This window comes from Flavobacterium sp. P1_E4 (assembly GCF_056405915.1).
Genome location: NZ_JBFUBE010000001.1, coordinates 1 through 57,671 on the forward strand (window position 1 = coordinate 1; position 57,671 = coordinate 57,671).

The window sequence follows — 57,671 nt, forward strand, 5'->3', positions numbered from 1 at the left end:
AGCTTGGTGAGGTCAATAAATTCTACAAAAGCATCTATAAAACGAACTTGATTATCGGGACTTATAGCGTCTTCTAAACTAGAAAAACGCATCTGATGACGGGAAATTCCTGTGATATGCTGCATTCTTAAAAATACGAAAATTCCTGTTTTGACACAACTTTTTTGTTATATTTGGTGATATACAAACGGAGGTTTTTTCACAGACTGACGTTAGTGATCATTGCAAAAAAAACTAGATGGAAACAAACTTTCAAAAAAGAATGCTCATTGATTCAGGAATGATATTATTTCTGATTCTGTTTCCTCATTTTATACCACTTCCATTCTATTCTTATTCAATAATCTGTTTTATAGCCATTCTAATTTTTCTAAAACGTAGAGAGAAAAGTTTGCGCGATATCGGGCTTCAAAAAAACGGAATCAATTTCAAGACTATTTTAATCGGAATTTTGACGGCTTTGATCTGGGTTGCCTTTATGAGATGGGTATTTGTACCAGTTATATCTAATCTATTTATTGTTCCTGATTATACAGAATATGATTTTATAAGGAACAATATTTCAAACCTAGTAATCACAATTGTTGCCTCATGGATTGTTGGAGGTTATTATGAAGAAATAGTTTTTCGAGGTTTCATAAATTCAACGTTTGAAAAATATTGCAAGTCGTTTTGGATTAGTGCATCCATAACAAGCGTATTATTTGGAATTTATCACTGGCAACAAGGTATATTTGGCATTATTGCAGCAATTCTTGGTGGTCTCTATTGGAGTTTTATCTATTGGTATTTTGATAAGAATTTGTGGCCCTCAGTTCTCTCCCACGCAATATTTGATACAATCGTTTTAACTTTAATATATTTAGACTTATTTGGAAAATAGCAACCAACTACTAACAGCTAATACAACGGATTTGGGCAATTCGCTTAATGGAAAGTTTATTTTGCTTTTGCATGATTTACTTCGTCTATTCGCTATCGCTCGGGTGGCAATTCCGAAAATAGGGCTTATGATGAAACGCTGTCAACAATAAATTATCAATTTAAAATTAATTAAAATGTCAACAATAATATTATTAGCTATTAAAAAATTGAAGTTCACTTCAGTTTTATTAATAACTTGGGGATGTTTAGCAATAAACCAGTTGCATGCTCAAGATGTTTCAGTAAAATACAATGAACATAATTTGAATTTTACATACAATGGCAATGAAATTTTCGGCAAACTAATTACTCCTGTTTTCTACAAAGATAAATTACCTGTTATCGTTTTTGTTCATGGTTCTGGCCCAGAAGATTATAGTTCATCGGATAATTATAGGTATTTATGGGAGGAGTTTACAAAAATCGGCTTTGCTTGTTACTCTTGGAATCGTCCAGGTGTTGGAGAATCTCAAGGAAAATGGTATGAATTATCCGTACAGGATAGAGCCAACGAGGTAATTAATGCAGTTAACAAACTCAAAACCTTGGATATAATTGACAATTCAAGAATAGGTTTTTGGGGTATAAGTCAAGCAGGTTGGGTAATTCCAGAAGTTGCTAAAAAATTCGAACCCGCTTTTGTAATAACTGTTTCTTTACCAGTAACAACAGCATTTAAACAAGAATTATACAGGGTAAAATCGGAAATGAAGGCAGCGGGTTTCACCCGAAAAGATATACACAAAGCGATTTCATATAACAAAAAGCTTTTAAAATTGATAAAAGATGAGAAACCCTATGAATGTTTTTTAGCATTACAAAAAGAAACCGAGGGCGAAAAATGGGCTGATAATGTGATCAGAGGCGAAGAATTGGTGTATAATTATTTAAGCATTGTTTTAAAAAAAGATAATGCACCTGATCTTACTAATCTTACTTGTCCAATATTAGCAATTTGGGGAGAAAACGATTTGGTAGTACCTCCAAAAAAGAGTTTTGAGACATATGAAAAACAATTGCAACTCATAAAAAACGGTAATTCTTTATTAAGAATTATTCCTAAAGCAGACCACACACTCACTTATAATCTAACTGGACAACGTTCTGAAACCATAAAGCGAAGAGAGCAATATAAAAATACTCCTAAAGAAATATTTGCAATAGGTTATATTTCGTTAATGACAAATTGGTTAAAAGATTTGAAAAAAATCCAAAAATGAATTTGATTTTCAAGGAATAATTCAAACCCCAATGGCACGGATATGTCTCTGCAACGATAGTGCGGTTTTCTAAACCGTGCCTACAAAGAGAAGTCACAAAACAAGTATTTAAGATAAAACTAAGAAAGCCATTTCATAACGATGTGGCTTTTGTTTTTTTACATCATTATTACTGATGTGTTGGTGATTGCGAAATCCCCTGCATTTTTCCCCCCTATTATCCCCAAACTTGTCATTTCGACGGAGGAGAAATCTCCGCAAGTAGCTCCGCAATCAAACTAAAAAAAAATTACTTTGTCGAATAGTATTGCGGAAATTTCTCCTCCGTCGAAATGACAATATTGTTTGCAAATGTGTATTGAAAAAAGAAATACCTGTTAGAAAAACTAAATATAAACTGCTTGAGGGATTACTTCACTATATATTTATTTTCATAGGAGTTCAGTGAATTTCATTTGAAGCAAGCTACCAAAGTAGCTCGGATAGCCCGACCCAGTAAAGAAAAAAGCCCAACTCATCGCATCTGTGAGTTGGGCTTTTTTCTTTACTGGGACACGCCCATATTATCCTTCTAATTTAGAAAATGGGCTTCTGCAATTTATTATGCTGTAGTACTTTCAGGTTTGTCATCCATCCAGGCGGCAAATAATTTGTAACCGATAGAGAATATGATTGGTCCCACAAATAAACCTACAAATCCAGACATCATGAATCCGCCGATTACGCCAAGGAAAATAACTAACATAGGTACTAGAGCTCCTTTTCCTAATAACAATGGTTTTAGGACGTTGTCTGATAGGCCGCTTAGGACAAAAAACACTGACCATAAAGCCGCTGCGGTGGTATTATCCAATGAAAACAGATAGGCAATTACCCCAAGGTTGATGATGATGGGACCGACTTGGATAATGGAAAGCATCAAACAAATAACCGTTAACACACCCGCAAAAGGGATACCTGCGCCAAAGAGTCCCACAGCCTGAATCAGAGTTTGGATAACGGCAACGCCTAATATTCCTTTGACCACTTGATATACTGTTGATACCGAAATATCCAAGAATTCGTCACCTGAATCACCTGAAATCCTCTTGATGAAATTGGTAGCCAAAGCTTGGGCACTCGCTGAAACCATTAACACTCCCGCAATAATTACGGAGAGGATTACCTGCAACAAAGCAACGGTGGAACTGAGGACGCTGCCCAGTAATTTTTTGGACAATTCTACAATTTGCTCTTTGTATTCAAGCACTCCTGCTTTTAAATCTACGGATAATGAATATAGAAAGTCATAGGCTTTGTCCCCTATCAGAGGCCAATCTTTGATGTTTTGGCCTGGTGTAGCCACTTTCAAAGTACCGTTTTCAACTCCCGTTTTTATTTCGGTAATGTTTGAGGTAACCGTGTTTACGAATAATACTGTTGGCGAAATAATAATAATCAACAATATTGCAACGATTATGAATGATGCAAGACTTTTGCGCCCTTTCAATTTCTTTTGCAAGAAATTGTATCCCGGATATAGTACTATTGCCAATATTATTGCCCAAAGAATCGGCATCATAAATGGCAATAAAAGTTTAATACAAAATCCTAAAATTAGGAAAACTAGTCCTAGCTGTAAAATGACTTCAAAAATCTGTTTGCTTTTGAATGGGTTTGAATTTTCCATAAGAATTGATTTAAAGATTAGTTAAAAATTGTGAATATGATTATTGTTTTTGTTTCTTTTTGGCACTGTTTTCATTGGCATCCGAAACAAGACGACCAATAAGAATTACAGGGTACAAGACCCCTATAATGGCTTCGATTTGCACCATTGCTCTTGCAAAGGGATGCAAAGGAAAGATATCTCCATAACCGGTTGTGGTAATTGTTATATAACTGAAATACAAGAAATTTGCCTGTAAAGTATTGCTTTCAAAAGGCGGTAACGTGATTTGAAAAGCACCGGGAATATGTTCGTAGATAAACTGATAAACCACAGACCAAAAATTGGCTAAAATCATATACACCACTATGGAACCTATCACTCTATATCCAGTGATTGGCCCTGGTTCTAAAACTTTTTTCAAAACCAAAAAAATCAACAATCCAAAAGTGGAGATGGTAAAAATGATGTCGGCCAATAAAACAAAAGGAGTCGGTCGAAAAACCGAAATCCATCCGAATAAGACAAAAAAGAATGGAATGATCGTCAACAAGACTGTTTGCTTTTTGGATTTGGATAACGAAAAAATCCCCGCAATCAGAAACAACATCCAAAATACATTGATAATAACCATAAAGGAAGAATAGCTCCCAAATATTGGAATCAGGATAAAATGCATGATACAAAGCAAGATAAACATACCGCTAAGTCCACTTTCTTTATCCCACAAATGATTCAAAAAAAGAAATTTTTTATTTTTTGCCATTGCTTTTAAAATTATGAGTTATAAATTATGAGTTATGCTTTCACTTTTGACTTAAAACGGAATAGGTTCTACCTCAACGCTACCAATTGGCCGTCGTCCTAATCGAAACAAAAGGAGAACCAGAATCGGGAAGAAACACAACGCAGCCATTACCAGATAAATATCTTTGTAAGCCAACATCATCGCTGACTGTGACGTTTGATTGGACAGGCTTTTTTCGGCTTTTTTTTGAGCTTCCCATGCCGATAATCCTTGAAGCATATAGTAATTTTTATTCTTATTTAATTGTGCTTTGGCCATCGGATTTAATTCCGTTAATTGTTGGCTAAGACCTGTTTTATGCTGCACATTCATATTGGAAATAAAAGTTCCTAAAATGGCCCCGCCCAATAATGAGGCAAAAACTGCACGCGAAATCACACCGCTCATCATTCTGGAATCACCCAAAGGTTTAGGCACATTTTCGGATATATATAGCGATGCTGCTGGATACAAAAAGCCAATGGCGAGCCCTTTGAATATAAAAGGTCCGAAAAAATCGGAGGTATCAATTTCTGGATAAAATCTAAAATAAAGAAGGGTATGATACATTCCGTAACAGGCAAACCCCGTAATCCAAAGCGTAGCCAAATAAATTCTTTTGAACAAAAGATAAGTAGATAACGGAATGGCTATAAAAAGCCCTATCAGAATGGCTAAATGGGTTCTTGCCACATAAATACTGTCGAAGCCTAAAATATTTGTCATAAAACCAGTTACAACACTTCCTGTGCCGTTCATCATTCCGGTATAAAAAAAGAGCAAAGAACCTAAAACTACGTTTCGGTACTTATACACATCGGTATTGATTATGGGATTGTCGGTAAATCGAACGTGGAGTAAATAAACACCAACGATAACTAGCAAAAAGGCAGTTGCCGTAGCCACTTTCGGATCAGTCAGCCAATTGCGGGTTTGGCCTTCGGCACAAAGAAAAAGAATAACCATAAGAAACAAGAGTATGATGAGCCAGCCTCTCCAATCAAATTGAAAAACTCCTTTCATGGGGGCCACATCTTTTCTATAAAAAATCCAAGCTAAAAGTATCGCCACCAAAAAATTGATATTTAAAAAGTAAATTCCAAAAGTCCAATTGTGAATACTCGTCATTTCCGTTCCAAAATATTGGTACAACTGCTTACTACCCTGAAGAATAAACTGAACGATACCATACAAAATGGGCATGTTAAAAGTCGGATTGTATTTTAGGATTATAGGAATTATGGTTGCAAAAATCCCAATGATTGATAAAATGGCCAACAAAGCCCGCCAAACGGTAAACCATTCAATAGTGGTTGCATACAACGTAGCGGTATTGCAGATTATGGACAAAAAACTAACGGACAAAATCATCGTTCGCATCGGAATCTGTTTTCCGATTTTCAATCCCAAGGGTAAAAAACCCAACATTGCAAAAAAAGGAATATAGGTTGAATAGGTAAAAACAGTTGTAGAAGCTCCAAAATGTCCCAATATCTGTGAATTATCATAGGAGGTTACATTCAATGCATTAAAAAAAGGAATCGTAAGGAGGTAAAGTCCTACAAGGGTAAACACACTTCCTTTTTTTATTGAACCCATTCTTTTTATTTTTTTATTTCCACAGTGACACTCATCCCTGGTTTTACGGCTTCCAATTCTTTTGCGGAAGCTTCAAAATCAATTTTTACAGGAATTCGTTGTGTGATTTTTACAAAATTTCCAGTCGAATTATCCGGTTCTACCATTGAGAACTTAGCACCAGTTGCAGGTGAAAAACCGACCACTTTTCCTTTAAATTCTTTGTCGTAAAGCGCATCAATAGTAATAGTCACTTCTTGTCCCGGTTTAATTTTTTCAATTTGGGTTTCTTTAAAATTGGCAGTCACCCAAACCTTTTGACTCAAAACTAGCGTTGCCACCACTTGATTGGCGTTAATAAGTTCGCCTACGGATATAGTTCTCTCTCCCACATAACCATCGGCAAGTGCAACGATACAGGTGTAAGACAACTGCAATTGAGCATTTTCTAAATCAGCTTTTTTTCGATCTACAGTAGCTCTTGCCGCTTCGAGATTGGTATAACTTTGTTTTGTTGACGAAGCACTAGCCAATAACTCTTCCTCACCTGCGTTCAGATAGGATTTAGTCGATTGAAGTTTGGAAACCACTTGATCGTATTGATTTCGTGTCACGGCTGAATCGGCATACATATTTTTGAATCGTTCGTAATCTTTTTGAGCTTTATCAAGATCGGCTTTGTCTCCAGATAATTTATCCTTGGAAGCTGCTTCTTTGGAAGTCGCAGTAACAATAGATTGTTCCAATGAATGAAGATTTCCTTCCGCAACAGCCAAATCAGCTTCTGCTTGTTTTATTTTTATTCTATATTCCTCATCATCAAGAATTACTAAAGTATCTCCTTTATGAACAAACTGATGAGAATCAAAACGAATTGATGCCACATGGCCCGTTGCCCTAGCTGTAATACTGTTGATATAGGATTCTACTTGGGCATTATTTGTTGTTTCATACCGATGAAAATCGAAAAACAGGCTTAATATCCAAAGCCCTCCTCCTATAATGAAAACAAAAGAAAGAATAGTCAATATCGTATTCCTCTTTTTTTCGCTTTTTACGGCATCTTCGTTGGTTGTTTTATCTTCGCTCATAAACAAAAAAATTAAAGTTTACCCATTGCATACTGCAGGGAATAGTATTGAATAATCGCATCTATATTGGCATTATTCAGAGAAATTTTCGCTTCATTCAACTGCAATTCGGCATCAACAATATCACTAATTACCGCAAAATCATTATCATAGCGGCTTTTTACGATTTTGTAATTACTCAGTGCCAAATCAACATCTTTCTTAAAAGTTACAATATTCCTCACGCTTTCCGTAAATCGGACATAAGCTGCCTTTACATCTTGATTGATTACATCCTTAGTAGCCGCAAGTGCAATATTGCTTTTATCTATTTGCAGTTTATCAGCATTAACTTTGTGTTTTATATTATAAAAACTGGAAATATCCCAATTGAGTGACAGACCTGCCGCCCAATAATTTAGAATATTATCGGTATAGTTAGGCCATTGCGCAGGATATTGCGTATTGAAAAGTAAATTGGCATTGATATACGGTTTAAAACCGCTCTTGGTTATATCCAAAGAAGATTCGGCAATCTTGACATTGATTTCCGATCTTTTGATTTCGTAACGGTTTGCGTAGGCTTCAGACAAGCTTTCTTCTAAGCTCACCTCTTTTTTAGGAATCAAAATACCATCCAATGCCGGTTTTAATTTGGTATTGGTAGGCAGTCCAGTCAATATATCCAAATAATTACTGATCAACTCGATTGAATTCGAACTGCGAAAAACTGCCACCTCAAAATTCGACTTTTGCAATTCGGTTCTTAACAAATCACTTTTAAGGTTTTGACCATTGGATACCCTAGATTCCAATTGCTTGATTCTCAAATCAGTATTAACAATATTTTGTTTGGTAACCTCGATTTGCTTGTATAACTTTTCGAGAGTAAAAAACTGTGTGGTTATAGTTTGCTTGATTTCTGTTTCAGTCATCTTGGCAACCGATTCCTGCATACTGACCATTAGTTTTTGCTTATCAATCTGATTGTTGATCACTCCTCCATAATACAAAGGCATGGACGCAAAAACATTGGCAGAAGCTTGTTGGTTATAAAAATCAACAGTGACATTCTTTTCATAAAACCCCTCAAAGACTTTGGGATTCCCAATATAATTATAGGCCATATTCATACCAAAAACAGGTGCTTTGGCTATTTTGGTTTGGTCTAAATTTTCATTGGCAATAGTAACATCCGAATTGGCAATTTTAAGCTGATTGTTATTCTGAATACCCAACTGTATGGCTTCATCTAATTTTATGATTCGGGCCCCTTCGTCATTTTGAGAAAATCCGACTTCATAAAAAAAACAAGCTATTACAAGAATAACAAATTCACATTTAAGGTTTTTAAAAAAAGGATAATCCATCAGCTAATTTTAATTTAAAAAATTCAACTTGCTAAAAAAAACATGATATACTTACCAAAAGCTAAAATCACACTAAAAACTCATAATCAGCAAGATAATCACACAAATATAAGTATTTTAACAACTTTATAACAATAAATACATTAATAATAATTATCTCTTAATAGTACATTTATAAAAATAAATTAACAATTATAGCATTATTAGAAATAGAATAAACTTCATCCTCTCAGACGACTAGAAAAAAACATATTGATAACCAATACTGACGGAATCATAATTTAACCCAATACTCTTAAAGGTTCCAGTATTAAACTGTAATTTTATCGACTGCATTTTGGCAAGAGGCATAGAAAATGTAGCACCAACTCTAGAACTATTAATAACACTTCCTGCAGGCAAATCATTAATAACAGTTTTCCCGCCGCTAAACCAATTAAGATTAATTCCAACCCACATTTGATTCTTGAAATAATAACTGGCATGGCCTTGAAAAGAAAGGACTGGTTTTTGCTGCAAATCTTTATCACCAAGAAAATCATTATTTTGGGTATAAAACCAAACTCCCGAATAAAGTTCAGCGTAAACATGTTCGAAGCGCTTGGACACACCAACTTCTGGCTTGAATCCCCAACGATTGGCTCCTATGTTAATTCTTTTATCGGCATAATAAACACCTGTTGGAACTGAAATGACCAAACTTGTCCCAAATATTGTTTTTTGCTGATATTTGGCAAAATCTTTTCTTTCTAATGCGGGAGAACCAAATAAATTAATCCCAAACCGTATACGCATATCACCAAAACCTGTTCTATTTCCAGTGACTCTTTCTCCACTTACTGTAGCCTTTCCATCCATAATTACATAAGGAATTGCTACTTGAATCCTGGCTAATTTATTTGCCAAGCCAAAAGTGTGCATATACCCTACTCCAAAATTATTACTTGAAATGACAAAATCTGCAATAGGTAAAGTTGGTTCTGAAACAACATCACCTTTCATGAAGCCATAAGAGCCCACTATAATATTACCGCCTTTAGGCAAATTTGCATAAACCCTTGGTTCAAGATCCTGTGCCATACACAAATTGCAAACAAAGAAAAGGACAATTAATAAAAAATTAATTTTCCTAACACAAAACACCCCTTGTTCAACCATATTATGAATTTAAAAAAAATAAAAAAAGTATCTAAAATAGCATTTGAAGCAATTTTAGCCATAACTCCAAATAATCAATAGTCATCCAAAAAATTGAGACTAAAAAAACCTCAAAAAAATTGAGGCCTTTGATTTTCCGTTATGTATTTTAGAATCGATAACCTATACTGATATTGTATCTAAACCCAACAGCGGTAACAGATTGCACACCTTTTTTTTCTATACCCTCATCTCCGGTAATTCCCTCAACTCCCGGAAACCTATCCTTTATTGCTTCGATTACTTTCTGATATACTTCATTATCTTCAATACCTGGTATACTTCCGTCTAATTTTGCATTAAATTTATATCTAGTGATTGAAGGTCCAAATAAAACACAATCGATAACAAATCTATCCCACAATACGAACTGATATCCTAACTCACCACCAATATTAGTTAAGTTAAATTTTGAAGAAAGATTAACCGTATTAACAACATTATTAGAATCAGTATAGTCTATGTCTCTATCCGTTGAAAATTGAAAAAAACTTACAAAAGGGGCCAAATAAACACCTCTCGGTGCTTTGTATTTGTTGATACTTCCCAAGTAAAATCGGTAATCTGCCCCAACGGAAAATCCATCCCTACTACTTTTTTTAGAAAAACTGGCATTATTACTTAAATCTACAGTAATTAATGGAAACTCCTGATATCCGGCAAAAATATTCAAACTTTGATTTTCTTTAATAATCCGCTCATAAGAGAACTGATATGAATTATCATAAAGTAATGTATTGGAAACATTAAACTTCACGGAATTCTTAAAATCTCTAGAACCTGATTGTGAGAAAACTTTGATTGAAGATATGAATAACACAAAAGTAAAAATGAGGACAATTCTAAATGGAGTAATTAAATTTTTCATGATTATTTTTTTAAATTACATAAAACTAGGAAAGCATATTAACAAATTTAACATTTTTTTTCAAAACAAAGAAAGAAAAATTAACACTTTTTATGACAAAAGAACTTATAATTAGTGATACTTAAAAATACTATTAAACTTACTATCAATAACATCCAAAAATCTATTTAAAGTTACAAAAAAAAAGAGGCCATCTATATTTTTAGACAGCCTCTTTTTTCTTAGTAAATAAAAACTTATTTCACTTTTGTCATTTCTATTTCACCTACAAAAGGGATAGCATTTTGCAAGCTACTTCTAATCTCAGTTTGCAAATAAATTTCAAGTTGGATGAATTTCGTAGCATTTATTGCTCCTATAGCTTTTTTGGCTTTTTCATAATAAGAACTATATAACTTATCATATGCTATATTATTTTTTAATACACCTTTAGCAATCACATCGGCTTTCTCATCTGTCAAAGCAGCATAATCTGTAGCATATTGATTAATTAAATAAACTTTTTCTTCTCCAAGTTTTTTTCTTTCTAATTCATAGGCGTCATAGATTTTTACAAAATCTGTAGCTTGAGTACCAGACAATGCCATATACTGTCTCACCAATTCTGACTTAGATTTACCATAAACCGATTGTACAACATCAATATCATCTTTCAAAGTGGATTGGGCAAATGTTGTAGCTGAGAACACTACTGCAAATAATAAAAATAATTTTTTCATGTTTGTGTTTTTAAATTTAGTTAATTTCTCTCAAATATAAGAATTTCTCATTAAAATATTATTAAATTTAAAAAGAAATTCATCATAAATAACTATTTACCAAAAACTAAAAACTTAAAAAGTTTCTCCTGCATTGAGATAAAATCCATTGGAATGATTTCCTATAGCATAATCCAAAACAAGATTAGTACGAGTAGCTTTATCAATTAAAAGTCTTAAGCCAAAGCCAAATGCAGGCTGAACATATTCAAAAAGCCCAATGCGATCATATTTATTACTTGCGGTTGTGAAATTTGTAAAAACTGTTCCACTAAGAAGCTGATTACATGTTATAGGAAACCTTAATTCGACTTGAAAATAGGCTAAATTATTTCCTCTAAACAGTCCTTGTGTATAACCTTCTCCACTTCGACTGCGTTGATCCCAGCCTATAGCTGGTAAATTTAAATACGGAACAGCGCCCTTGGTTACAAATTGTCCAAAAGCCCAAAAACCTAACACAAAATGTTCTCTTTTAGGATCCATTGGAACAAAATACCTAAACTCAGTAAACAAAACATTACTTGCATCTTGGTCATTAAATATATCTGCATTAAACCTAAAATCAACATTTGCAAACCACCCTTTTCTTGTATTAATCTGGTTATCTCTAGAATCGTAAATAAAATTAAAACTTAGTCCATTTACAAAATATTCATTTTCATTAAATCCATTTAGAACACTATAATTATAGTGGTTAGTCAACTTTCCATTTTCAACATCTAGGTTTTTATCCACGATTGTCGAATACCAATCTATTTCTACCCCTCCACCTATATAAAAATTCTTTTTAATTTCCCATGAAGCAGTTTGATGAAACTTAAAATAGTTATAATCCATAGGTTCTTTAATCGATTCAATATCAAAATCAGGGTCTTCCCTATTTGTTGGAACAATATTGGTACCTAGACCATAATTGGGTTGAGTAAAAACATACAGCCGGTAATCTCCTCTAAGATAGATTGTATTGTTTTTCAATAGAATATTATTTTTAGCATTAATCAATAACTGTTTTTGGGTAGTAAAAGTCACTCCCAGATTTGCAGAAGAATATTTATCTGAAATCCCTTTCCCTTTGAAAGTATATTGTGCTGTTGCACCATAGCTAAGCCCTGTTGCCGGCTGTATCCCAATTACAGGAATGACAAGCAAAAAACTATTTTTAATAGGTTTTACAACCAGCATTGAATCTTTCTTTTTAAACAATTCGAAAACCGTTTTTGGTGGACATGGTTTATCAATATCAGAATTAGTTTGAGCATTAACCAAACTTTGATTTCCAAATAAAACGATGAAAAATGTGATTAAAAATTTTATCATAACAGATATTTACTTTTCTTTAAAAAAAAGTATTTAAGTTTTGGTTGTCAGGAACCCACTTTTCATCTCATCGGAAGAAAATGTTTTTTTTAATGTGTCTTCCAACTAAACCAACTAATTAGTTTTATTGGAAACAAAAACAAACGTATAATAATGCAATTATATCAAATCCAAAATCACAATTAAGCAACCGTAAAACCGAAAGGATTATTTTGCTTTTAGTTTTTTAATATTTCCTCTATAGTTAATCGAATTACGATAATTTGAACCAATAGTTAAAGAAGCACCTCCTTCAAAATAAACCGTCAAAATAATAGAATAATTATCTGAATTGTCTTTAACTTCAGCTTTTATTACATAATTCTTCTTGCCTTTTGTCACGGAATAATCTTTTATAGGGCCTTTAAAATCCAAACCTCCACCACCTCCATAAGCCGCTCCAGCATAGGCTCTTCCAAAATAAGGCATTTCACTATGAATGGAATCGTTTTTGAATCGCAAATAATTTGCATTTGTAGTCAAATCTATGCTTCTACCTCCCTGTGGATAGGCCATATCACCCTCAAATTCGAACTCTTTAGAATTAACAAGAGTTTCTACTTCTTTTTGTTTTGCCTGTTTTTGTTCCTCTTTTATTTGCTGTTTCGTTTTTTCTTGTGCAAAACTTATCAGCATTGAAAAAGAAAGAAAAAAGGATAATACAAATCTTTTCATGAGTTCTTTATTTTTGTAATAAAACGAATAAATTCTAAAATTAATCTTGATGAGCAAATCGCATCATAACAATATTACCTAACAAAAAGTTTAAGGTTTTCCCATCATCAGTAATTGTGTACGACTCTATTTTATTTAGAGTGTCCATAAATACAGAATCCCCATTACCTTCACAAGCCATCATGGTCATGCCTATTTTGGCATCTTTAAAATTAATTTTAGCACCATCTATAAGCAAAGCCCCAAAATACTGATTGCAACTATTGTTTCCTGCAATTTTATTTTCTTTTAAATCAAACGCAATTGTAGGCTTTTTATTTGGAAACAAACCATCGAAAGCAATTTTAGGTCCTGTAATATATTTTAATTCCCAAGTTCCTCCAAGTGATGTAGTTTTTACGGCTGGTTTTGAAGTGGTGCATGATATAAAAATCACGCAAAAAAACACTAATAATGAGACTATTCTATTCATGAACAATGAATTAAAATTAAAATTATACTATGTAAAAATAAGAAAAATTAATAAGAAAAAGACGTTTTGATTCCAAATTTGCTTTTTAAAAAAGGTATCATTATTTTCGTAAAAAACAAAAAACATCATGACACTACTAGGAATAGGTTCCCGAATTGAACACCCAGAATATGGAAAAGGAGTAATAACTAATGTCTCTTCCAAAGAGTATTGGGTAACCTTTATAGAAAATGGACTAGAAACCATCTCTTTGAACGATGAATTCAAAATTATCGAAGCTACTGTAGACGAAGTGGATACCGTAAGCTTTTCGGAAGTCGAACAGAGTTTACGAGATCTTTTGAAAAAATGGTCCGACGTTTCCGAAATCGTACCAATTGGAGACAAATGGAAAGGTGGGAAAATTATTTTGGAACCAGGTCAGGCTGGATTAGCTTCCAAAGAAATTCCAATTGACACTTTCTTCCATAAAATAATAATGGTTCGTGATCGCTTACGGGTAATGGAACAAAAGATAAACAGCAGCAAAATTGAAGAAATAGAAAAAATAGAATTGCAGCAATACATCACTCGTATTTATGGCAGCTTGACTTCTTTCAATATATTATTTAAATCGCCAACCAACCATTTTGTTGGAGAAAAGTCAAAATAGATTTTAAGAAACAATTAATTTTAATACGCTTTTTTATACGTAATTTTATAATCCAATTATAATTTTTTAAAATCATGAAAAAAATAATCTTTTCTGCTGCCCTAATTATCGCCGTAATCATTGGCTGTAAGACCAATAGCAAATCTAGTGATGCCAAAAGCCTAAATCTTGTTTTTGAATCAAAAAGTAATAGTAAAGTTACTGGAACAGCAACTTTTACTGAGAAAAATGGTAAAGTAACTTTTGTTGCCAAAATTGCTGGATTACAACCTGGAATTCACGCCATTCACATTCATGAAAAATCAGATTGTTCTGCCGCTGACGGCAGTTCTGCCGGAGGACACTGGAATCCAACTTTTAAAAAACATGGAAAATGGGGTGAAGGAGAATATCATAAAGGAGACATAGGTAATTTTACTGCCGATGAAAAAGGAAACGGAACAATCACTATGAGTACTGACGAATGGTGTATTGGTTGTGGCGATGCTACAAAAGACATCATTGGCAAAGGACTTATAGTTCATCAAGGTGCTGATGATTTTGTAACTCAACCATCAGGAAATGCTGGCGCAAGAGTAGCTTGTTCAGCCATAATAAAATAAATAGAAATTTCTCTTGAAAGAAAAAGAACATCTCTATTTCAAAAATGCATCAGATTGGCGAGAATGGTTGCATAACAATCATCATTCGTCAACTGGTGTATATTTAATTTTCTATAAAGTAAACAGTCCTTTTGAGAGCATGCGTTGGGAAGAGGCTGTTCAAGTAGCCATTTGTTATGGCTGGATTGATTCAACCGTCAGAAATGTGGATGAACATAGTAGAAAGCAAATCTTTTCCCCTAGAAAAAGCAAAAGTGTTTGGAGTAAACTCAACAAAACCTATATAGAAAAACTCATTGCAGATAATCTGATGCACGAAAGTGGCTTGGCCAAAATTGAAATTGCAAAACAAAACGGTTCATGGACATCATTAGACGCAGTTGAAGATTTAATAATCCCTGAGGATTTAGCCCAAGCATTCGAACAAAATCAAATTGCCTTCCAGAACTACAAAAATTTTAGTCCTTCCTACCGAAAAAGCTATCTATATTGGCTTAACCAAGCTAAAAGAGCTGAAACCAGAAACAATAGAATTGCCATTATAATTGACCTTTGTCAACAAAATAAAAAATCAAGAGACTGATTAAACCATTACTTTTTTTATCCGTAAAAAACGTCTAAAAACGTATTTCTAAACCTTTAGTCCAAATACATAGGCTTAAAAATACTTTGGATTATCGAATCTTAATTTTCTTCAATTGAAAAAAGAAAATTTCACAAAAATTTCCAAAGAGCTTATTTTATAAATCTAAGAAGTACATATTGATACATAAAAAAACATAGCTTTGCATAATCAAAATTAAGCAATGATTAACCCTTCAGCATCTGGTTGGATAGATAAATTCTTTACAAAGCTAAAGCTATCAGAACACACTGTATCTGAAACAGAAGATAGTTTTTATCAAAAATTAAGGGATACTGGCTTTATATATGGTCACATCATTTCATTTGATACTCCTTTTGAAATAAAAACCAAAGGTTGGTTCAAAGAAGAAATTTCCAAAATAGCCTTACTAAATGCTTTATATGGTATTTATTCATTAACAAATAAAGAAAAAGATTCGTCACTATTTGTTGAACAGGCCAATGCTTTTTACAAACAAATGCATCCGGAAGGCTTTAGTTTATTTAAAAAAATACTGCCCAAAAGCAATACACTTCTAACGTTGGAAAACATAATTGACCAACGCGTACAAACGAATGAAAACATAATCAACAAAAATTTTTCTCATTTAGTTACCAATGCTCTTCTATTTATTGATGTTTTGGCTTTTCGCCAATACTTGATTCATGATGAAATTCCTGAAAAATATCTTAAGAAAATTGAAGAAACGGTTGTCAATATTGTAACTCTGGCTTTAAAAATAAAAACCAATAAATCGCAATACGATGATTTGTTGATCAAATTATTTGAAGCCTCAATTCGCTACAGTAAGTTTTCAAAGAAAGAGAATATAACTTTAGAGAATTTAGAGTTAAACTATTTCAATGCCGAATTGGAAAAAAAATACCTAATTGACATTGCAGGAATGGCACTATGGAGTGATGGAGTTATTGAAAATAACGAAGCCTACTTTTTGCATACATTGGCAGAAACCTTACTGGTCGAAGATGATTTTGTCGCAGAAAGCATTATCAGCACTGATGGATTTATTGCCAAACATAAAAAAGACATCCCCTATTTTAATTATTCAAATCCGGTAAAACATTTTTACGATCAAACCACGAAAAGTGTCATTACTTTGATTTCACGAAATAAATCTAGATTAATAAAAGAGATACTTGAAAGTAAAGAATTGATGCTGCTTTTGGCACATTCTACACATAGAGATTTGGACGAAAAAGAAAAGAAAAAGGTAAAAAAACAATTATTAGACATTTGTAAAACTGTGCCATCATTGACCATATTTCTACTTCCTGGGGGCAGTTTACTACTTCCTATTTTGATTAAATTTATTCCAACACTATTACCTTCTTCATTCAATGAAAATTTAGATAATGAGGATTAAACATAAAAAAGGCTGTCTATAGTTTTAGACAGCCTTCTTTTTATAAACACAGCTCATTATATTAGAGCCATATTAGTTTTTAAAATTCAATTGATACACTTCATCCAAATCCTTATCTGAGCTAAAATTAACCCCCAAATCAGTAACGAATCCAGAGTTTAATCCATAAACCCATCCGTGAATAGTTACATCCGTACCATTCTTCCAAGCAGATTGTATAATGGATGTTTTAGCCAAGTCAAATACTTGTTCTTTTACATTGATTTCTACAAAAGCATTAAAACGTTCATCCTCATTTAGTATAGAATTTAAATATTTATCATGTAAACGATATACGTCTTTTATGTGACGAATCCAATTATCAATGATTCCTATAGAATCGTTACCCATGGCTGCTTTTACTCCACCACAACCATAATGACCGCAAACAATAACATGTTTTACCTTCAATACATTTACCGCATAATCAAGTACACTCAACATATTCATATCCGAATGGATAACCATATTGGCAATGTTTCTATGAACAAAGACCTCACCTGGTTTGGCTCCAATGATTTCATTTGCAGGCACACGACTGTCTGAACAACCAATCCACAACAATGGTGGTGTTTGTCCCAAAGCTAAATCTTTAAAATATTCTGGGTCTAATTCTAATTGATCTTCTACCCATTTTTTATTATTGTCTATTATTTTTTTATAGAAATCACTCATTTTAGTTAGTTTTTTTATTTGTCTTTATTTTTCAAAATTAAATATAATACATTGCATAAAGGCTTAATACCTTAAAAATCACAAATTATTCTGGAAACTCTTCTTTTACAACCTTCTTTTCCACGACTTCTCTTTTTACAAAATCATAATGATGTTCTATGCTTACATGATTTTGAGTTTCTGCGCTATTCTCTAAAGCGTATTCTTTTTTGAATCCTTTTAGCTTCACCTTTATATTTTCATCGACAGCTCTTGTTGATTTAAATTCATGAATTAAATCCAAAATATCGTGAGCAATATAAACGGTATCATGAGCATTGATAATAACTTTACTATTCTCAGGTATATTCGCCAATGTTAATTTGATGGCCGCTTTATTTAAAAAAGAAACTTCTTGGGCCAAATCAATATGAATAACATCTCCATCAACGTACTCTTCTTTTCTAAAACTATATGCTCTTTTAAGATTACCTCTTAAAATAAATACGATACTAATTGCAATTCCTAAAGCAACTCCTTTTAACAAATCCGTAAATACAACACCTAAAAATGTAGCAATAAATGGCAAAAACTGGTATTTCCCATAATGCCAAAAATGTTTAAAAGTTGCTGGTTTTGCTAGTTTGTAACCAACTAAAATCAACACAGCGGCCAATGTTGCCAAAGGAATCTTATTCAAAAGAAAAGGAATTGCAAGCACAGATACCAATAATAATACTCCATGAATTATTGCTGACAATTTTGATTTAGCACCAGCCGCATTATTGGCTGAAGAACGAACTACGACTGATGTCATAGGTAATCCACCCAAAAGCGAACTCACTATATTACCTATCCCTTGGGCTTTTAATTCGACATTGGTATTGGTAAAACGCTTGTGGACATCCATTCTATCTGCAGCTTCAATGCACAATAATGTTTCAATAGAAGCAACAATGGCAATAGTCAAACCTACAACCCAAACTTTTGGATTAGTAATACCAGCGAAATTTGGAGTCACTATAATCGCTTTAAATTCTTCTATGCTCGTTGGAATAGGCAACGAAACCAGATGCTCTTTTCCGATAGCTAAAGAACTTCCTGAGGTAATGAAAAACTCATTCAACAAAACACCAACAACTACAGCTACCAATGCTCCTGGAACCAATTTTAATTTCTTCAAAGCAGGAACTTTGTCCCACATTATCAAAATGGCGATTGAAGTTAAAGCTATTATTATTGCCCCTAATTGGACATGATTCAAAACATCAAATAAAGCAGAAAAAGTATTATTATCACTTACCTGCGAGAAAGATTCATCTCCTTCAAAATCAGCATCATACCCAAAAGCATGAGGTAATTGCTTCATGATAATAATGACACCAATACCTGCTAACATTCCTTCAATTACATTAGTGGGAAAATAATTAGAAATACTTCCTGCCCTAAGAAAACCTAATGCTAATTGAATTAATCCTGCGATAAAAACTGCCGTTAAAAAGACATCGAATGCCCCCAAATCAGTGATTGCTGTTAATATAATTGCTGTTAGACCCGCAGCTGGTCCCGAAACACTTATTTGTGATTGACTCAAATACCCAACAACAATACCTCCAATTATTCCAGAAATAATTCCAGAAAATAAAGGCGCTCCAGAAGCCATTGCAATTCCTAAGCAAAGTGGTAACGCCACTAAAAAGACAACTAAACCAGAAGCAAAATCTGATTTAAAATGAGTAAAGAGATTAGTTTTTTTTGACATAATATAAAATTATTATAAAATTTAAATTCATTTTTTACTACAATACAATATTGCACGTGGTAGGAAGATAATCAATGTTTAAATATCGATATATCCGAAAAAAGAATACCATTATCATTAAAGCAAAATTAACTTTTGCAAAAAACTCAATCAATTGGTTTGGAAAATCAAAATAGATTTATCCAACAAACAAGAAAGCAACTAAGTAAAACACTCACTTTCAATATTTTGATTAAAATTAAAGTAATTAGACGATTATACCAACAATTAAACTACAAATTCAAAATTTGTTCTATTAATTACTGAAACCATCAATCGATAATGAAATTTGGTAAAAAACTAAACCAGATTTGGAGGAGGAATAAATATGGAAGCACTAATTAAATCATGCTTGGATAAATTTTCAAAAATTATTAGACGAGAGCCTTTTTCAACATCCAAAAATGACATTTCTAAAAAAGGGTTAAACGTATAATATTTTATATCATGCTTTATTTCTTCAATAGAAGAAGAAGAACGAGTATTACAATCTTCACATAGGCTCGTAGCATCTTTGTCTTTTTCCAAGAAAGCCACAATTGTAGGCCCTGCCAGAAATAAAACGAAAAACAATAATACGATACTTGCAAAAACTTTCATGTCGGCAAAAGTAAAGGATAGAAATTGAATTAAAAAATGAGTTATATAAAATTAATTTATTTTTAACACGAAAAAAAAGCCTAAGAGACACAACATATCAATTAGGCTTTCTTTAAAATTTATTTATTTTATATGCTCTCTTCTAACCAAGCGTTCATCATCCAAATGGTTTTTTCCTGCTCTACGATAAAATCACTCATCATAGAATTGGTTCCTTCATCATTAATTTCTGACGCTTTGTTTAAAATTTCTCTTTCTATTTTTAACAATTGAGAAAGAGAACTTACTATTAATTCAATACCAACCACATCGTTTGAAATATTCTTTCCAACTGGTAATTGATTGAATTTAATGTAATCTTCAAAAGTATGTAATGGTCTTCCGCCCAATGTTAAAACTCTTTCGGCAATTAAATCAATTTTTAACTGCGAGTCATTATACAATTCTTCAAATTTAAGATGTAAATCAAAGAAACGTCTTCCTCTAATATTCCAATGCAAACCCCTCAAGCTTTGATAGTAAATTTGATAATTTGACAAAAGTACGTTCAATTCAACTATTATAACCTCTGACTCTTCTACTGGTAATCCAATTGTATTTAGTTTCATGTTTTTTATTTTTATTTATTACTGCTCCAACTTTTATTTGAAACTATTTATTTAATGTTATGTAGCCTTAAAATTACAACAATGCAATGCATCTTTTATATTTTTCATCAAAATTATCTATTAATCTAAAAAAATAGCTATAAATTAAATTGATTGTTTTTATATTTGCATAAAAATATACTATTCAATGACAATCACACAACTCAAATATGTATTGGCTGTAGCCGAACACAAAAATTTCACTCTGGCCGCCGAAAAATGTTTTGTCACTCAACCAACTTTGAGTATGCAAATTCAAAAAATAGAAGACGAGCTGAGTATACAAATTTTTGATCGTACAAAAAAACCGATCCAACTAACTGATATTGGTCAAAAAATTGTTACCCAAGCCAAAAATATTGTTAATGAAGCCGATCGTATACAAGATATAGTAGAACAACAAAAAGGTTTTATTGGTGGTGAATTTAGACTCGGTATTATCCCAACAATTATGCCAACCTTACTTCCAATGTTTTTAAACAATTTCATTAAAAAATACCCAAAAGTAAAGCTGATCATTGAGGAATTGAATACCGATGAAATAATTACAAAACTAAAAAACGGTAATCTTGATGCAGCAATTGCCGCAACACCGCTAGAGGATGAAAAAATCAAAGAAATTGTTCTATACTTTGAACCTTTTGTAGCTTATATTCCTGAAAATAACGTCATTTTCCAGAAAGAGGAAATTGAAATAGATGACCTTAACATTAATGAAATACTGTTGCTACAAGATGGTCATTGTTTCAGGGATGGTATTCTGAATTTATGTAAAAACAGGAATGAAGCTGGGCTAAAATCTTTTCAAATTGAAAGTGGAAGTTTTGAGACATTAATTAAACTGGCAGATGAAGGATTGGGAACCACTTTACTTCCTTATTTGCACACCTTAGATTTAAAAGAATCAGACAAATCAAAACTTAGACATTTCAAGGAACCTAAACCAGCTCGAGAAGTGAGCTTAATTTATCCGAAAAGTGAATTAAAGATTCAAATCATAGATGCTTTAAGAAGTACTATTTCAGGAGTTGTAAAAGGCGCAATTGTCTTTCAAAATGTCCAAATCGTTAGTCCGCTTCTGAAAAAATAATTCAAATATAAAAAAAGGAACCAATTTGGTTCCTTTTCTATTCCTATGATTACCCTATATGTGAATCAAACATTTTTTTAATTCTGGTTTTTCATCCGTAAAGAACAACAACCAATTTTTTAAATGCTCTATTTCATAAGGCAATAAACTCCTTAAGGCTTTTTTCAACTCTTTTTCAAAAAGCTCTGGATCAAAACTTACTCTCTCGAGTACCATTTTTGTATAATCATAAATCATTCTAGACATAACAAAAAAGGTTTAAATATTTCGTTAGTAAACAGGTACAAAAGTATTCAAATAATTTAATCTCACAAAAAAAATTATCCACCAAAAACAAATACTATCGACAAATTACATGTTTTACATATAATTCGAAGCTAAATAACTACAATAAGTGATTTTATCCTTAGTTTCAAAACTTGCAAAAAACACAAAAGGAACCAATTTCTTGGTTCCTTATTATTTATGAATTTACAATTATTAAACACTGTTTCAGTTCTGGTTTTTCAATTGTGAAGCTAAATAACCACTCCCTTAATTGATCCAGTTCGAAAGGTAAAAGTGTTCTTATTGCTTTTTCTAATTCTTTACAAAAAAGTACAGGATCAAAACTCACTCTTTCTAACACAGATTTTGTGTAATCAAACATTACTTTAGACATAATAAATTAAGATTTTTTGGGGTTAGATCTTGATTTTAACGTGATGTAAATGTACATTTTTTTCTCATACAAATCTTTTTTTTAACATAGAAATGTAAAAATTATATCGTTTTCGTAACATAGCTTTATAAATCCATGTCCTAAGCAAAACTTATTTTCTGGCTCTAAACATTTCTCTTTTCCCAGGTGGACCCGCTAATTTCTCAACCGTAAACCCCACTTCAATCATACTCCTCTTGACAACGCCTCTAGCGGCATAAGTTACTAATACTGAGTTTGGTTTTAGTGCGTTGTACATTTTTTCAAATATTGATGTACTCCACAACTCTGGTTGAACACGATAACCGAAAGCATCAAAATAAATTAAATCAAATTTTTCAATGTCCTCAATATTCTCAAAAAACTGCTTCCTTTTTGTCAAAGAAAAGGTTTCTGACAAATCATTTTTTTCTTCCCAATTTACTGAATGTATTTTATCAAAAATAGCCTTTGACTCTAAAGCATTCAATTCCTCCAAATAATTCATAGATTGAATTTCATGTTCAGAAATAGGATAGGCTTCTACTCCAACATAATCTATAGTTTGACCAAGTTCTTGAGCTTCCAAATAGGTTATAAAAGTATTTAAGCCTGTACCAAAACCAATTTCAAGGATGGAAATACTTTGATTTGGAAATAGTGCCAATCCATTTTTTATAAAAACATGCTTAGCTTCCTGTATTGCACCATGTTTAGAATGGTAACATTCATTCCATTCTTTGATATGGATTGTTGTGGAACCATCCTGAGTACGTATTATTTCTCTTTCCAAAATGTATTTTTTGAGGTGATATAGCATTTTCAAACGCTATAATGTGTTCAAAATTAAATAAAAGAATTTCTTATCGCTACCTAAAAACCATATTTTTTATATAATCCATATAATTTCACTTCAATTTTCAAATAAAATTATACAATAAATAAATCACAGTTAAACACCATAATTAATGATATTTTGATAAGTATTTATCCGATTTTTATTTAATTTTGCAATCAATATTACTGGTAATAGAAAACATTTTTTACTGCAGCCATTTTATTAACTAAATAACTATTTTTTTTAAACATATTAAGCAACAATTATGAGTACCACTCAAGCCAACAAAATAGAAATAATAAAAGCAGCTACTTCAAAAATAAATGAAGTTGATTTTGATAATTTAAGCTTTGGAGCAGTATTTACAGATCATTTATTTGAATGTGATTACATCAATGGAGAATGGCAACAACCAGTTATTAAACCGTATGCGCCTTTCTTACTTGATCCATCTGCAAAAGTATTTCATTATGGACAAGCCATTTTTGAAGGAATGAAAGCTTACAAAGATGATAATAATGATGTATGGCTTTTTAGACCAGACGAAAACTACAAACGTTTCAATACATCAGCGGTAAGAATGGCTATGCCAGAAGTTCCCGAATTTGTTTTCATGGAAGGATTGAAACAATTATTAAAATTAGACCAAGCTTGGGTAAAAAAAGGAAATGGAAGTACTATGTACATCAGACCTTTTATGATTGCTACAGGAACTGGCGTAGTGGCAAATCCCTCTGAAGATTATAAATTCATGATATTACTATCACCTGCAAAATCATATTATTCAGGAGAAGTAAAAGTATTAATTGCAGAACATTACAGTAGAGCTGCCAATGGAGGTATTGGTGCTGCTAAAGCTGCTGGTAACTACGCTGCTCAATTCTACCCAACTACTTTGGCTAATAAGCAAGGATTCCAACAAGTAATCTGGACTGATGATGCTACACATACCAAACTTGAAGAAGCTGGTACAATGAACGTGTTTTTTAGAATAAATGACACTTTATTGACTGCGCCAGTAAGTGAGCGTATTCTAGATGGTATTACTAGAAAAAGTCTTATCGACATGGCCAAAAAAGAAGGAATATCAGTAGAGGTCCGTCCTGTATTGGTTTCTGAACTTGTGGAAGCTTCTAAAAATGGAACTTTAAAAGAGATTTTTGGTGCTGGTACTGCTGCAGTTGTTAACCCAATTGCTGGTTACTCTTATAAAGATGTTTATTATGAATTGCCGAAAATTGAAAATTCATTTGCTTCATTATTGAAAGAAAAACTAACAAGCCTTCAAAATAAACTATCGGAAGATACTTTTGGTTGGACAGTTAAGGTATAGATTTTAGACTGCAGAATCAAGATTGCAGATTGAAGTTATAAAAAGAGCGATTTTCAAATTGAAAATCGCTCTTTTATTTTATACTAAATAAGATCCCTTCTTGTTCATTTCGTCAACTAAATAAGTTTCGAAAAATCAGGTTTAAAATAATTTGGTCCTTTCATTACTTTCCCGTCTTCACGGTAAATAGGGTTTCCATCTTCACCTAATTTACTCATATTTGATCTTTGAATTTCATCAAATACAGCTTCAATTTTATGCTGCAGACCATGTTCAATAATGGTCCCACAAAGAATATACATCATATCCCCTAGGGCGTCAGCAATTTCAACTAAGTCATTATTTTGAACAGCTTCAAGATATTCTTCATTCTCTTCTTTCATCAAATTATAACGAAGTATGTTTTTGGCTTCGCCTAAACTAGCTATTGGCGTTTCACTATGTCCTATCCTAAATGCTGTATGAAATTCCTTAACAGCGTTGATTTGTTTTTCCATCCTTTATTATTATTTATTTGAAATGGAAAATTAACAACTATTTCTAAACTATTAGCTAAATTTGCCAAAAAATATTCAAACATGTTCAGCCAAGGTCAATTAATATTTGCACTCTGTTTTTTTATCGCTTTTGTTATAGCAATGGTATTTGCTTATCGGAAAGACGCCAACTTACACAAAGTTTTCTATAAAGGAAATTATAAAATATTAATTGGTTTCTTGATATTCATAGGACTCCTATTTGTAATCAAAATCTATTTCAAAAGATAAATTATACTAAAAAGAGGCTGCCTATACTTTTCTAGACAGCCTCTTCACTTAATTTAAAAGAAATAGAATTAACAATATCCCTTACCAATATTTTTAGTTATTCAATTTTTTCCAATTGCCCTACTTTTTCCCAATTAGGATCAATATTTAAGGCAACAGCAATATAAATATCATCTTTACCTGATTTTTTTAATACGACCCCATCGGTAATCTTAGTCATTTCCGAATTAATTTTATTTGGCGTTAAATTATAAATTGCTCCAGTAATTGGATCTACAACTAATCCAATTAATCCTCCAATTAGTATATTTCCAAAATACCAAGCATTAAAACTTTTTGTTAAATTAGTCTGATATGTTTGATATCCATCCAATTTAATCATTACACTATGCTCACTTTTTCGAGCAAGTTTCATTTCAAAAGGTGTTTTTCCTACTTCCACTTCATCAATAAAAACTGATGCTGAAGAAGGATTACTTGAAAATTTAACAGTTTGTTTTGAACCTGAAATAATAGTTGCACAACTAGAAAACAAAAGAATTAATACTAAAGAGCAAGTGATAATTGATTTTTTCATTTTATATATAATACTTAGAATTAATTAATTTGTATTTGATATTGAGATAACTTAGTAACATCTCCTTCGTAAAAATAAAATTCTACGGTCATTCTATAACAAGTACTCCATAAATCTGGAGTTGTTTTTTGGAATACCTTAACAATATTAGCTCCGTTTGCTCTTGCTAATTTTCTTGCACTAATTAAGTTTGTATCAAAACCACAATCAGTCGAAAATCCACTATCCCCAAATTTTGCTTCCCCAATTTTTTTTGCATTCTCAGGAACCACATTTTGAATATCTAAAAAAGCTACCTTGTCTTCAATTGACAAAGGTTTATTCTGACTTGTAAAACTTGATTTAACGCTAGCTCCACAACTAATTAACAAAAATGGCAGCATTATAGTGAATAGTCTTTTCATAATTCATTCCTTAGATTAAATAATATTTTTATTTGTTTATTGGCATCAATTTCAGAATATTCAATAATTTACAATAGCAGAAATTGAATAACACACTGATTAATAACACCTTATTTATATATATTTTTGTAATATTTATCTTTTAAATATAGAAATATATTTGGCAAAATCAAGACTATTTTTTTAAATAAAAACAAAAAAAGGATGTCTTCTTAGACATCCTTTCTTATATAGATTCATTATTTATATAAACCAAATACCAAATTCATAAACACCTGATTTTCAGTCTATACATTGAAAATATTAAAAACTGTTTTCTTTTAAAAAAAGCAATAAGTTCCAATAACTTTGGATTAGCATTAGCAACTTAATTTTCCAATGGCAAAAAACCATAAATTTTAGAATAATTCAACATTTGTTCAGCAAAAGTTTTAGGTTGTTCTATTGCTATCGACAGTATCTCTCCTTTAGCATTTAACTTGGGAACCAAAACTGGATTAACAAAACCACTATATGGAGCATCTGGAAATTGTTTGTTTCGTTCCAAAACTTCAGCGTGTAACTTTTGATCAACTTTCACACCATAATTTTCTACTAATGCTTTTCCAGCTTCATAATCACCTTCGGATTTAATGCGCTGAACTTCTTTCAATAATTGACCAAATAAATCATGTAATTTATCGTRATCGGTAATATTAAAATAGGTTTTTCCATCACGGTTAATCATTTCGATAACATTGTCTTTTTTACCTTTTTCATATACCCAAGCACTTACCCATTGACGATTTCTCATATGAGCTTCCTCAATATTAGCCCCCAATTCTAAACGAACCAATTGAGTCATCAAACCATTTCTGATATAACTGTCATAACACTCCATTCCTAATTCTTTCCAATTATCAACCAAACCAATTTCTTGAATTTTTGGGCTGTACAAATAGTATAAGCCCACTAAATCAGCTCTTCCTTCTTCTAATGTTGAAGAATAATTTTTCAAAGTTTCTTTTGGAGTTCCAACGCCAGGATTAATTTGACCTGATGCATGTCCTACCACTTCATGCAAAGAAGTATGCAATTTACTTCCCAATTCAGCATATTTTTCAGCTAATCTTATTTCCTCAGCATCATTGGCAAATTCTTGCAATCTACCCTTTCCTGCAGCTTTGGAGTAAGCATCAATAATATTTCCAAGTGAAACCGATTTAGAACCATAATCTGCGCGAATCCAGTCTGCATTTGGCAAATTCACCCCGATTGGTGTACTTGGTGATGAATCCCCAGATTCTCCAGCAACAACAACCGTTTTATAGGAAACCCCAACAACATTTTTCTTTTTGTGTTCAGATGCCAATGGGGAATTATCTTCAAACCACTGCGCATTTTTCGATACTACTTCCATTTTTTTGGACATATCAAAATCCTTAATTTGAACAATTCCTTCATAAGAACCTCTATAACCCAATGGATCATTATAAACTTCTATAAAACTGTTGATGTAATCAATATTTCCTTCTGTAGCTTGTAACCAAGCAATATTATAGTCATCCCAAGTTTTAAGGTCTCCAGTTTTATAATATTTGATTAAAAGCCCAATGGCATCACCTTGTTTTTTATTTTCAGCAACTTTTTGCGCTTTCCCCAACCAATAAATAATTTTATCGATTGCTGGTCCGTACATACCGCCACTTTTCCAAACTTTTTCAACTAATTGTCCATTCGCATTTCGAACTAATTTAGAATTCAAACCAAAAGAATAGGGTTTCTTTGGATCTGGACTTTTTTTCGTAGCATAAAAAGCTTCCACTTCTTTTTGAGTGATTCCTTTGTCATAGAAATTGATAGCTGATCCTTCCAATAATCCTTTTGAAGCATCAAGATTAACTCTTTTCGAATCAACATCATTGAATAAAATGGCAGCTATTTTTGGAGACAAATTAGTTTTGGTAGCTTTCAATAAACCATTAAAATATTCTATTGAAAAATCCGGTTTGATTTTTTCTGTTGAATAATGGTGATGAATACCATTTGAAAACCAAACTCTTTTTAAATAAATTTCAAAATTTTTCCAGTCGGCTGCGTCTTTATCCCCTTTATAATTTTGATAAATATTCTCCAATGCTTTTCGGATTGTCAAGTTGTATTTATAATGCTGATCCCACATTATGTCACGCCCCGAATTTCCTGCTTGTGTAAGATAATAAACCAATTCCTGCTCTTTCAGAGTAAGATTTTCCCATCCTGGGATTTGATAACGCAAAACTTTTATATCCGAAAATTGCTCAACAAAGAAATCCGAAGATCCTTGTTGATTAGATTTTGCTGTTCCATTTTTATCGTTTTGCGCATTACCTTCAATCGAAATCGCAAAAACCATAAAAAGACCTGCTATTTTAACTAATTTCATTTATATTTCTTTTAGATGTTAAACAAATAAATACCTAACAAATATACTGATTCTTTAAATAAATAATAAAAACAAAGCCCCTAATAAATCCTAATTTACATATTTATCAACTCCAAAATAATTATTCTCTAAAAAAACAAACCTCTACAATACAATTTACACCATAGAATTTCGTTCCGTTTTAATCACTATACTAACATAGGAAAATACAATTCATCCAAAAACACTTTAACATTTTATCTCTTGTTATTATAGTATAATTAATTAAATTTCTAACTTTACAACAGAAAAACAATCAGCCCCATTATGAGAATTATTAAATACCTTTTTCTTTTATTTCTATTAAGCCTTGTAGCACTTACTATATATATTGCAACACAAAAAGGAAATTTCACAGTAAAAAGTAGTAAAGTAATTAATTCTCCAAAAGCAACTGTTTTTGGCTATGTAAATGACTATAAAAACTGGCAAAAATTTAGCTCATGGATCGCTTCAGATAAGGATATGAAATTATCCTATTCACCAACAACTATAGGTAATGGAAGTTCATTAACGTGGGAAGGCGCTAACGACATAGGTAGCATACGAACTTTATACACAAAAGGAAACGACAGTATTGTTCAAAAAATGGAATACAATGGCACTTCTTCTGATGTGTTTTTGAGTTTCAAAGACACTGTAGGCGGGACCAAAATAACCTGGAAATCAGTTGGAAAAATGGATTTTATGTTAAAAGTAAATTCTTTTTTAACTGGAGGAACACAAAATACTTTATCCAATGTTTATGATAAATGCTTAGCAAATCTTGACAAGACTCTTGATTTTGAAAACACCACTTTTAGTGTAAAAATAAATGGTATAGTGCAAAAACTGGAAACTTATTATCTAAGAGAATCCTTCACAAGTAAAATATCCGACATCACGCGAAACGCAAATGTTGTATTTCCAAAAATCCTTACTTTTTGCAAGCAAAACAATTTACCCTTAAACGGAAAACCTTTCATTATCTATCATACTTATGATACAATTAATGATTTGACCAGAGTCTCCTTTTGCATCCCTATCAAAGAACAAATTTTTACCAGTGAAGGAAGTGAAATTTTGGCTGGAAAACTGCTAGCTTTTAATGCATTAAAAACCAGTTTAACTGGAAATTATACCTATAAAAACAAAGCTTTAGAAAAAACAATTGAATACACTACTAATAAACATATCCTTATAGGCTCTACTTTTTCACATTTAGAAATATTTACTATTGGCAAGAATGAAAGTTTAAGCCCTTCAAAATGGCTAACAGATATATATTTCCCGATAAAACCAAAAGTCATCCCAACACCTTATAAAAAAGTTGTGAAAGATAGTACTGTGACTGCTCCAGCCCCAGCTACTAAAAAAAGTCAAGAAGAATTCGAATTTTAATTTAATATTCGGATTAAACCTTTTCCATTCATTCGCATCTAAGTTTAAAACAGAACAAATTGCAGGAAGAAAAGGAATTCATTACTAGTTTATTGAACCCACAAACGCAAAATCAAGCGTTTCAAGAACTCCTGCACGAATATCAAAAACCACTGTACAATCATATTCGAAACATCGTTTTGAATCATGATGATACAGATGATGTTTTGCAAAATACTTTCATAAAAGTATTTCAAAATTTGAAAAATTTTAAAGGCGAAAGCAAACTGTTTTCATGGATGTATCGCATTGCTACCAATGAAGCACTAACTTTTTTAAATCAAAAAGCAAGAAAAAGTGGCATTTCATCGGTCGAATTACAAAATAAGGCAATCGATAATTTGAAAGCCGATGTGTATTTTGAAGGTAATGAAATTCAAATCAAATTACAAAAAGCAATTGCAGAATTGCCAGAAAAGCAACAATTGGTTTTTAAAATGAAATATTTTGAAGAATTAAAATATGAGGAAATATCAGAAATACTAGGAACATCAGTAGGTGCTTTAAAAGCTTCTTATCATCATGCTGTAAAAAAAATAGAAGCATTTGTAACCTCCAATTAAACCTTTAAGTTACGACGTAGTCAAATACACAATTATGAAAACATTTAAATTAGATAAAGAACCAAAGATAGATTCAGGATTTAAAGCGCCTGACAACTATTTTGAAAATTTCTCAGCAAACTTGCTTCAAAAATTATCAGAAGAAACAATTGTAGAGGAAACCAAGGTCATATCTATCTTCAGAAAAAGAAAAAGTATCCTTATGGTCGCTGCCGCAGTTTTGGTGCTTACCTTAATGATCCCAATAGCTTATCAAGCAAATACAAAAAGTAAAGAAATAGATACTGCAACATTAGAAAATTATTTAGCCGAAGAGACTAATCTAAATCAAGACGAATTAATTGGCGAAATTGAACCTGAAAACAGCACTTTTATCTCACAAACAAAAGAATTAGAATCGGAAACAATTGAAGACATTTTAGTTACCAATCCCAATATTGAAAATCTAGTTATTGAAAATCAAACTCAAAATTCTACTAAATAGTAATACTAAAAAAATAAATCAAATGGACTTTAAAAAACTCTATCCTATACTATTTTTATTCTTATCCTTTAATTTTTACGCTCAAGGCGAAAAATTTAAAGAAAAAAGAGAACAAATCAAAACAATGAAAGTGGCTTTTTTGACTACTGAATTAAACCTCACCTCTAGTGAAGCTGAAAAATTCTGGCCTCTTTACAACACCTATGATGATAAGCAATTTGAATTGAGACATCAAAAAATGAAAGGCTATTTTAAAAGAATGCAGGACGATGAACTTGATAAATTATCCGAAAAAGATGCTGCAGTACTTTTAAATCAAATTGAAGATAACGAAGAAGACATGTTCAATCTAAGAAAAAAATTCATCACAAGTCTAAAAGAAATTCTTCCTTCGGTAAAAATAATAAAATTGAAAAAATCAGAAGAAGATTTCAACAGAAAGCTACTTCAACAATACAAGGACAAAGGTTTAAAAAAATAGTTTTCTATTAATTCAAAACAATTCCCGTTTTATAAAAGTCCTTTATAAAACGGGAATTGTTTATTTAAAACGAATTCGAATCATTTTATTACGACCAGCTGCAATAGCTGTGCTTTCATCAATAAATCGAATAGTATACAAACTTGAATCCTTACTAAATTGCACCCAATTCACACCTCCATCATATGAATAATATAATCCCGAAGCTCCAACAACAACTATTCCTTTACCGCTACTGTTAGGCACATATTGAACACAGGAGGCATATCCAAAAGCTTCATTGTTTGCTATAAGTTTCCAGGTTTTTCCACCATCATCAGTTACCGCTTTATTCTCAGAATTCTGATTCAACAACTCATAATTTCCACCCGCTACAAAACCATTTTTAGCATCATAAAAATCTCCCGTAAAAATCCCAGTCATTTGCTTTCCTTGAATGATAGGGGTCTCATAAACATTCCAAGAATTTCCTTTATCCGAAGAATAAAAAACTCTTGATTTCTTTCCTCCAGAAACAATCCAAGTGTCATTTCCTTTTACAATTATATTGGTATTGCTTGCCGCAAAATGAGCTTCACCTTCAAAGACTTTTGGAAGTTTTCTATCCGGTAATTTAGTCCAAGTATTCCCCCCATCATTTGTTCTTATTATGGAAAGACAATCTGTTATAGGATCTCCAATCGCGATTCCTTCTTTATCATTCCAAAACTGCATACTATCATAAAAAACCTTTTCATTCTTTTCTTGATAAACTAATTTTGCCTTTTTCCCATCTTTGGTAATTTGGTACAACAATCCAGGATTGGCCACACTCAATACATATATATAACGTGAAGTTTTGGCAATACTTCTAAACTCTATTTTTAAAGTATCTTCGACTATCGTATTTTCAATTTTTTTATTGGACTTTAAATCATAATAACCAAATCGATTTTTGTCACCCGCATACCAAATTTTATCATGATCCAAAACAATTGCTCTGATGCTAATTTTATCTTCAAAAAGTGTATCAATTTGAACAGAATTAAAATTAGTTGATTTTAATTTATTTTTTTCTTGAGCATTCACAAAACATAAAGCACTAAAAAACAGTATATTTAGAATAATTATTCTCATCATAATCCAATTATTTTTTTCAAATATATAATTTTATCCAAGATCTATCACTCATAATACTAATTTCTGGCACAATTGTTGTACATATCATAACACAAACAATTAACCTATTAAGACATGAAAACGAAATTACAATTTGCCGCAATTATCGCCTCCTTTTTTGCTTTTCAAACGAATGCACAAAATAGAACCACAATAAACGCAACGAACTCTGAAATTAGTGATAATTTAGATTTGACCGCTGTGTCTTCTATCTTTGGCGAATCAGAAAACTTGAACGATTTTGAAAGAAGATTAAATGACCCGAAACTACAAATCTCAAATTTAGATTTAAACAATGACAATCGCGTTGACTATTTAAGAGTAATCGAATCTGTTGAGAACAGAACACACGTAGTAGTTATTCAATCGGTTATTGGACGTGATTTATACCAAGATGTAGCTACTATAGAAATCGAAAAAGATAGAAGTAATAAAATTTCAATTCAAATCGTTGGAAACGCATACATTTATGGACAAAATTACATTTACGAACCTGAATATTGCTATACACCACAAATTTACGCATCGTTTTGGGCAAGTTATTACCGACCATATTATTCAACTTGGACCTGGAACTATTATCCAACCTACTATTATGCATGGAATCCCTATCCAATTTATAGATATAGACAAAATGTTTATGGCTGTGTAAACTATCACAACACTTACAACTACGTAAGCTACAGAAGATGCTACAGAGCTCCGGTAATTTACAACACTTACAGTTGCAATAGTTATGAAAGACAATATCCGCAATATGCATTTTCAAGAAGAAATAACACAATTTCAAACCGATATGAATTAGACCAAAGAAGATACAGTAACAACAATGGATATAAAAATGAAGTAGCTAATACCCGAAACAATTCCGGGTATTCCAGAAGCAATACTAATTACAACAGTAACACTCAAAGAGAATATACTCAAAACAGAACTAACACTTCAAGAGAAATTTACACACCGAGAGTAGAATCACAAAGAGATTACACACAAAACAGAAACAACACTCAAAGAACAGAGCCTCAAAGAGAATATGCTCAAAATAGAACTAGCACTCCGAGAGAAATTAGCACTCAAAGAGCAGAATCTCCAAGAGATTATTCTCAAAACAGAACTAGCACTCCAAGAGAAAACAACACTCAAAGAGCCGAATCTCAAAGAGATTATTCTCAAAACAGAACTAGTACTCCAAGAGAAAGCAACACTCAAAGAGCAGAACCTCAAAGGAATTACTCACAAAACAGAAGCAGTTCTCCAAGAGAAAACAACACCCAAAGAACTGAATCCCAAAGAGGTAATGATTATGCAGCAAGAGGCAATAACAGAAGAATCTAAAAAAATAAATAAACTACAAAAGAGGCTTAATAGTAACATATTAGGCCTCTTTTATTATTTTAAAAAATAAGTCCTTATTATTATGTTAAAAATAGTAAATTTGTCGAGTTTTTATAAAAATAGTACATGAGCGCAACGCACAAAGACCTGCATAGTAAATTAACTCTGGGCGGGTTATTAATTTCTTTAGGAATAATTTATGGAGACATTGGAACATCTCCATTATACGTAATGAAAGCCATACTTGGCGAATATATTATAAATGCAGATGTAGTTTTAGGAGGCGTATCCTGTGTATTTTGGACACTTACACTGCAAACTACAATAAAATATGTCCTTATTACTTTAAGTGCTGATAATCATGGTGAAGGTGGGATTTTTGCCTTATATGCTTTGGTAAAAAAAACAAAAATCAAATGGCTGATTGTCCCTGCGATCATCGGCGGAAGCGCCTTGCTAGCGGACGGAATCATCACGCCTCCCATCTCAGTATCGTCTGCTGTTGAAGGAATGAGAAGTTATTTTCCTCAAATTAATACCGTTCCAATAGTAATTGGCATTTTAGTAATGTTATTTACTATTCAACAATTTGGAACTAAATTAGTTGGAAAGTTTTTTGCTCCTATGATGTTGATATGGTTTGGTATGTTAGCCGTTTTAGGTATAAACCAAATTTCTTTACATCCTGAGGTTTTTAAAGCAATTAATCCTTATTACGCTTATCATTTATTAAGTATTCATCCAGAAGGCTTTTTTGTATTAGGATTTGTATTCCTATGTACCACAGGAGCTGAGGCATTATACTCAGACATGGGACATTGTGGAAGAAAAAATATTAGAATAAGCTGGATTTTTGTAAAATTAGCTTTAGTTTTAAACTACTTTGGACAGGCAGCGTATTTAATTCATCACGAAGGAGCTACATTACAAGCACTTGGTGGTGATTTTGCTAATCCATTCTATTTGATAATGCCATTATGGTTCAAACCTTTTGGAATTGTTATTGCTACTGTAGCCACTGTAATTGCGTCTCAAGCCCTTATTTCTGGTTCTTTTACATTAATTAATGAGGCAATGCGATTAAGTTTTTGGCCAAAAGTTAAAATCAAATACCCAACTGAACTTAAAGGTCAATTATACATCCCTTCCATAAACTGGTTATTACTTATTGGCTGTATTGGTATTGTATTGCATTTTGAAGAATCTAGCAATATGGAACACGCTTATGGCCTAGCCATTATTCTATGTATGATAATGACAACCATATTATTGAATTTCTATTTGATAATGAAACGGGTAAAATGGTACTTTTTTGTTCCATTAATTACTATTTACATGTGTATTGAGTTAAGTTTTCTAGCCGCTAATATTACAAAATTCGCAGAAGGTGGTTACGTTACACTTTTCATTGCCCTAGTACTTATCGGTGTAATGACAATTTGGTACAGAGCCAAACAAATTAACAAAAGCTACACTAAAGTTGTAAAAATTGACGATTACAAGAAAGTACTTAGTGAATTAAGTGCCGATTTATCTATTCCAAAATATGCAACCCATTTGGTTTATATGACCAATGCCAATCGCAGTGATGAAATAGAAGAAAAAGTAATGTTTTCAATCTTACAAAAGAGGCCAAAAAGAGCAGATATTTATTGGTTCGTTCACGTAAACATTTTATCTGAACCTTATAAAACCGAATATAAAGTAAGAGAAATTCTTAAAGATGATTTATACCGAGTAGATTTCAATCTAGGATTTAGAGAGCCTACCAAAATAAACCTAATGTTCAGAGAAGTTATCAAAGACATGGTGAAAAATGGTGAAGTTGATATTACCAGTAGATATGAATCACTAAATAAAAACAATATTATTGGAGACTTCAAATTCGTATTGTCTGAGAAATTCCTGTCAAATGACAGCGATTTATTATGGCATGAAAAACTAATCATGAATTCTTATTTCTTCATTAAAAAACTAAGCTTATCTGAAGAAAGTGCTTTTGGACTCGACAGTAGTTCTGTGAAAATTGAAAAATTCCCAATGGTTCTTCACGCTCCAGAAAACATCGGACTAACGAGAGTTTTTGTCAAAAACTAAAAAGATATATTCAAAAAACACTGTTTCAATAACAGTGTTTTTTTTTGGTTAAAATATAAAACTTAGTTTTAACCAATAAATAGTACCTTTGCATTTCAATTATTTAAAATGAGATTACACAGAAATTTAGTTTATACTACCATTGATGCACTTAATGCTATTTTCAACGAAGGAGAATATGCAGACAAAGTAGTAGCAAGATCCCTAAAAAAAGACAAACGTTGGGGAAGTTCCGATAGAAAATTTGTAGCAGAAACCATCTACGAAGTCGTACGTTGGAAAAGATTATACGCAGAAATTGCAGAAGTAAAAGAACCTTACGACAGAGATAATCTTTGGAGAATGTTCTCAGTATGGGCAGTTTTAAGAGGATATCCAATTCCAGATTGGAGACAATTGGAAGGAACTCCAGAACGAAAAATAAAAGGTCGCTTTGACGAACTTTCAAAAGTAAGAGCCCTAAAAGAATCTATTCCGGATTGGATGGATGAATTAGGTGTAAAAGAACTAGGCGAAAAAGTTTGGGCAACAGAAATTGCAGCCCAAAATCAACCCGCAAAAGTTATTTTGAGAGTAAACACACTTAAAACTACCAAAGAAAATTTAAGAGCTATTTTGATGGATTTAAACATCGAAACAGAATTCTTAAAAAACCAACCAGACGCATTAGTTCTAAAAGAAAGAGCAAATGTTTTCTTGACAGATGCATTCAAGCAAGGTTTTTTTGAGGTTCAGGATGCCAATTCACAATTAGTAGCTCATTTTCTGGATGTAAAACCTGGAATGAGAGTTGTAGACACTTGTGCTGGTGCAGGAGGAAAAACACTGCATATTGCTTCTTTGATGGAAAACAAGGGGCAATTGATTGCAATGGATTTATACGAAAGCAAACTAAAGCAATTAAAGCTTAGAGCCAAAAGAGATGGCGCTTTCAACATCGAATACCGTATCATTGATTCTACCAAAGTTATCAAAAAACTTCATGAAAGAGCAGATCGAGTATTAATTGACGCTCCTTGTAGCGGATTAGGTGTTCTTAAAAGAAATCCAGATTCAAAATGGAAGCTACAACCGGAATTCATCGATAACATTCGAAAAGTACAATCGGAAGTATTGGAAAGCTATTCAAAAATTGTAAAACCAGGCGGTAAATTAGTTTATGCAACCTGTTCAATTTTACCTTCTGAAAATCAAGAGCAAGTAGCTCGTTTCTTAGCAACTGATATTGGCAAACAATTCAATTTTATAAAAGATCAAAAAATATTGGCATCAGAATCTGGTTTTGATGGTTTTTATATGGCCTTAATGGAGAGAAAAGAAAGCACAGAACCGACTGAAAAAAGAATAAAAGAAAAGAAAGAATAGAATATATAGATTTTAAACTTTATAATTTTTTACCCATAAAAAAAATCCTCGATAGTTTCGAGGATTTTTTTTATACATCTTTTTCTATTTCCTATTTATTAATCATTCATAGAGATTAGAAATTCATCGTTAGTTTTGGTTTCTTTGAAACGGTCATTTATTAAAGTCATCGCTTCAACAGGATTCATATCCGAAAGCATTTTTCGCATAATCCACATTCTTTGCAATGTTTTTGGATCCAATAATAAATCATCACGTCTTGTACTTGATGATGTTAAATCAATAGCTGGGAAGATACGTTTGTTAGCAATTTTTCTATCCAATTGTAATTCCATGTTACCAGTTCCTTTGAATTCCTCAAAGATAACTTCATCCATTTTGGAGCCTGTTTCAGTCAAAGCAGTCGCAATAATACTCAAAGAACCACCATTTTCAACATTACGGGCGGCACCAAAGAAACGTTTTGGTTTTTGTAAAGCATTTGCATCAACACCTCCACTTAAAACCTTTCCAGAAGCTGGTTGTACTGTATTATAAGCTCTTGCCAAACGAGTAATAGAATCCAATAAAATAACTACATCATGACCACATTCTACCAATCTTTTGGATTTTTCCAAAACAATATTAGCAATCTTAACATGTTCTTGTGGTTCTCTATCAAATGTAGAAGCAATTACTTCACCACGAACACTACGTTGCATATCAGTAACCTCCTCTGGACGCTCGTCAATCAACAATACTATTAAATAAATTTCAGGGTGATTAGCTGCAATTGCATTGGCTATTTCTTTCAGCAACATTGTTTTACCCGTTTTAGGCTGGGCTACAATCATACCACGTTGCCCTTTTCCAATTGGTGAAAACAAATCGATAATTCGTGTAGAAATAGTACTTTGCTTTTCGGCCAATCTGAATTTTTCAGAAGGAAAAACTGGAGTTAAATGTTCAAAAGAAACTCTATCACGAACCACTTGTGGGTCATGTCCATTAATTTTTAAAACTCGTACAAGAGGAAAAAACTTCTCTCCTTCTTTTGGTGGACGAACCACTCCTTTTACAGTGTCTCCGGTTTTTAAACCAAACAAACGCACCTGAGAAGTCGATAAATAAATATCATCTGGTGAAGCTAGATAATTATAATCCGAAGAACGCAAAAAACCGTAACCATCAGGCATCATTTCTAGAACGCCTTCACTTTCTATAATTCCGTCAAATTCAAAATCAGCATCTTTGAAATTGCTTTTTTTGTTTTTAAAATTTGGGTTTTGATTTTGATTCTGATTAGGATTTTGATTCGCATTCTGATTAGAATTTCCATTTTGGTTGGAATTTCCATTCTGATTTGGATTAACCTTATTATTTGGGTTTTGTACTTTCTTATTTAATTGATTCGGATTTATTTTTTTTTCTGGAACAGAACTTTCTGCTTTCTCTTCCATTACTTCCGAATTTGAATCTGATGGAGTTTCTTCAGAAACTGCAACTTCTTTCAAAGCTTCTTTTTCTCTTTGCAAGGCCATCTTCTTCTCGTAAGCTGATTTACTGAACTTAACAACTTTAACTTCATTATTAGAAGCAACTTCTTCCTCTTTTGGAGTACTGTCATTAGGTAAAATAACTTTTTCTTTTTTTTCTGGAGCAGCAACTATTTCATCAGCTACCTTCTCTTCTTCTTTAGTTTCCGACAGAACTGGAGCTTCACTTTTTTGAATCGCCACCTTTTTAACCGGTGCAATACGAGCTCGCTTTGGCTTCTCTTCTTCTGTTGCTTTCTCTTTAGTAGGTACAACAACAGTAGCAGCTTGATGATCTAAAATAAGACTAATTAAATTATCTTTTTTTACACCGTTGAATTTTATGGTTTTAGCCGTTTTAGCTATTTCTTGAAGCTCAGCAAGCTTCATTTCTTTTAATACAGAAATATCAAACATGAATGTTCTATTTGTTTAATTAATTTGGAAATAATGCAAAAGATTTTTTAGGTAGTATCTTATTTAAATGAACCGCAGTATGAAGTGCTTACGGTAATGTTATGCAATAATACAAATAAAATTTATCATACAATAGTATTTATTAAAAAGAAAATATATTTTTGTACAACAATAAATAGACATGATACAAAGAATTCAAACCGTATATTTAATACTTACCTTTTTGGTGGTAGGCATTTTACCATTTATTTTTCCACTATGGACATTGAGCGATGGTAAAGACTACCTTTTTATGCAAAACCAATTTTATGTAATATTGTTTGGACTAAGTACTGCAATAACTATTTATAGCATTATATCATTTAAAAAAAGACAAACTCAATTTGTTGCCAACAGATTGAATATCGTATTAAATTTGATTTTATTGGGATTGTTTGTTTATCATTCACTAAATTTATCTGGAGAAGCACTCGTTGTTTCTGAGAAAGGTATTGGGATGTTTCTACCTATCTTGGCTATTGTTTTTTTAGTTTTAGCTAACAAAGCCATCAAGAAGGATGAAGATCTTGTAAAATCTGTGGATAGATTGAGATAAACCTATAAAATTTAATTTATTAATGTGCGAAGAAATCCCGAATGTAACAGTTCGGGTTTTTTTATTAAAAAGAGTAATTTAATTTTATTTAATAAATAAAAAAAATAGTACAGATTAAGAATCTTTTTTTTTATAAATTTGAATACTGTAATAGATAATATGACAAAGAATATTCGAATTCATCTTGCCGATGACCACCAGATAATTTTACATGGTATACAGACTTTACTACAAACAATACCACATTTTAAAGTTGTTGGGTCATCTCTCAATGGAACAACTATATACGATGATGTAACCAAGAATCAAGCCGAGGTTCTTGTTTTAGACATTAGTATGCCCGAAAAAGACGGAATTGAAGTTGTTAAAGAATTCGCCCAAAAAGGCTTTCCTTGTAAAGTAATAATTCTTTCTAGCTATGATGATTTAAAATTAATCAAAGAAATCATGGACTTGGGAGTAAGTGGCTATTTGACTAAACAATGTGCCGGGGACAATATTATTGAGGCAGTCCAAGCTGTTGCCAACGGCGAAGAATATTTTTGTGAATCCATCCGAGAAAAAATATTCTCTAATGCCACCAAAAACAATCCAAAGTTAAACACTTACAAACCCAATGTAAATCCGTTGTTGACTGAACGTGAAATAGAAATCATTATTTTGATTGCTTTGGAATATAGTGGTAAAGAAATAAGTGAGCAGCTTTTCATCAGTATTAATACAGTTGAAACGCACCGAAAAAACATTATGAAAAAATTAAAAGCAAAAAACACAATTGGCATTGTTAAGTATGCCATGAATAATCATCTGATTATAACATAAGTTTTAAAAGACTTATAACATTTTTATTTATAGCTTCTACAATAAATATATGTATCAAATTAGGTTTCGAATACTAATCGTTTTTTTATTTCTAATCTATTTTAGTCAAACCTCACTCGCCCAAAACAAAACACTATCACAAAAAGAAACTGTCAACCTAATAAAAGACGCAAGAACAAACAGGATTAATGGTGATTATGAAAAATCATTATTAAAATCAAGGGTTGCACTAGAACAGGCCATTAAAAACAAAGACAACGCTTTAATTGCCAATTCTTACTTAATTATCGCTTCCAACTTTGATGAACTAACAGAACCCTTAAAAGCGTTACACTATTACAATCTAGGGCTTTATTACGTCAATAAAACAAACGACAACACTTTAAAAAACCAGTTTTACAACAACTTAGGCAACATCTATTGTTTTGACAAAAAGCAATACGACAAAGGAATTTATTATTATCAAAAATCTCTAAAGCTTAGCCAAGCAGTTTTAGACAGGAAACAAATATTCCTCACAAAACTCAATATTACCTGGGCCTATTTTGACATTGAAAAGTTTGCAGAAGGATTCTCTTATTTACAATATATCAATAAATACCAATCTATTGACGGAAACGATTCCACTATTGTAGCTTTAAACATGTTGAATGGAATGTATTACAGTTTTATCAACGACAACGATAAAGCAATTTTTTATTTTGAAAAAGCCATTGAATTTGGCTCCATTGGAAATGAGAAATCTGATCAATCCTTCTCTCATTTAGAATATTCAAAATTTTTAAATAAAATCAATCAGCCAAAAAAAGCCTATGACAACCTCATGTTGTATTACAAAATCACCAATGAACTCAACATCGAAGAAAAATTAATCAAAGCCAATGTAATAGGTATTAATCTCGAAATTGACCATTACAAGAGAGAAATAGATAAGATTGAAACAACCTACAAAATAAAGCAGACCAAACTTATTGAAGAACAATCCAMAAATAAAAAAATTGCMATYATTGTYCTTTTYCTKTTRWTATGCGTGATTATTTTCTTTTATTTYTTCGTTCARAACATTCGTTTGAAACAAAAAAACAGACTAAAAGATATTCGAAGTARAATCCARGAAAAYATCATCAATGCCTCTATTGACGGRCARGAATTGGAACGAAAAAAAATTGCCTCTTTTYTGCACGACAACATTAGTTCCCTGCTTTCCTCAGCTGGCTTACATCTTAATGTTTTTACTTCAATCAATAAAGCTCAACCTGAAGAAATCAATAAAACAAAAGAAATTCTCGAAGAAGCACACAATCAAATCCGAAACTTATCCCATGAACTAATGCCTTCCCTATTGGTCCGATTTGGGTTACTCTACGCATTGGAAGATTTATGTGAAAAAACATCCAATTCAAGAATTAAAATCACATTTAATTCAAGCGTTGCGATTAAAAAGAGATACAATGAAGAGTTTGAGATGAAACTCTATTTTATCATTGCTGAGTTACTGAACAATACCATAAAACATAGTGGAGCAACTACCGCAGACGTTACGATCAAAGAAATTGAAAACAAACTTTTCATAGTAGTCTCAGATGATGGAAATGGGTTTATGAACAGCAAATTGGAAGTTACCGAAGGATTTGGAATCAATCAAATTCGGGCACGAATAAACAACATGAAAGGAGAATTTATTATTAATTCTACTCTAAACAAAGGGACAATAGTTAGCTTAAAAATTCCAATAGTCTATTAAAACACTATGCTTTTTTATCAATTTCTATAATCTCTAAATCTTTAATTTCCTCTCCATCTATCACAAAACGAAGCATCGTTCTCACCTGATGAAAACCACTTTTACCGGCCGCACCCGGGTTCATGTGCAATAGATTATTCTTTTTGTCAAAAATCACTTTTAGAATATGTGAATGTCCACAAATAAACAGCTTTGGTGGATTTAACGCCATTTCGGTTTTTAAAGCCGGATTGTATTTCCCAGGATAACCTCCTATGTGCGTTATCCAAACATCTACACCTTCGCAAAAAAAACGATTATGCAAAGGAAATTCCAAACGTGCCTGGGCATCATCAATATTACCGTAAACACAACGCAAAGGTTTTAACTTTTTTATGGTATCAGTAACCACTAAATCCCCAATATCACCCGCATGCCAAACCTCATCGGCTTGTGCAACATATTTTAAGATCGTATCATCAATGTGACTGTGCGTATCCGAAAGGAGGAGGATTTTTTTCATATTTTTGGGAGCTATTTCCCGCTATCCGTTGCAATCTTTTCTATTTTTAAAGGAAAAATAGAAAAGGATTTTCACTACTATCGGGGCTAGGGCATTTCGACAAAAATAGACATTCTAGTTTTAAATAAAAAACAACCAAACAAGATACATTCTTTGTAAATTTGCACCAAAAAAGTTTTCTGCAACAGCGGCCCGATTTTCAAAAAAAGCAACATCGGTCACCGATAATAAATACTGAAAACTAAAAACTGAAAACTGAACACTTACTTTGAGGTATTTTATAAAACTAGCTTACAACGGAACTCACTATCACGGTTGGCAATACCAACCTAATGCTGCCTCTGTTCAAGAAACAATGAACAAAGCTTTTTCAACTATTCTCAACTCCGAAATCAATCTTATGGGAGCCGGAAGAACGGATACTGGAGTTCATGCCAAAGAAATGTTTGCACATTTTGATTTTGAAAACCCAATTGATACCAAAAACCTGATTCACAAGCTAAATTCATTTTTACCAAAAGACATTGTTATATATGACGTTTTTCCCGTTGATGATGAAGCTCACACTCGTTTTGACGCCACAAAAAGAACTTACGAATATCATATAAATACTTTTAAAGACGCATTTCTTCAAGAGCAAAGTTGGTACTTTCATCAAAAACTGGATTTGGATTTAATGAATAAAGCTGCAAAATCATTGTTAAATCACACTGATTTCCAATCTTTTTCCAAGGTCAACACAGATGTAAATACCTTTGATTGTAGTATATTTGAAGCCTATTGGAAAGAAGACGATGGGAAATTAATTTTCACCATTTCGGCCAATCGTTTTTTACGAAATATGGTTCGCTCTATTGTGGGAACTTTAATTAATATTGGACTACACAAAATCACTTTGGATGATTTTGAATCGATTATAGAAAGTAAAAACAGAGACAAGGCTGGATTTTCGGTTCCGGCTCATGGGTTATATTTAACCAAAATAGAATACGATTATTTATAGCTTTAGGCAATAAGCCTTATGCTTAAAGCTTAAAGCACAGAACAAATAAATGAAAGCAAAAGCATTTGATACCCGATTATTCAAGAGAATATTAAAATATACAAAACCCTATCAATGGCGCTTTAATGGTGTGATTATTTTCGCCATTTCACTATCTGTTTTTGCAGCCCTTCGCCCCTATTTACTCAAACAAACTGTCGATAGCTACATTCAACCCAAAGACCAAACCGGTTTATTGATTTATATCACCTTAATGGGTGGTGTGCTTTTACTTGAGGTTTTCTCCCAATTTTTCTTTGTATATTGGGCCAACTGGCTCGGACAGGATATTGTGAAAGATATTAGAGTAAAACTGTTCAAACACATTTTGAGTTTTAGAATGAAATATTTCGACTTGGTTCCAGTGGGTCAACTCGTAACTCGCTCTGTGTCGGATATTGAAGCGATTGCCCGTATTTTTAGTCAAGGATTATTTATGATTATAAGTGACTTGATGAAAATGCTCGTGGTTCTTATTTTTATGTTTTACATGAATTGGAAACTGACGTGGATTGTGATTGTCGCGATGCCGATCTTGGTTTTTATTACCCGTATTTTCCAAAGAAAAATGCAGGTTGCCTTTGAGGAAGTTCGGACTCAGATTGCCAATATGAACTCTTTTGTCCAAGAAAGAGTTACGGGGATGAAAATTGTTCAGCTTTTTCATCGCGAGGACATTGAAGCCGAAAAATTCAGGGTAATCAACGACAAACACAATAGAGCTTGGATAAAAACCATTTTATACAATTCGATTTTCTTCCCTATTGCTGATATTATTTCGTCATTAACGCTTGGTTTCATCGTTTTATATGGAGGATTTCATATTTTAGAAGGGGATACTTCGACCACTTTTGGAGATTTATTTTCATACACCATGTTCATCGGGATGTTGTTTAATCCTTTACGTCAAATTGCGGATAAGTTCAACGAGATGCAACTTGGAATGATTGCCGCCAACCGTGTTTTTGACATATTGGACACGCAAGATCAAATACAAGACACAGGAAMTATCGAAGCACCTTTATTTGATGGAGATATTCGCTTTGAGGATGTTCGCTTTGGCTATATTCCAAACGAAGAAGTGATAAAAGGAATCAATCTTGAAGTAAAAGCGAGTCAGACTATTGCCATTGTGGGATCTACAGGAGCAGGAAAATCGACTATTATTAATTTATTAAATCGCTTCTACGAAATCAATAGTGGTTCAATATTTGTTGACAATCACAATATTGAGAATTATACTTTGAGTTCCTTGCGCAAGCAAATTGCTGTGGTTTTGCAAGATGTATTTCTTTTTGCCGATACCATTTACAATAATATTACACTAAACAATCCTGAAATTACTCGTGATCAGGTTTTGGCAGCAGCCAAAAAAATTGGTGTCCATGATTTCATTATGAGCTTACCAGACAATTATGATTTTGATGTAAAAGAACGCGGTGTAATGCTATCATCAGGACAACGCCAACTTATTGCTTTTTTACGAGCGTACGTAAGCAATCCGAGTATTCTTATTCTGGACGAAGCGACTTCTTCTATCGACACTTATTCCGAGGAATTAATCCAACGCGCTACCGAAACTATTACCAAAGGCCGAACATCTATCGTAATTGCACATCGATTGGCAACCATAGTCAATGCCGATAAAATTGTGGTCATGGACAAAGGTCTAATTGTAGAACAAGGAACCCATCAAGAATTAATAAATCAAGAAAAAGGATATTATAAAAACTTGTATGATTCGCAGTTTAGCACTACCAGTTCGAATACTTTTTTATAACAAAATGTCAAAAAACTTTGTTCCTACTAAATTTTCCCATAATCAAATAAATCCTTAAATTCGCAATCTCAATTTATTACATTAATCATAAATAAAGAAATGAGTTTTCACGAATTCATTTCACTATTAAAAAACAAATAAACAAGCACAAAATGAAATACGATATTATAGTTTTAGGAAGTGGCCCTGGAGGATATGTTACAGCAATTAGAGCCTCTCAATTAGGATTTAAAGTAGCTGTGGTTGAAAAAGAAAACCTTGGTGGTATATGTTTAAACTGGGGATGTATTCCAACTAAAGCGTTACTAAAATCGGCTCAAGTTTTTGATTATTTGAAACATGCTTCAGATTACGGACTAACTGTAAAAGAATTTGACAAAGACTTCCCTGCTGTTGTACAACGTAGTCGTAGTGTTGCTGAAGGAATGAGCAAAGGAGTTCAATTCTTGATGAAAAAAAATAAAATTGATGTAATTGACGGTTTTGGAAAGCTAAAAGCTGGTAAAAAATTAGACGTTACCGATAAAGACGGAAAAGTTACTGAATACAGTGCAGATCACATTATCATTGCTACTGGAGCTCGTTCACGTGAATTGCCAAACTTACCTCAAGATGGTGTAAAAGTAATTGGATACCGTCAAGCAATGACATTGCCAACACAGCCAAAATCTATGATTGTTGTAGGTTCTGGAGCAATTGGGGTTGAATTTGCACATTTCTACAACTCAATGGGAACTGATGTAACCATCGTAGAATTTATGCCAAACGTAGTTCCTGTGGAAGATGAAGATATCTCAAAACAATTTGAGCGCTCTTTGAAAAAAGCTGGAATCAAAATTATGACCAACTCTTCAGTTGAGCGTATTGATACTACTGGAAATGGAGTAAAAGCATTTGTAAAAACTTCAAAAGGTGAAGAAGTACTTGAAGCTGATATTTTATTATCTGCAGTTGGAATCAAAACTAACATTGAAAACATCGGATTGGAAGAAGTTGGAATCGCTGTTGACAGAGATAAAATCTTGGTAAACGCTTACAACCAAACTAATATCCCAGGTTATTACGCAATTGGTGACGTAACTCCAGGACAAGCATTAGCTCACGTAGCTTCTGCTGAAGGAATCAACTGTGTAGAGAAAATTGCAGGAATGCACGTTGATCCTATCGATTACGGAAACGTTCCTGGTTGTACATACGCAACTCCAGAAATCGCATCTGTAGGTTTGACCGAAAAACAAGCTAAAGAAAAAGGATACGAATTAAAAATTGGTAAATTCCCATTCTCTGCTTCAGGAAAAGCGAAAGCTGCCGGAACTCCAGATGGTTTTGTAAAAGTAATTTTTGATGCTAAATATGGCGAATGGTTAGGATGCCACATGATTGGTGCTGGCGTTACAGATATGATTGCTGAGGCAGTTGTAGCACGTAAACTAGAAACTACAGGACATGAAATCCTAAAATCTATTCACCCTCACCCTACAATGAGTGAAGCGGTTATGGAAGCTGTTGCTGATGCATACGGAGAAGTAATTCACTTGTAATAAATAAGATTTTATAAATTTAAAACCCCGATTTGAAATATTTCAAATCGGTTTTTTTTGTGCTCTAATATTTTCCCCTTTATCGAATAAAAATCGTTTTTTTGACACATTAAAAAACAAAGAGCTAACTTAGCTAAACCAAAGAAGGTAAACTTACTATCTATTTCAAAGTTCTTATATGTTTAAATTATTAAACTAATAAAACCATAAAAAACTATGATACGGATTTTAATAATTCTCGCCTTTATTATAGTATCCAAAACTAACCTTTATCCTCAACCATTTGTTGACCCCATACAGTTACGGTATATGGATGCGTTCAGGAATAACAATTCTGAAATTCCATCTTTCACTCATCTATGGGTTGGCAGTGATCTCCCTATTAAACTCAAGAATAACACTTATCTTCTCATTAGCCCATTTTATGAGCAATGGCAGTTTGAATCGCCGAACAATCTAGAAGTATATCCAACTGTACGAAGTATATGTTTACCAATCGGTTTAATAACTCCAATACAGGAATCAAAATGGTCACTTTCGATTATACCGCTAATTCGTTCCAATGGTGAAGAATTATTTTCAAATAATACATTTCAATATGGTGGAGTATTCTTTACAACTTTTGAAAAAAAACAAAATCAAAAATTCCGTTTCGGTATATATGCCAATAAAGAATTTTTTGGTTGGTTCATAATACCAGTACTTGGTGCTGACTGGCGAGTAGACGAGAAGAATTATATTTTTGGATTACTACCGGGGCGCCTCACATATGAACACAAATGGAGTGAAAAATTATTTGGCGGAGCTACATTTCGCGCTCCTATGAACAGTTACCTTCTTTCAAACGGTAATTACATCCGATTAGACGATAACCAAATATCCCTTTACTTGGATTACTATCCAGCTAAAAAGCTATGTATTACACTTGAACCTGGTTATGGTGTATTCAGAAAAATACGAACAGGTATAGATACTCACGGCTACACTTCTGAAATTGACTGGGGAGATGGGCCTTTTATTAAACTTAGTGCTGCTTATCGCATTCGGATGTAATAATCTGTTGCGACATTAGTAACACAAACCTAATGTTAATCTAATTACGATACTTGTAGATTAATTATATCATTATCTAAACATTAATCCCATTCCATTTTGCTAATCCCTATAGGTTAAGTATATTTACTATTCAATAAAATATACTATGATACACAACAACATACTAGAAACCATTGGTAATACGCCACACGTAAAAATCAATAAATTATTTGGTCCAGATACAAATGTTTGGGTAAAACTGGAAAAAACAAATCCAGGTGCCAGCATCAAAGACAGAATCGCTTTGTCAATGATAGAAGATGCGGAGCAAAAAGGATTACTGCAAAAAGGAAGTACCATAATTGAAGCCACATCTGGAAACACTGGTATTGGATTAGCCATGGTAGCCGCCGTAAAAGGTTATAAATTAATCTTGGTAATGCCCGACTCCATGTCTATAGAAAGACGCCGATTAATGAGTATTTATGGAGCCGAATTTGTGCTTACTCCCCGAGAATTTGGTATGAAAGGTGCTCTTGCGAAAGCTGAAGAAATAGCAAAGGAAATTCCAAATTCGTGGATACCACTTCAGTTTGACAACCCGGCAAATATCGAAATACATAAAACCACTACCGCACAGGAAATCATAAAAGCTTTTCCTGATGGATTGGACTATCTGATCACAGGAGTTGGAACAGGCGGTCACATTACAGGCTGTGCCGAAGTGCTAAAACAACATTTTCCAAACCTAAAAGTCTTCGCTGTAGAACCAGAAGCGTCTCCAGTTATAAGTGGAGGAACGCATTCACCCCATCCTATTCAAGGAATTGGAGCCGGTTTTATACCAACCAATCTACATACTGAAATTCTGGATGGAGCAATTCTGGTAAGCAAAGATGAAGCTTTTGAATATGCACAAAGAGCAGCGAAAGAAGAAGGAATTCTTCTTGGAATTTCTTCGGGAGCAGCTTTGGCAGCTGTAGCCAAAAAATTAAAAGAAATTCCTTCTGGCGCAAAAGTACTGACCTTTTGCTACGACACTGGAGAACGTTATTTAAGCATCGAAGGTTTATTTGAATAAAAAATAAACCCCTCAATATCGAACCGATTTGCGAAAGCAAGTCGGTTTTTTTTTGATTATAGCATTCTACATCCAACAAAAAATCAACTCGCTTAATTTCAATACATTAATTGAAAAACATTCTAAAAAAGAAGACTATTTTTAAAACCCAACTCTATATTTTTTGTAATTTAGTATGCCTCAAAAAAAAAAGAGGAAATTGCTTCTCAAAAAAACAATCAAATGAATTGCTCGGCAAAAAAATGCTTTTTTAAATAGAACAAACTATTTAAAAAGGCTGGTGACAAACACGAACTGCTGGAACACATCCTAACCTTACTAGACTGTCCTTGTCAATTCTACTAGCAAAATATTCAAAATAAATACCATCCGACTACTCAAAAAACATAAAAGAGTAGGTCAATTAAATTCAAAAAAGTTTTACTTAAATTTAAATKAGATGAAAACAATTAAAATATTTTTAATGAATGCCCTCTTTATCGGACTATTCTTAATTCAAAGCACCAGTTTGTATGCGCAAGACCCAATAAAAGTAGCGCCAAATGTGTATAAAAAAGTGTTACTTGAAAATGACAAAGTAAGAGTTATGGAAGTTGTATTCGCACCCGGTACATCAACCGCCTGGCACAGCCACCCGAACCATTCAGTCTATGCTTTGACTAGTGGCAAAATTCAGATCACTGACAAAGGCAAACCAGCGACGACTATAGATGTCAAAATGGGAACTGCAATGTATCTCCCAGCAGTAACGCATATGGCGAAAAATATTGGAAACACCACTTTAAAATTAATAGTGACGGAAATAAAGCCTGCAAAAAAAATGTAATAACTTTTTTTAAACAAAGCAATTCATTTTTTCCTTTTTGGATAACAATTTAAATATTCTAAAATCTGATTCCTTTTAAACGAGTCAGGTTTTTTTTTATGGTGTGTCCTTGTTGCAAAAGATTTTCTACAAAATAGAAAAATTTGTCAGGCAACAAGGTCAGGCTATCCAATGTATTCCCGATTAACAAAAACTACGGCAAAAAAGCCTTGTTTTTCTAAATCGGGAGATGCCGTTCCTATCCTTCACACAAAAGCATACGTATTCAAAATTAATTTTAATGCATTTAAAACTCAACATCAAAGAAGCGTCAAGAGTGTTAAATTTAAAAAAAATACACGTGCATTTATTTTTATCTTATCTTTGTATAGTAAAAAAACAGAAAGATGAACACTAAATTAACTTTGACAATTGAAGATTCAATAATTGAAAAAGCCAAAAAGTATGCTCAAAAAAAAGAAAACAGTTTATCAAATATTATTGAAAACTACTTAAAAGTATTGGTTTTAGAACAGCCTGAAAACAAAAAAGAACTTTCTCCAATAGTAAAATCACTAAAAAGTTCTTTTCATAGCGACAGTGATTTTGATTACAAAAAAGAATTAGCAAAAAAATTATCGGAAAAATATTTATAACCAAATGAAAAATATTTTAATCGATACAGACGTAATTCTAGATTTCTTTCTTGACAGAGAACCTTTTTCAGAAAATGCAGCACAAGTCCTTTCCTTATGCGAAAAAAAAGAAATTACAGGATTTGTAACTCCTGTAATAGTAAGCAACGCTTATTATTTATTAAGCCAAAAAGGAAAACAAGAAAAAGTTATTGAAAAATTAAAAATTTTACTCACCATAATCGAAATACTCATTATAGACAAAAACTCAATAATTGTTGCTCTAAACTGCAATTTTAAAGATTTTGAAGATGCACTACAAAATTATTCTGCCGAATTAAACGGAAAAATTGACATCATCATCACTCGGAATGTAAAAGATTACAAAAAAAGCAAGTTACCCATTATGAGTCCCGAAGATTTTTTAAAATCAATTGATTCATTTAATTAATTTCTGCCTCTTAGCAAATTTATATCATAAATTATAGGCAAAATCATTTTTTATTTCTTCCATCACAAAAGAACTCTGCACATTTGAGATCCCTTTTATAACCGATAATTTATCGATGACAAACTTTTGATATTCATTCATATCATTGACAGCCACTTTCAATAAAAAATCATAATTCCCAGAAACGTGGAAACAACCGGTAACTTCAGGCAACACAAGAATATGCTGCTTAAAATCATCTATCAATTCCCTCGAGTGCACCGCCAACGTCACTTGACAATACACACTGATTGATTTCCCAATTTTGGTAGCATCCAGCAAAGCCACATAATTTTTGATATATCCCTTTTGCTCCAATTTTTTAATTCTCTCAAAAGTTGGAGAAACAGATAAACCTACTTTTTCGGCGATTTCCTTTGTGTTTTGTTTTGCATCCCTCTGCAAAAGCATTAATATTTTTTTGTCTATAGAATCCATCTCAGAATAATTATATGGTTTTGAAAAAAGCAAGCAGTAAATACAATGCTTAAAAACTGAATTATGATTCAAAATTAGAATTATATTTTGAATATAATCTAGTATAAAGAATATTAAATCATTAAAAGTACATTTACAGTAAAATAAAACAGTATGCTACCTATTTCAAAATCATTATCCGAACAAGACAATCAACGCTTATTTGAGTTGGAACAATACATAGAAAATGCCAGAGATAATTTCTTGGGCTATCCTGTATCCAAAGATTTTGATTATTCAGAAATCAATCATTTTTTCAAATATCCTATCAATAATTTGGGTGACCCTTTTGAGGACTGCACCTACAAAGTACAAACCCACGAACTCGAAAGAGAAGTAGTTGGCTTTTTTGCCAAACTATTCCGCGCCAATCCAAAAGATTATTGGGGCTACGTAACCAATGGAGGCTCAGAAAGTAATTTATACGGATTGTATCTTGCTCGCGAATTATATCCAAAAGCGATGGTCTATTATTCAGAATCTACCCATTACAGTGTACGTAAAAACATTCACTTACTCAATATTCCAAGCATTGTAATTCGTTCACAGGAGAATGGCGAAATTGATTATGTTGACTTTGAAAATACCTTAAAAATGAATCGTCATAAGCCAGCAATTGTGCTTACTACTTTTGGAACAACTATGAAAGAAGCCAAAGACGACGTTTCAAAAATCAGGGATATTCTAAAAGGATTGGCCATACAAGACAGTTACATCCATTGTGACGCGGCCTTATCCGGAAGTTATGGAGCTTTTATGGAGCCTAGATTTCCTTTTGATTTTAAAGATGGTGCTGACAGTATTTCAATCAGTGGTCACAAATTTATAGGCTCCCCTATTCCAACTGGAGTTATTATCACGAAGCGTTCCAACAGAGATCGAATCTCCAAAGGAATATCCTATATCGGTTCTTTAGACACTACTATTACAGGGTCTAGAAACGGTCATTGCCCATTGTTTTTATGGTATGCCATAAAAAAACTCGGAGTGGAAGGTTTAAAAAATCGTTATTTACACAGCTTGGAAGTAGCCGAATACTGTGAACAAAGACTAAAAAACATAGGAATTGCTGCTTGGAGAAATCCAAATTCCATTACCGTGGTTTTCCCAAAAACAGCTGAAGAAGTTAAATCAAAATGGCAATTGGCCACTGAGGGCGATATCTCACATATTATTTGTATGCCCAATGTAACCAAAGAACAAATTGACCTTTTCATCAACGACGTAGAAAATTGCATCGAAAACCCAGAAGAAATGGCAGAATTTAGTTTCTAAAAAAATACAAAACCCATTAGAATGCCTAACGTGCATAAGATTATGTCAACTTAGCTTAAACCTACGTTCACTTAGCATAAACCTACCCTAACTTAGCATAAACCTAAGCTGACATAGCTTAAACCTACGTTGACGTAGCATAAACCTACGTTGACTTAGCTTAAACCTACGTTGACTTAGTATAAAGCTACGTTGACTTAGTATAAAGCTACGTTGACTTAGCATAAAGCTACGCTGACATAGCATAAAGACACGTTGACGTAGCATACAGCTACTCTGACTTAGCATAAAGACACGATGACGTAGCATAAAGACACGTAAACATACCTTTACCTTAAGTCTGCTCTATTTTATGCTAAGTCGTAATTATAAAATAAATTGTACTTTAGTTTTATTATTTTCAATTATTAAAACCTAAAAATGAAAATCAAACTATCTCTATTATTTATTGCGATAATCAGTTACTTCAACGGTATTAGCCAAAATAAAACCAAACATAATGATTTGCCAATTATTGGAACTTGGGAACTCATTTCGGCAACATCAACTCAAAAAGATTCCACTTTTTCTACTTTTGATCCAAAAGTAAAAATGATCAAAATTATCAATCCTGACCATTTTGCATTTTTCGTTCACGATTTGACTATGGGTAAAGAATCCAATCCAAAATTTTCTGCTGGTGCCGGTAGATATACTTTGGTAAATGACACATACACTGAATATTTGGAATATTTCTCCAACAGAGCCTGGGAAAACAATAAATTTGAATTTAAAGTCTCCATAAAAAATGACATTCTAATCCAACAAGGAGTTGAAAAAGTAGAGAAACTGGGAGTTGACCGAATAATAACCGAAAAATACAAACGCATAAAAAACTAATCAATATTGTAATTTTTTAAAACAAATTATAAGGTCATTTCAATTGCACCCCACTATTTATGGAAAGAAAAGAAAAAATCCTCGACTGGGGGTATTTAAACAAATACAAAACCGAGAATGAACAGATTTTAGCTCCATCTTCTGGAGAAAAAAGAATTGTATTTTTTGGAGATTCCATAACCGAAGGCTGGAAAACTATTCATCAAGATTTTTTTGTTGGCAAATCATATATCAATAGAGGTATTAACGGCCAAACGACTTCACAAATGCTCTTGCGTTTTAGACCCGACGTAATTGAACTGAAACCCAAAATTGTCGTTATTTTGGCTGGAGGAAATGATATTGCAGGAAATACTGGCCCTACAACACCCGAAACAATACTAGGAAACCTTATTTCTATGTGCGAATTGGCTAAAGCAAATAACATCGAAGTGGTTTTATGTTCAATACTCCCTGCCAATGATTTCCCTTGGAAACGAGGAATGGAACCCGCCTATAAAATCGAAGCATTAAATGCAATGATTCTGAAATATGCCAGAGCAAATGACATTGCTTATGTAGATTATTTTTCGGCTATGGTGGATGAACGAAAAGGTTTAAAAGCAATTTATTCAGAAGATGGGGTTCATCCCAATAAAGAAGGATATCTCGTGATGGAATCAATCGTTGAAACAATCATTAGTAATTTGCAATTAATGTGATATAATTTCAAAAAAATACCGATTCTGTTATATCTTTTTGAGCCTATCTTTTTCAACGGCAATTAACCTAATTCTTTGGCCAAATCTTGTTATTTTTTCTGAAAAACGCCTTACTTTTATCCTTTCAAAATTAACATTCAATTTCATAATCATGACCAAAGATCTGATTGTTCAAAATATTAGTGCTTCCAAAAGTCATTTTTCTATAAATTATAGCATAAAAACCAAAACAGAAGCCTTTACCGAAAAACTGTTTTACACTTTATTTGATTCTAATGCACCACTCAACGAAAGTATTGATGAGTTAGAAAAACAATTCAAAGAAATTGCTTCTTTGGCCTGCAAAAAAGAGCAAGATTCCTGTGAATCTGCTTGGGATAAATTTTTGCATAAATTACCCTCTGTACTCGAGAATTTAAATAAAGATGCTTCTTACATCTTAGAAAATGACCCGGCATCCAATAGTCTTGAAGAAATTTATCTTGCCTATCCTGGATTTTATGCCATTGCCATTTACAGATTAAGCCATGAGTTGTATTTATTGGATTTGATGCTTTTTTCAAGATTAATGAGCGAATATGCCCATCGAATCACTGGAACAGATATTCATGCAGGAGCAACAATCGCATCGCCTTTCTTTATCGACCATGCCACAGGAATCGTAATTGGTGAAACCACTGTTATCGAAAAAAACGTAAAAATATATCAAGGAGTAACTTTGGGAGCTTTGAGCGTAAGCAAAGACATGAAGAATTCCAAAAGACATCCAACTGTAGAGAAAAATGTTTGCCTATATGCCAATGCAACCATTTTGGGAGGTACAACAACAATTGGCAAAAACAGTGTCGTGGGTGGAAATTCATGGGTAACCAAATCAATCCCTGAAGATTCAATAGTGTTGAACACCACCACAACCGAAGTTAAAGTAAAAGAGAAAAAATAAAATGAAAACTTATAAATTAGTAGAATTAATCGGGAATACACCACTGGTAGAAACAACCCGTTTAGTCGCAAACAAAAACGTAAAACTTTTATTGAAACTTGAGGGAGACAATCCAGGAGGAAGTGTAAAAGACCGCGCCGCCTACAATATGATTGCATCTGCCATCGAAAGAGGAGACATCAAAAAAGGAGACAAATTAATTGAGGCAACAAGTGGTAACACTGGAATTGCGTTGGCAATGATAGCCCAATTATTCAACATAGATATTGAGTTGGTATTACCCGAAGATTCCACTATCGAGCGTACACAAACAATGCAGGCTTATGGCGCGACGGTTATCCAGACTCCAGCAAGTTTAGGGATAATTGGTTCTAGGGATTACGCTGATAAAAAAGTAGCCGAAGGCGGTTATGTAATGCTAAACCAGTTTGCAAACGATGACAACTGGAAAGCCCACTACAAAACCACCGGCCCAGAAATATGGAATGACACCGACGGAACTGTTACTCATTTTGTATCGGCAATGGGGACTACAGGAACGATTATAGGAACCTCGACTTACTTGAAAGAGAAAAACCCAAATATTCAAATCATTGGCGCACAGCCAAGCGAAGGTTCACAAATTCCTGGTATTCGAAAATGGCCTGAAGAATATTTACCTAAGATTTTTGATGCCTCAAAAGTAGATATCACTATAGATGTAAGCGAAAAAGAAGCCCGCGAAATGACCAAAAGATTGGCTAAAGAAGAAGGCATTTTTGCAGGTATGAGCAGCGGAGGATCTGTGGCAGTGGCTGTAAAAATAGCCAACCAACTTGAATCTGGTGTGGTGGTTGCCGTTATCTGCGACCGTGGAGACCGTTATTTGTCTTCAGATTTATTTGATGAATAAAGATGCTAAGATTCTGGGATACTAAGTTTCTAAGATTTTGAAAACTTTAAAAAACTTAGCATCTTAGAGTCTTAGAAACTCAGAAACTTTAAAAAAGAAAAAATGAACTATCGCAAACTAGGAAAAACCAATTTCAATATATCAGAAATAGCACTTGGCACTTGGCAAGTAGGCGGAAAATGGGGCTCTCCCTTTAATGATAAAACCGCAGACGAGTTAATCAATACCGCCATTGATAAGGGTGTGAATTTTATTGACACTGCCGATGTTTACGAAAATGGATTGAGTGAAACCGCTGTGGGAAGGGTTGTCCGTTCCCGTTCCGAACGTATTTATGTAGCGACAAAATGTGGCAGACACATCAATCCGCACGTAAATGAGGGTTATCAGCCAAAAGTATTACAGAAATATGTTGAGGACAGCCTGAAAAGAATGGGATTGGAAACAATCGATCTTATTCAGTTGCACTGTCCGCCAAACCAAGTATTTTATCGTCCGGAAATCTTTGAAATGTTTGACCGTTTAAAAGAGCAAGGAA

At 32.8% G+C, this 57,671-nt stretch carries 59 protein-coding genes (1 of these 59 running past the window's edge); 33 read left to right on the plus strand and 26 right to left on the minus strand.

The features are described from left to right. Positions 1-238 precede the first annotated feature (238 nt). Both AC1DY0_RS00005 and AC1DY0_RS00010 read left to right on the plus strand, forming a co-directional pair. Positions 239-883, plus strand: coding sequence for a CPBP family intramembrane glutamic endopeptidase (locus tag AC1DY0_RS00005; RefSeq protein WP_477186640.1), 645 nt, complete (start codon positions 239-241; stop codon positions 881-883). A 175-nt stretch (positions 884-1,058) separates the two neighbouring features. Then, on the plus strand, positions 1,059-2,144 hold the full coding sequence (locus tag AC1DY0_RS00010; RefSeq protein WP_477186641.1) for an alpha/beta hydrolase family protein: 1,086 nt from the start codon (positions 1,059-1,061) through the stop codon (positions 2,142-2,144). A gap of 601 nt (positions 2,145-2,745) precedes the next feature. Here AC1DY0_RS00010 and AC1DY0_RS00015 read toward each other — a convergent pair. From AC1DY0_RS00015 to AC1DY0_RS00065, 11 genes are all read right to left on the minus strand, one after another. After that, entirely contained in the window at positions 2,746-3,813 is a 1,068-nt protein-coding gene (locus tag AC1DY0_RS00015; protein WP_477186642.1) for an AI-2E family transporter, read from the minus strand. 40 nt (positions 3,814-3,853) lie between these two features. Beyond that, complete coding sequence (locus tag AC1DY0_RS00020) at positions 3,854-4,558, minus strand: ion channel (RefSeq protein WP_477186643.1); 705 nt, start codon at positions 4,556-4,558, stop codon at positions 3,854-3,856. Between the two features lie 51 nt (positions 4,559-4,609). Next, entirely contained in the window at positions 4,610-6,178 is a 1,569-nt protein-coding gene (locus tag AC1DY0_RS00025) for an efflux MFS transporter permease (protein ID WP_477186644.1), read from the minus strand. 5 nt (positions 6,179-6,183) lie between these two features. Continuing rightward, a complete protein-coding gene (locus tag AC1DY0_RS00030; protein ID WP_477186645.1) occupies positions 6,184-7,248 on the minus strand; it encodes an HlyD family secretion protein in 1,065 nt (354 codons plus the stop codon). Positions 7,249-7,259: 11 nt separating this feature from the next. After that, positions 7,260-8,597: a TolC family protein gene (locus AC1DY0_RS00035; RefSeq protein ID WP_477186646.1), complete on the minus strand. Its 1,338-nt coding sequence runs from the start codon at positions 8,595-8,597 to the stop codon at positions 7,260-7,262. Positions 8,598-8,834: 237 nt separating this feature from the next. Beyond that, complete coding sequence (locus AC1DY0_RS00040; RefSeq protein WP_477186647.1) at positions 8,835-9,677, minus strand: transporter; 843 nt, start codon at positions 9,675-9,677, stop codon at positions 8,835-8,837. A 226-nt stretch (positions 9,678-9,903) separates the two neighbouring features. Then, positions 9,904-10,662, minus strand: coding sequence for a hypothetical protein (locus AC1DY0_RS00045; RefSeq protein ID WP_477186648.1), 759 nt, complete (start codon positions 10,660-10,662; stop codon positions 9,904-9,906). A 236-nt stretch (positions 10,663-10,898) separates the two neighbouring features. Beyond that, entirely contained in the window at positions 10,899-11,381 is a 483-nt protein-coding gene (locus AC1DY0_RS00050) for a hypothetical protein (protein ID WP_477186649.1), read from the minus strand. A 114-nt stretch (positions 11,382-11,495) separates the two neighbouring features. Then, positions 11,496-12,740 carry a BamA/TamA family outer membrane protein gene (locus AC1DY0_RS00055; RefSeq protein WP_477186650.1) on the minus strand — a complete coding sequence of 415 codons (1,245 nt, stop codon included), beginning with the start codon at positions 12,738-12,740 and terminating at the stop codon, positions 11,496-11,498. A gap of 207 nt (positions 12,741-12,947) precedes the next feature. Then, on the minus strand, positions 12,948-13,454 hold the full coding sequence (locus AC1DY0_RS00060) for a DUF4251 domain-containing protein (RefSeq protein WP_477186651.1): 507 nt from the start codon (positions 13,452-13,454) through the stop codon (positions 12,948-12,950). 40 nt (positions 13,455-13,494) lie between these two features. After that, positions 13,495-13,926 carry an META domain-containing protein gene (locus AC1DY0_RS00065; protein ID WP_477186652.1) on the minus strand — a complete coding sequence of 144 codons (432 nt, stop codon included), beginning with the start codon at positions 13,924-13,926 and terminating at the stop codon, positions 13,495-13,497. A gap of 127 nt (positions 13,927-14,053) precedes the next feature. Between AC1DY0_RS00065 and AC1DY0_RS00070 the strand changes: the two genes are divergently transcribed. From AC1DY0_RS00070 to AC1DY0_RS00085, 4 genes are all read left to right on the plus strand, one after another. Beyond that, positions 14,054-14,578, plus strand: coding sequence for a hypothetical protein (locus AC1DY0_RS00070; RefSeq protein WP_477186653.1), 525 nt, complete (start codon positions 14,054-14,056; stop codon positions 14,576-14,578). 74 nt (positions 14,579-14,652) lie between these two features. After that, positions 14,653-15,180, plus strand: coding sequence for a superoxide dismutase family protein (locus tag AC1DY0_RS00075; RefSeq protein WP_477186654.1), 528 nt, complete (start codon positions 14,653-14,655; stop codon positions 15,178-15,180). 13 nt (positions 15,181-15,193) lie between these two features. Next, a complete protein-coding gene (locus AC1DY0_RS00080; protein ID WP_477186655.1) occupies positions 15,194-15,763 on the plus strand; it encodes a YdeI/OmpD-associated family protein in 570 nt (189 codons plus the stop codon). A 223-nt stretch (positions 15,764-15,986) separates the two neighbouring features. Then, on the plus strand, positions 15,987-17,189 hold the full coding sequence (locus AC1DY0_RS00085; protein ID WP_477186656.1) for an LETM1-related biofilm-associated protein: 1,203 nt from the start codon (positions 15,987-15,989) through the stop codon (positions 17,187-17,189). 72 nt (positions 17,190-17,261) lie between these two features. Here AC1DY0_RS00085 and can read toward each other — a convergent pair whose 3' ends face one another. From can to AC1DY0_RS00105, 4 genes are all read right to left on the minus strand, one after another. Then, a complete protein-coding gene (gene can, locus AC1DY0_RS00090) occupies positions 17,262-17,903 on the minus strand; it encodes a carbonate dehydratase (protein ID WP_477186657.1) in 642 nt (213 codons plus the stop codon). Between the two features lie 85 nt (positions 17,904-17,988). Then, a complete protein-coding gene (locus AC1DY0_RS00095) occupies positions 17,989-19,644 on the minus strand; it encodes a SulP family inorganic anion transporter (RefSeq protein WP_477186658.1) in 1,656 nt (551 codons plus the stop codon). Between the two features lie 339 nt (positions 19,645-19,983). Then, positions 19,984-20,283 carry a hypothetical protein gene (locus tag AC1DY0_RS00100; RefSeq protein WP_477186659.1) on the minus strand — a complete coding sequence of 100 codons (300 nt, stop codon included), beginning with the start codon at positions 20,281-20,283 and terminating at the stop codon, positions 19,984-19,986. 128 nt (positions 20,284-20,411) lie between these two features. Next, positions 20,412-20,891, minus strand: a complete 480-nt coding sequence (locus AC1DY0_RS00105) for a Dps family protein (RefSeq protein WP_477186660.1) — start codon at positions 20,889-20,891, stop codon at positions 20,412-20,414. Positions 20,892-21,078: 187 nt separating this feature from the next. Here AC1DY0_RS00105 and AC1DY0_RS00110 point away from each other — a divergent pair, with 187 nt between their 5' ends. Beyond that, positions 21,079-22,020 carry a LysR substrate-binding domain-containing protein gene (locus AC1DY0_RS00110; protein ID WP_477186661.1) on the plus strand — a complete coding sequence of 314 codons (942 nt, stop codon included), beginning with the start codon at positions 21,079-21,081 and terminating at the stop codon, positions 22,018-22,020. 54 nt (positions 22,021-22,074) lie between these two features. Here AC1DY0_RS00110 and AC1DY0_RS00115 read toward each other — a convergent pair whose 3' ends face one another. The 3 genes from AC1DY0_RS00115 to mnmC2 form a co-directional block, all read right to left on the minus strand. Continuing rightward, on the minus strand, positions 22,075-22,266 hold the full coding sequence (locus AC1DY0_RS00115; RefSeq protein ID WP_477186662.1) for a hypothetical protein: 192 nt from the start codon (positions 22,264-22,266) through the stop codon (positions 22,075-22,077). 217 nt (positions 22,267-22,483) lie between these two features. Beyond that, positions 22,484-22,681, minus strand: coding sequence for a hypothetical protein (locus tag AC1DY0_RS00120; protein WP_077371965.1), 198 nt, complete (start codon positions 22,679-22,681; stop codon positions 22,484-22,486). Positions 22,682-22,832: 151 nt separating this feature from the next. After that, the gene (gene mnmC2 / locus AC1DY0_RS00125; protein ID WP_477186663.1) at positions 22,833-23,492 is read right to left on the minus strand and encodes a tRNA (5-methylaminomethyl-2-thiouridine)(34)-methyltransferase MnmC2; all 660 of its coding nucleotides are present in this window, start codon (positions 23,490-23,492) and stop codon (positions 22,833-22,835) included. A 310-nt stretch (positions 23,493-23,802) separates the two neighbouring features. Between mnmC2 and AC1DY0_RS00130 the strand changes: the two genes are divergently transcribed. Further along, positions 23,803-24,870 (plus strand): branched-chain amino acid aminotransferase, encoded by a 1,068-nt coding sequence (locus AC1DY0_RS00130; RefSeq protein ID WP_477186664.1) that lies wholly within the window; start codon positions 23,803-23,805, stop codon positions 24,868-24,870. Between the two features lie 116 nt (positions 24,871-24,986). On the opposite strand, the gene AC1DY0_RS00135 is transcribed toward AC1DY0_RS00130, so the two are convergent. After that, positions 24,987-25,367: a pyrophosphohydrolase domain-containing protein gene (locus tag AC1DY0_RS00135; RefSeq protein ID WP_116795604.1), complete on the minus strand. Its 381-nt coding sequence runs from the start codon at positions 25,365-25,367 to the stop codon at positions 24,987-24,989. Positions 25,368-25,448: 81 nt separating this feature from the next. On the opposite strand from AC1DY0_RS00135, the gene AC1DY0_RS00140 reads away from it, so the two are divergent. Then, positions 25,449-25,637 (plus strand): hypothetical protein, encoded by a 189-nt coding sequence (locus AC1DY0_RS00140; protein WP_477186665.1) that lies wholly within the window; start codon positions 25,449-25,451, stop codon positions 25,635-25,637. A gap of 97 nt (positions 25,638-25,734) precedes the next feature. On the opposite strand, the gene AC1DY0_RS00145 is transcribed toward AC1DY0_RS00140, so the two are convergent. From AC1DY0_RS00145 to AC1DY0_RS00155, 3 genes are all read right to left on the minus strand, one after another. Continuing rightward, positions 25,735-26,214 carry a PEGA domain-containing protein gene (locus AC1DY0_RS00145; RefSeq protein ID WP_477186666.1) on the minus strand — a complete coding sequence of 160 codons (480 nt, stop codon included), beginning with the start codon at positions 26,212-26,214 and terminating at the stop codon, positions 25,735-25,737. Between the two features lie 20 nt (positions 26,215-26,234). Further along, a complete protein-coding gene (locus tag AC1DY0_RS00150) occupies positions 26,235-26,618 on the minus strand; it encodes a hypothetical protein (protein WP_477186667.1) in 384 nt (127 codons plus the stop codon). 367 nt (positions 26,619-26,985) lie between these two features. Then, on the minus strand, positions 26,986-29,022 hold the full coding sequence (locus AC1DY0_RS00155; protein WP_477186668.1) for a dipeptidyl-peptidase 3 family protein: 2,037 nt from the start codon (positions 29,020-29,022) through the stop codon (positions 26,986-26,988). Positions 29,023-29,328: 306 nt separating this feature from the next. On the opposite strand from AC1DY0_RS00155, the gene AC1DY0_RS00160 reads away from it, so the two are divergent. The 4 genes from AC1DY0_RS00160 to AC1DY0_RS00175 are packed head-to-tail and all read left to right on the plus strand — an operon-like array spanning position 29,329 to position 32,008. Continuing rightward, positions 29,329-30,441 (plus strand): SRPBCC family protein, encoded by a 1,113-nt coding sequence (locus tag AC1DY0_RS00160; RefSeq protein WP_477186669.1) that lies wholly within the window; start codon positions 29,329-29,331, stop codon positions 30,439-30,441. Between the two features lie 59 nt (positions 30,442-30,500). Beyond that, positions 30,501-31,043 carry an RNA polymerase sigma factor gene (locus tag AC1DY0_RS00165; protein ID WP_477186670.1) on the plus strand — a complete coding sequence of 181 codons (543 nt, stop codon included), beginning with the start codon at positions 30,501-30,503 and terminating at the stop codon, positions 31,041-31,043. Between the two features lie 34 nt (positions 31,044-31,077). After that, positions 31,078-31,527, plus strand: coding sequence for a hypothetical protein (locus AC1DY0_RS00170; protein ID WP_477186671.1), 450 nt, complete (start codon positions 31,078-31,080; stop codon positions 31,525-31,527). Positions 31,528-31,549: 22 nt separating this feature from the next. Further along, positions 31,550-32,008 carry a sensor of ECF-type sigma factor gene (locus AC1DY0_RS00175; RefSeq protein WP_477186672.1) on the plus strand — a complete coding sequence of 153 codons (459 nt, stop codon included), beginning with the start codon at positions 31,550-31,552 and terminating at the stop codon, positions 32,006-32,008. Between the two features lie 60 nt (positions 32,009-32,068). On the opposite strand, the gene AC1DY0_RS00180 is transcribed toward AC1DY0_RS00175, so the two are convergent. Next, positions 32,069-33,127, minus strand: a complete 1,059-nt coding sequence (locus AC1DY0_RS00180; protein ID WP_477186673.1) for a WD40/YVTN/BNR-like repeat-containing protein — start codon at positions 33,125-33,127, stop codon at positions 32,069-32,071. A 114-nt stretch (positions 33,128-33,241) separates the two neighbouring features. Between AC1DY0_RS00180 and AC1DY0_RS00185 the strand changes: the two genes are divergently transcribed. The 3 genes from AC1DY0_RS00185 to AC1DY0_RS00195 all read left to right on the plus strand — a co-directional run bounded on the left by AC1DY0_RS00185 (position 33,242) and on the right by AC1DY0_RS00195 (position 37,963). Further along, positions 33,242-34,501, plus strand: coding sequence for a hypothetical protein (locus AC1DY0_RS00185; RefSeq protein WP_477186674.1), 1,260 nt, complete (start codon positions 33,242-33,244; stop codon positions 34,499-34,501). Between the two features lie 126 nt (positions 34,502-34,627). Next, on the plus strand, positions 34,628-36,598 hold the full coding sequence (locus AC1DY0_RS00190) for a KUP/HAK/KT family potassium transporter (RefSeq protein ID WP_477186675.1): 1,971 nt from the start codon (positions 34,628-34,630) through the stop codon (positions 36,596-36,598). Between the two features lie 108 nt (positions 36,599-36,706). Beyond that, positions 36,707-37,963, plus strand: a complete 1,257-nt coding sequence (locus tag AC1DY0_RS00195) for an RsmB/NOP family class I SAM-dependent RNA methyltransferase (protein WP_477186676.1) — start codon at positions 36,707-36,709, stop codon at positions 37,961-37,963. A gap of 98 nt (positions 37,964-38,061) precedes the next feature. Here AC1DY0_RS00195 and rho read toward each other — a convergent pair whose 3' ends face one another. Continuing rightward, entirely contained in the window at positions 38,062-39,894 is a 1,833-nt protein-coding gene (gene rho, locus AC1DY0_RS00200; protein WP_477186677.1) for a transcription termination factor Rho, read from the minus strand. 181 nt (positions 39,895-40,075) lie between these two features. Between rho and AC1DY0_RS00205 the strand changes: the two genes are divergently transcribed. The 3 genes from AC1DY0_RS00205 to AC1DY0_RS00215 all read left to right on the plus strand — a co-directional run bounded on the left by AC1DY0_RS00205 (position 40,076) and on the right by AC1DY0_RS00215 (position 43,055). After that, positions 40,076-40,489, plus strand: a complete 414-nt coding sequence (locus AC1DY0_RS00205; RefSeq protein WP_477186678.1) for a DUF4293 domain-containing protein — start codon at positions 40,076-40,078, stop codon at positions 40,487-40,489. Between the two features lie 159 nt (positions 40,490-40,648). Then, positions 40,649-41,311: a response regulator transcription factor gene (locus AC1DY0_RS00210; RefSeq protein ID WP_326401494.1), complete on the plus strand. Its 663-nt coding sequence runs from the start codon at positions 40,649-40,651 to the stop codon at positions 41,309-41,311. Between the two features lie 49 nt (positions 41,312-41,360). Then, entirely contained in the window at positions 41,361-43,055 is a 1,695-nt protein-coding gene (locus AC1DY0_RS00215; protein WP_477186679.1) for a tetratricopeptide repeat-containing sensor histidine kinase, read from the plus strand. A 4-nt stretch (positions 43,056-43,059) separates the two neighbouring features. Here AC1DY0_RS00215 and AC1DY0_RS00220 read toward each other — a convergent pair whose 3' ends face one another. Beyond that, entirely contained in the window at positions 43,060-43,557 is a 498-nt protein-coding gene (locus AC1DY0_RS00220; protein WP_477186680.1) for a metallophosphoesterase family protein, read from the minus strand. A 268-nt stretch (positions 43,558-43,825) separates the two neighbouring features. Between AC1DY0_RS00220 and truA the strand changes: the two genes are divergently transcribed. The 8 genes from truA to AC1DY0_RS00260 all read left to right on the plus strand — a co-directional run bounded on the left by truA (position 43,826) and on the right by AC1DY0_RS00260 (position 51,927). Continuing rightward, the gene (gene truA / locus AC1DY0_RS00225; RefSeq protein ID WP_477186681.1) at positions 43,826-44,560 is read left to right on the plus strand and encodes a tRNA pseudouridine(38-40) synthase TruA; all 735 of its coding nucleotides are present in this window, start codon (positions 43,826-43,828) and stop codon (positions 44,558-44,560) included. A 49-nt stretch (positions 44,561-44,609) separates the two neighbouring features. After that, positions 44,610-46,379 carry an ABC transporter ATP-binding protein gene (locus tag AC1DY0_RS00230; RefSeq protein ID WP_477186682.1) on the plus strand — a complete coding sequence of 590 codons (1,770 nt, stop codon included), beginning with the start codon at positions 44,610-44,612 and terminating at the stop codon, positions 46,377-46,379. A 152-nt stretch (positions 46,380-46,531) separates the two neighbouring features. Further along, complete coding sequence (gene lpdA / locus AC1DY0_RS00235; RefSeq protein WP_477186683.1) at positions 46,532-47,920, plus strand: dihydrolipoyl dehydrogenase; 1,389 nt, start codon at positions 46,532-46,534, stop codon at positions 47,918-47,920. A gap of 309 nt (positions 47,921-48,229) precedes the next feature. After that, positions 48,230-48,973 (plus strand): hypothetical protein, encoded by a 744-nt coding sequence (locus AC1DY0_RS00240; RefSeq protein WP_477186684.1) that lies wholly within the window; start codon positions 48,230-48,232, stop codon positions 48,971-48,973. Positions 48,974-49,121: 148 nt separating this feature from the next. After that, entirely contained in the window at positions 49,122-50,036 is a 915-nt protein-coding gene (gene cysK / locus AC1DY0_RS00245) for a cysteine synthase A (protein ID WP_477186685.1), read from the plus strand. A 439-nt stretch (positions 50,037-50,475) separates the two neighbouring features. After that, complete coding sequence (locus AC1DY0_RS00250) at positions 50,476-50,862, plus strand: cupin domain-containing protein (protein ID WP_477186686.1); 387 nt, start codon at positions 50,476-50,478, stop codon at positions 50,860-50,862. Between the two features lie 386 nt (positions 50,863-51,248). Then, positions 51,249-51,497, plus strand: coding sequence for a DUF6364 family protein (locus AC1DY0_RS00255; protein WP_477186687.1), 249 nt, complete (start codon positions 51,249-51,251; stop codon positions 51,495-51,497). A 4-nt stretch (positions 51,498-51,501) separates the two neighbouring features. Beyond that, positions 51,502-51,927: a PIN domain-containing protein gene (locus AC1DY0_RS00260; protein ID WP_477186688.1), complete on the plus strand. Its 426-nt coding sequence runs from the start codon at positions 51,502-51,504 to the stop codon at positions 51,925-51,927. A gap of 24 nt (positions 51,928-51,951) precedes the next feature. Here the strand turns inward: AC1DY0_RS00260 and AC1DY0_RS00265 are convergent, their stop codons facing one another. Continuing rightward, the gene (locus AC1DY0_RS00265) at positions 51,952-52,404 is read right to left on the minus strand and encodes an Lrp/AsnC family transcriptional regulator (RefSeq protein WP_477186689.1); all 453 of its coding nucleotides are present in this window, start codon (positions 52,402-52,404) and stop codon (positions 51,952-51,954) included. 153 nt (positions 52,405-52,557) lie between these two features. Between AC1DY0_RS00265 and AC1DY0_RS00270 the strand changes: the two genes are divergently transcribed. The 6 genes from AC1DY0_RS00270 to AC1DY0_RS00295 form a co-directional block, all read left to right on the plus strand. Next, positions 52,558-53,718, plus strand: coding sequence for a histidine decarboxylase (locus AC1DY0_RS00270; protein WP_477186690.1), 1,161 nt, complete (start codon positions 52,558-52,560; stop codon positions 53,716-53,718). 420 nt (positions 53,719-54,138) lie between these two features. After that, positions 54,139-54,597, plus strand: coding sequence for a hypothetical protein (locus AC1DY0_RS00275; RefSeq protein ID WP_477186691.1), 459 nt, complete (start codon positions 54,139-54,141; stop codon positions 54,595-54,597). 59 nt (positions 54,598-54,656) lie between these two features. Continuing rightward, positions 54,657-55,298 (plus strand): SGNH/GDSL hydrolase family protein, encoded by a 642-nt coding sequence (locus AC1DY0_RS00280; protein WP_477186692.1) that lies wholly within the window; start codon positions 54,657-54,659, stop codon positions 55,296-55,298. Between the two features lie 151 nt (positions 55,299-55,449). Further along, entirely contained in the window at positions 55,450-56,241 is a 792-nt protein-coding gene (gene epsC / locus AC1DY0_RS00285; protein ID WP_477186693.1) for a serine O-acetyltransferase EpsC, read from the plus strand. 1 nt (position 56,242) lies between these two features. Then, on the plus strand, positions 56,243-57,133 hold the full coding sequence (cysM, locus tag AC1DY0_RS00290; RefSeq protein WP_477186694.1) for a cysteine synthase CysM: 891 nt from the start codon (positions 56,243-56,245) through the stop codon (positions 57,131-57,133). Between the two features lie 102 nt (positions 57,134-57,235). After that, a protein-coding gene (locus AC1DY0_RS00295; protein ID WP_477186695.1) for an aldo/keto reductase crosses the window boundary here: on the plus strand, positions 57,236-57,671 show its beginning. The gene runs 551 nt beyond the window's last position; the window shows 436 of its 987 coding nt (coding positions 1-436); its start codon is at positions 57,236-57,238; the stop codon falls past the right edge of the window.

Coding starts and splice junctions, on each gene's coding strand:
- AC1DY0_RS00250 (WP_477186686.1), top strand. CDS start 50,476: ATGAAAACAATTAAAATATTTTTAATGAATGCCCTCTTTATCGGACTA.
- cysM (WP_477186694.1), top strand. CDS start 56,243: ATGAAAACTTATAAATTAGTAGAATTAATCGGGAATACACCACTGGTA.
- AC1DY0_RS00020 (WP_477186643.1), bottom strand. CDS start 4,558: ATGGCAAAAAATAAAAAATTTCTTTTTTTGAATCATTTGTGGGATAAA.
- AC1DY0_RS00220 (WP_477186680.1), bottom strand. CDS start 43,557: ATGAAAAAAATCCTCCTCCTTTCGGATACGCACAGTCACATTGATGAT.
- AC1DY0_RS00035 (WP_477186646.1), bottom strand. CDS start 8,597: ATGGATTATCCTTTTTTTAAAAACCTTAAATGTGAATTTGTTATTCTT.
- AC1DY0_RS00195 (WP_477186676.1), top strand. CDS start 36,707: ATGAGATTACACAGAAATTTAGTTTATACTACCATTGATGCACTTAAT.
- AC1DY0_RS00265 (WP_477186689.1), bottom strand. CDS start 52,404: ATGGATTCTATAGACAAAAAAATATTAATGCTTTTGCAGAGGGATGCA.
- AC1DY0_RS00050 (WP_477186649.1), bottom strand. CDS start 11,381: ATGAAAAAATTATTTTTATTATTTGCAGTAGTGTTCTCAGCTACAACA.
- AC1DY0_RS00135 (WP_116795604.1), bottom strand. CDS start 25,367: ATGGAAAAACAAATCAACGCTGTTAAGGAATTTCATACAGCATTTAGG.
- AC1DY0_RS00150 (WP_477186667.1), bottom strand. CDS start 26,618: ATGAAAAGACTATTCACTATAATGCTGCCATTTTTGTTAATTAGTTGT.
- AC1DY0_RS00105 (WP_477186660.1), bottom strand. CDS start 20,891: ATGAAACTAAATACAATTGGATTACCAGTAGAAGAGTCAGAGGTTATA.
- AC1DY0_RS00170 (WP_477186671.1), top strand. CDS start 31,078: ATGAAAACATTTAAATTAGATAAAGAACCAAAGATAGATTCAGGATTT.
- AC1DY0_RS00160 (WP_477186669.1), top strand. CDS start 29,329: ATGAGAATTATTAAATACCTTTTTCTTTTATTTCTATTAAGCCTTGTA.
- AC1DY0_RS00060 (WP_477186651.1), bottom strand. CDS start 13,454: ATGAAAAGATTTGTATTATCCTTTTTTCTTTCTTTTTCAATGCTGATA.
- cysK (WP_477186685.1), top strand. CDS start 49,122: ATGATACACAACAACATACTAGAAACCATTGGTAATACGCCACACGTA.
- epsC (WP_477186693.1), top strand. CDS start 55,450: ATGACCAAAGATCTGATTGTTCAAAATATTAGTGCTTCCAAAAGTCAT.
- AC1DY0_RS00205 (WP_477186678.1), top strand. CDS start 40,076: ATGATACAAAGAATTCAAACCGTATATTTAATACTTACCTTTTTGGTG.
- AC1DY0_RS00140 (WP_477186665.1), top strand. CDS start 25,449: ATGTTCAGCCAAGGTCAATTAATATTTGCACTCTGTTTTTTTATCGCT.
- AC1DY0_RS00025 (WP_477186644.1), bottom strand. CDS start 6,178: ATGGGTTCAATAAAAAAAGGAAGTGTGTTTACCCTTGTAGGACTTTAC.
- AC1DY0_RS00040 (WP_477186647.1), bottom strand. CDS start 9,677: ATGGCACAGGATCTTGAACCAAGGGTTTATGCAAATTTGCCTAAAGGC.
- AC1DY0_RS00055 (WP_477186650.1), bottom strand. CDS start 12,740: ATGATAAAATTTTTAATCACATTTTTCATCGTTTTATTTGGAAATCAA.
- AC1DY0_RS00275 (WP_477186691.1), top strand. CDS start 54,139: ATGAAAATCAAACTATCTCTATTATTTATTGCGATAATCAGTTACTTC.
- AC1DY0_RS00070 (WP_477186653.1), top strand. CDS start 14,054: ATGACACTACTAGGAATAGGTTCCCGAATTGAACACCCAGAATATGGA.
- AC1DY0_RS00085 (WP_477186656.1), top strand. CDS start 15,987: ATGATTAACCCTTCAGCATCTGGTTGGATAGATAAATTCTTTACAAAG.
- AC1DY0_RS00190 (WP_477186675.1), top strand. CDS start 34,628: ATGAGCGCAACGCACAAAGACCTGCATAGTAAATTAACTCTGGGCGGG.
- AC1DY0_RS00100 (WP_477186659.1), bottom strand. CDS start 20,283: ATGAAAGTTTTTGCAAGTATCGTATTATTGTTTTTCGTTTTATTTCTG.
- AC1DY0_RS00095 (WP_477186658.1), bottom strand. CDS start 19,644: ATGTCAAAAAAAACTAATCTCTTTACTCATTTTAAATCAGATTTTGCT.
- AC1DY0_RS00065 (WP_477186652.1), bottom strand. CDS start 13,926: ATGAATAGAATAGTCTCATTATTAGTGTTTTTTTGCGTGATTTTTATA.
- lpdA (WP_477186683.1), top strand. CDS start 46,532: ATGAAATACGATATTATAGTTTTAGGAAGTGGCCCTGGAGGATATGTT.
- AC1DY0_RS00280 (WP_477186692.1), top strand. CDS start 54,657: ATGGAAAGAAAAGAAAAAATCCTCGACTGGGGGTATTTAAACAAATAC.
- AC1DY0_RS00045 (WP_477186648.1), bottom strand. CDS start 10,662: ATGAAAAATTTAATTACTCCATTTAGAATTGTCCTCATTTTTACTTTT.
- can (WP_477186657.1), bottom strand. CDS start 17,903: ATGAGTGATTTCTATAAAAAAATAATAGACAATAATAAAAAATGGGTA.
- AC1DY0_RS00015 (WP_477186642.1), bottom strand. CDS start 3,813: ATGGAAAATTCAAACCCATTCAAAAGCAAACAGATTTTTGAAGTCATT.
- AC1DY0_RS00110 (WP_477186661.1), top strand. CDS start 21,079: ATGACAATCACACAACTCAAATATGTATTGGCTGTAGCCGAACACAAA.
- AC1DY0_RS00270 (WP_477186690.1), top strand. CDS start 52,558: ATGCTACCTATTTCAAAATCATTATCCGAACAAGACAATCAACGCTTA.
- rho (WP_477186677.1), bottom strand. CDS start 39,894: ATGTTTGATATTTCTGTATTAAAAGAAATGAAGCTTGCTGAGCTTCAA.
- AC1DY0_RS00260 (WP_477186688.1), top strand. CDS start 51,502: ATGAAAAATATTTTAATCGATACAGACGTAATTCTAGATTTCTTTCTT.
- AC1DY0_RS00180 (WP_477186673.1), bottom strand. CDS start 33,127: ATGATGAGAATAATTATTCTAAATATACTGTTTTTTAGTGCTTTATGT.
- AC1DY0_RS00255 (WP_477186687.1), top strand. CDS start 51,249: ATGAACACTAAATTAACTTTGACAATTGAAGATTCAATAATTGAAAAA.
- AC1DY0_RS00005 (WP_477186640.1), top strand. CDS start 239: ATGGAAACAAACTTTCAAAAAAGAATGCTCATTGATTCAGGAATGATA.
- AC1DY0_RS00115 (WP_477186662.1), bottom strand. CDS start 22,266: ATGTCTAGAATGATTTATGATTATACAAAAATGGTACTCGAGAGAGTA.
- AC1DY0_RS00120 (WP_077371965.1), bottom strand. CDS start 22,681: ATGTCTAAAGTAATGTTTGATTACACAAAATCTGTGTTAGAAAGAGTG.
- AC1DY0_RS00130 (WP_477186664.1), top strand. CDS start 23,803: ATGAGTACCACTCAAGCCAACAAAATAGAAATAATAAAAGCAGCTACT.
- AC1DY0_RS00185 (WP_477186674.1), top strand. CDS start 33,242: ATGAAAACGAAATTACAATTTGCCGCAATTATCGCCTCCTTTTTTGCT.
- AC1DY0_RS00075 (WP_477186654.1), top strand. CDS start 14,653: ATGAAAAAAATAATCTTTTCTGCTGCCCTAATTATCGCCGTAATCATT.
- AC1DY0_RS00240 (WP_477186684.1), top strand. CDS start 48,230: ATGGATGCGTTCAGGAATAACAATTCTGAAATTCCATCTTTCACTCAT.
- AC1DY0_RS00210 (WP_326401494.1), top strand. CDS start 40,649: ATGACAAAGAATATTCGAATTCATCTTGCCGATGACCACCAGATAATT.
- AC1DY0_RS00010 (WP_477186641.1), top strand. CDS start 1,059: ATGTCAACAATAATATTATTAGCTATTAAAAAATTGAAGTTCACTTCA.
- AC1DY0_RS00030 (WP_477186645.1), bottom strand. CDS start 7,248: ATGAGCGAAGATAAAACAACCAACGAAGATGCCGTAAAAAGCGAAAAA.
- AC1DY0_RS00145 (WP_477186666.1), bottom strand. CDS start 26,214: ATGAAAAAATCAATTATCACTTGCTCTTTAGTATTAATTCTTTTGTTT.
- AC1DY0_RS00175 (WP_477186672.1), top strand. CDS start 31,550: ATGGACTTTAAAAAACTCTATCCTATACTATTTTTATTCTTATCCTTT.